A 57,671-nucleotide genomic window follows, 5' to 3' on the forward strand; every position below is an offset into this window, starting at 1 on the left:
AAATCATCTAGCTGTGCTTGGGATAATACTGAATCTGAATTTTCCTCAAAACTGACGGTTTCTGATAGTTCATCCACAGTATTCTCTGTGGTTTCTATCTGAATATAGGTCAATTCATTTGTAGCGACATCTTCAAACAGCAGGTGCGGGTTCTCATCGAAAGAGCCGAATAAATCACCTGCCTGTGCTTCTGGTGGTGCTGAATTTGAACTTTCCCCAAAACTGATAGTTTCTGATAGTTCATCCACAGTATTCTCTGTGGTTTCTATCTGAATATAGGTCAATTCATTTGTAGCGACATCTTCAAACAGCAGGTGCGGGTTCTCATCGAAAGAGCCGAATAAATCACCTGCCTGTGCTTCTGGTGGTGCTGAATTTGAACTTTCCCCAAAACTGATAGTTTCTGATAGTTCATCCACAGTATTCTCTGTAGTTTCCATTTGAATATAGATAGAATCATTTGTCGCAACATCTTCAAACAGAAATTGCGGATTCTCATCAAAAGTGCCTAATGAATTAACTTCCAGATCAACAGCAGATATATCTTGGGTCTGAGTAGTAAATTCTGGAACAAAATCTAAAGATTCTGGTTGTTGTGGTCTAAGAATTTCTTCCCCCGGATGCTGCGCTAACAAAGGCATTTCAGGCGTGGAGGTATCGTTGATTATAGGAGAAATAGCTGAGCTACTTGATGTTAATTCATCAAATAAATTATCTCCAGAATCTGATGATAATATTAAATCTAGCTGTTCTTGATGCTGGAAATTGATATCAAAATCTTCTTCTATATCAAAACTGGCTATAGAAGAAGGTATGGACTGCTGATTATCAGCAAAAATATTATCAGCCGCCGCAGTAAACAAACTTTCATCTAACGCCCTTTCCACATTCTGCTCAATTAAGGAATCGAATTCGTCCTTTTCTTCTGTGGTTTCCTGGTTCCAGAAGTTGCTCAAATCATTTTCTGATTGAGAAAACTCAGGTTCCGTTACCGGAGGTGTATCAAATAAATTATTGATTTCTGGTTCACTTGTCGATAGTTGTAGCTGTTCTTCCATTTCAGCAAACAAGTTGTCCAAAGACAAGTCTGTTGGCTCAGGTAATTCTATATAGTCACTAGGGGTAATTTGTTCTACCCAATTTGCATTTTTAGTTTCTAAGAATAAGTTATCAAAATTGTTTTGTTGGTTGATAGATAGTTCCACACTAGTGAACGGCTCAGTTTCTGATTGAGTGACTTTGCTTGTTGGCAATAGTTCATCATCATCTAACTCCTCTGTCAAGAAATCTTTGACTACACTATTTTGGACAATCTCGCTAATAGTCTGGTTTGTATCACTAGGAATATCAATAAATTCTTGTAAAATTTCGCAAGAAGATGAGTCTAAATTTATCTCAACTTCGTTAATATCGCTAAACTCTAGAGGCGTAGCAGATGTTTGTTGATTTTGAGGTTCTGAATTATCTTTTTCTAGGAAATGGTCGCCAAATAACAAGGATAAATCTTCTGTTGTGGCTGTGCTTGTTGGGTGCAGCGCGTTGCTTATATCTTCATTAAAGGAGAGTAAGTCAGATAAATCGTTATGAGCGTCTTCAGCCTCAGTGCTGCTCAAATCAATTCCCAAGTCATCGATAGCAACAATATCTAAGGTTTCTTCTTGATGCCAACTTTCATCTAGTTCGGGAGTTTCACCGTCAAATAAATCAGCAAGGGTATTTAACTCAGCTATTCCTACCTCTGGGCCATTGGGGTCAAGATTGTTACTGATTGGATGTGCTTCGTCATGTGTGGTGAAAGTAAGACTAGTGTTTCTACTTTCGTTTAGTGGTGTTCCTTGTAACTGAAAAGCGGAGCGTTCGTCGGAGACGTTAGAGTAGCTATCGCTACTATCATTGTCTAGATTCAGTTCTTCAGTTGTCTGGGCTAGGTTATTTATGACAAAAGGCTCGATGTTACCAGATAGAATTGGCTCTGATTCTGTGAAAGCCGCAGATTGTTCATCAAACAAATCAGGGGTAATTTCTAATAACTCAATTTCTGCAAAGCTCAAAAGTGCTTCTAGTTGCTGACTAATTGCAATTTCGGCTTCTCTACCTTGCAATACTAATTCTTGAGCTTGTTTGATTTCGGTAATGACAATTTTAGCTAAAGTCAGATAAGTATTTTCAGGATTGCCGATCGCACTGGCTGCTGCTTGACATAAACCACACCATTTGGACAAATTCCAAGTTTCACCAAGTTTGACTAACTGGTGACAGCATTGCTGGAGGTTTTGCCGAGTTGAAGGTGTTGTCGTTTGCTTAAATAGTTGCAACATTTCCCGCAGTGTTTGCAGCACTTGGGCTTGAAACTCGCTCCAGTTATTATTTTCTTTAGCAGTGACTGGCGATCGCGTTTCTTGAGGTGCTACTGAGTCTGGAGATTCCTGATGGGTGTCTTCTGCCAGATCGGGAATATCTCGCCGCAGGAAAAGTTCTGTAAGTGTGGAGACATTCTCTACAGAGGTTGTAAGTTTTGTTGCGTCAGGACTGCTGGCTGCTCCACTCTTTCCTTGTTCTACAAGTAGTTCCAGATGCTGATACAGCCATTGAAAGACTGGCTCAGTTTCTGACATCAAAGTATTAGCTGCATCTTCAGAAAGACCATAAGGCCCACTCAAATGCTCTAACAGCGATTTTAGGGTATCAGATACACCAAGAAATAAAGACTCTAACTTTTGGTCAATCTGAACCGGATTATCTTTAAGAACTTTAAAACAATCTTCCAGACGGTGGGAGGTATGCTGGATGCTAGTCAATCCAAGCATCGCCGCTCCTCCTTTGATGGAGTGAGCCGCCCGGAAGACCTCACTGATCATTTCCGGGTCGTTCAGGGTACCCTCTAAATTCAGTAAGCCCTGCTCAATGGTATTCAGGTGATCCCTGGCTTCTTCAATAAAGTAACCCAAAATCCGCTGTTGTTGTTCCGGCAGCATAGTTTTTTAGTCAAGAGTCATTAGTCATTAGTTATTAGTCATTAGTCATTGGTCATTGGTCATTAGCAAATAACAAAGACAAAGGACAAATGACAATTTATCTGGTTTCCATAGTTTCCACTCGGAAACGTTCAACGGAGGCGATCAAGTCACGGGATACACCTACTAAGTGTTGTAAGGCGCCTGAAACTCGCTGCGCTTCTTGGGAAGTTTCTTGGGCGGTTAGCTCTACTGATTGCATTACATGAGCGACGGCGCGGGAAGTTTCCGTTTGTTCCACAGTGTCACTGGTAATGGAGCGCACAAGAATATCGATGCGATTCGCCACTTGAATAATGTTTTCGAGCGATCGCTTGGCTTCTTCTGCCAATTTTGTCCCTTTAATTACTTGTTGTGTGCCTTCTTCCATCGCAGTCATTACTGAGCCTGTTTCGCTTTGGATTTGCATCACAATTTGTTCAATTTCCTTGAGGGATTTAGCAGATTTATCTGCTAGCTGGCGCACTTCATCTGCAACGATCGCAAACCCACGTCCAGCTTCTCCGGCTCTTGCCGCCTCAATACTAGCATTGAGCGCTAACAAGTTTGTTCTGGAAGCAATTTGAGAAATCAACGCCACAATTTTAGAAATTTCTTGGGAAGATTCCGCCAATCGCTTTACTTTGCGAGTGGTTTCGGCAACGGTTTCTCGAATTTCTAAAATCCCTGCCACGGTATTTTCTACTGCTTCGCCACCTTTAAGAGCGATCGTACTAGCATCACGCGCAACGGTTTCGGCTTCCCGCGCCGCCTCTGCTACCCGCTGAATCGAGTCGGTCATCACCTGTACAGAATTCAGCGTCACCGCTAACTCTTCTGCTTGCCGCAAAGCATCACTAGATAAGGCTCTGGCAAAGGTTTCGGAGTTGGTTGCACCTTTTGTTACATCCTTCGCCGCCACTTTTACCTGTTGCACAATATCCCGCAGGTTTTGAATCGTCAGGTTAAAGGCGTCAGCTACGGCTCCCAGTACGTCGGCTGTCACTTCCGCTTGGACTGTTAAATCGCCTCTAGCAGCTCCTTCCACATCATCCAATAAACGAATCACTTGACGTTGCAGGTTTTCTTTGGCTTCCTCTTGTTCATCGGCTTTGCGTTGGGCTTCACTTGTGGTTGTGAAAATTACCCGCGCCATTTCATTAAAGCCAGTAGCTAAATGCCCCAATTCATCTTCGGAAAACACTGTGGCTTGAGCGTTCAGATTTCCTTGACGTACAGCCTCAAACTGAGCTTGCAGGTCATCAGTTGTGCGCCGAATTTGTTTAAGCGCCAGATTTCCCATGAAGCCTGCGGTCGCAAAACCTGCAATCCCTGCGGCTAGTGACATTGCCCAACCTGTGTTTCTTACTGATTCTCGCTGTTGGGGTGGCGAAAATGTGGTGGCGACAAAGCTAACTGTGGCTACAACCAGCGCTGAGACAATGCCTACACTTCCAGCAATTAGCCATTGTTTCCGTTCGATGGAGGCATTTTCTAGTGGTGCTAACCATCCTTGCTCAATGCTGACATTGGGTTCTAGTTTCGAGATATCTGCTTGGCTAAAGACTGGAACGGCTTCATGGGAACCAGTCATTGAGAACAGTTCCTCTTCGCGATCGCTAGCAGCTGTATTACTTAAAAAAGCCTCCGCGCTTTGAAGGCGTCCAGTATCACTAGTTTCTACTGGAGCAGAATGCATTGCGGCATTACCGAAGTTAGAATCTCCTTCGATCAGGTCAAACCCTGGAATATTGCCTAAATCGTCAAATTCCTCAAAGTCATCTAAAAACTCGATATTGCTCTTATAATTTTCTCCATTCAGTATATTGCTTGAGTCTTCATAAGAGTTTAAACTCTCTGAGCCAAAGGCAGACTCAAATGCTTCCATATCAAAATTTTCATCGTCATCAAACTTATTTTGACTGATGAATTCACTTGACTTAGACTGCTTTTCTTTTCGAGGTAAATTGCTATTAAAAGATAAATCCTTCTCCGGCAAATTCGACTGAAAAGCTGATTCTACTTCCAAATCTGTTGGTGCTAACCAACTATCTGCTTCGGTTTCAGATAAGTTATCTTTACTGCCGTATTCCAACTTATTTGTTGTTGTCGAATCATTTCTCAGTTCTTCTGCAACAATCAGTAAAGTTTCGTCTCCAAAAGGAGATTTTTTATATTCTAAATTTCCAATCCTCTCCTCTGGAAACTTTGGCTCACTCAACAATAAATCAGGAGAGTTATTCTCGCTATTACCAGTTTGTAAATTAGAAGATGAATAGTTATTATTGTCAATAGGTGAATTTTCGTGAGGATAATTTATCTCATGATCTGAGAATTGACTATTTGCTAATGATTCTTCCAGAATTTCTTCTGAGATCCCTTCCTGCCAAAAAGCAGGCAACTCTAATTCTGTATTATCCTCCCAGTTTTTATTTGACTCTTGTTCCTGTGATTCTTCATTGACGGCAAAAGGGTCATCACCAAAAGGTGTAGAATAATCTGATATTTTTTTTGTTCCAATACTATCTTCTGTGGGTATATCAAATGGGCCTTTTGAAGATATATCTTCAACGCCATTTACACTTTCTTGATGCTCTCCAAAAAAGTTCAAATCAAGGTTATCGCTGTCAAACTCTTGATTAGTACCCAAATTTTCTAATTCTGGTTCGCTATCTGCCAGTACATCCGATATCTCTGAAGAATTTATTTCCTCTTGATTTTCTAATGGATCGATCTGCCCACCGAATGACTGTAAATATTGATTGATATTGTCAATTCCATTCTTGGCAAAACCAATAATTTCTTGATCGTTAGTCAAGCCTAATACCTGTTGATATTCTTCTTTTGCTACATCGTACTGCTGTAAAACATAGTAGATGTGACCCCGTAACAAATGGGTATTGGGGTCATCTGGTAAATTTTGCACCACTTGGTCAACTAAAGTGGCCGCAACCTCATAATTTCTTTGAACATAGGCGGTCATTGCCTGTTGATATGTTGGCTCGTAATTATCAATACTTGCTGCCATTTCCTCCTCCAATTTCATCCTGCCCACCTAGCACTCCGTACAATTGCCATTTGATCGAGCAGTCGTAGACACTGGTTGCTTTTAGCACCTAATAGCCACTCTCCACGTAAAAAGGGAGCCATAGTATCTGGAACACTAGTTGGTGGCATAAGATTCTGGACATCCAACCAGTCCATGCCACCGATTTCCTCTACTGCTAAACCGACTATTGTGTCTTGCTCTTCAATAGCAATCACCGAAATTTCAGCTCTATCCGTGTTTAACACACTTGCTTCCCCCAGAAATTGACCCAAATCGGCCACCCAAATAACTCGACCTCGTAAATTTAGAGTACCCAAAAGTAAAGGAGAAGCATTAGGAATCGGGGTGATTCTATCAGGACTTAGTTCAATTACCTCCCGGATACCAGTTGCTTGTAGTGCAAACTCCTGATGCGAGGGAATGTAAAACCTCAAATGTAACTCACCTTCAGGACTTTCTACTTGTAATTCTGGTCGAAAGTGGTCTTGACCGCTGCCACTTAAAAAGTCCGGTTTGCTGACCATGTTGTTTTTATCCTTATCCTCGCAGCAGTTGTTTGACTGTTCCTACCAACTCGGTTGGTTGAAACGGTTTGGCTATGTAAGCGTCTGCCCCCTGCTTCATGCCCCAATAACGATCAAATTCTTCGCCTTTGGAAGAACACATAACCACTGGGACATTTTGGGTTTTTGGATCGGATTTTAACCGCCGACAAACTTCGTAGCCGTTCATTCGGGGCATGACAATATCTAATACCACTAAATCTGGAGGTGCTATTTGAATTGCCTCTAATGCTTCTAATCCATCACTAGCATGGGTAACTGTTAGGCCAGTTGCTTTCAGGAGGTCTGTAATCATCTCCCTTTGCGCGATACTGTCTTCCACAATCAGAACTGTACTCATAAGTGTCTATTTACCTCCTGATTTAGACGTTCCTAATTGGAACATTCCCTGATTCCTCCGCAAGTATTAACTGTATAAATTAATTTTAGGTTCTCACTATTTTCCTGGATGTTGACGTTTCACTAAGTTAGCTGACTCTGTGATAACATCTTTTTACTCATCTTTTAGTAGATCAACAAATCTTCGATCTCTTTTTATGCTCCATAGATAAGAGAAATAATCAATGCCCCATGCCCTTCAGGAGTGCTGATACCATTTGTTTATGAAGATGCACAGAATATTAAACGAACCGCCAAGTACGCCAAGAGCGCCAAGAATAGAGAGTTACTCATTTAGTGCAGCTTCACATTAAATTGGTATGAGTGCTGAGTGCTGAGTGCTGACTGGGGAATCTCACTTCTTTACTCGCTTGCCGAGGAACTCGAAACGGGCTAAACGCCCCGCTTGACGCTAACGGAACTGTTTTGCCCCATGCCCCATGCCCTATTTTCATTGATTGTTGATATATTTCTCTACGAGCATGAGTAACTCAGTGTCTGTAAACGGTTTTGTTAAATAATCTGTTGCCCCGACCATCTTAGCTTTGACTCGATCCATAAACCCATCTTTCCCAGTAAGCATGATAATCGGTGTGAGCCGAAATGCTGTTGAATGTCGCAGCATGGCGCAAACCTCGTATCCTTCCAATTCCGACATGGCAATGTCGCATAAAATTAAATCAGGTTTGAGTTGAAAAACTAGACTTAGTGCCTCTAAGGGATTGGTGAGAGCGATCGCTTCATAACCTTGTGGTTGTAAGATGGAATTTATAGTCTTACCGATGGCGATCGCATCGTCAATACATACTATCCGCCCCGTCGGTTTTCCCTGCAATTCCCAGCTATCCGTGTGTGTATCTGGTTGATTAGTTTCTGAATATACTAGTTGTAGCCAACTTTGTTGTACATAAGGATATATTGCCTTAGCGACTGTCAAAATGTCTCGGTTGAGATGGCGAGCCAGTTGTCGCAAGGATGTTTTACCATCAGCCCAATGTTGTAGCTTATTCACGGTTGCTTCTGGTAAAGAAGATTGTAGCTAAACTTTGTCAGATAGCGCTGGCAATTGTTCTGGAGACTGAATGTGTGGATAGAGTTGCTTCCACTCTTGCAGCTGCTTGGTAATTTTTGTCACAAATGGAGCAATCTCAAAAGTGTTTAATTGCGGGGCAAGTGCCGCACCCTGATGGAAAATGAAGTTACCTTGGCGTAAACTCAGCAGATCAAAGAGAGTTTCATGCACTAAACCGTAAATGATACTACCAGCTATTTTTGGGTTGATGATATTCCGCTCCAAGAGTGCCCAAAGATAGGCATACTCTGGCGCGTCGGTTGGTGGCAAAGAAACAATTTGTTTGTCGGTGAGTCGCATCTCAACTCGATAATGACGTAAATAATCGCTAATTCTCGATAAACTACTCTCGCCTTCTTGGCAATAAATAATTTGACCATTAAGGAAAAAGACGAACCAAGACTGTTGTTTAGGGCGATAAATGCTCGCTCCATCTCCACCCAGTTTGTTGTTCTGGTGAGAGCTATAAGCTTCCACCCATAGTTGCCCAGTTCGCTGTCCCAATTCAATCAATTGCAGAATACTGCAAATATCAATTTCATTTAAATTTCCCTGCATTTAGCTAAAAAGTACTCCTTAGTATTGCTGAATTCTGAATCGTGAATTATGACTTCTTCTTTAAGTACTGATTATGGAGTATTGAAAAGATTTTTACTCTGTTCTGATTTTCATTAAGGAATACATTAAACTATAAACCTTCATCTTTCGTAATACACTTTGACAAAGCTAGTGTTAACACGGAAGTCATCATCACTGTCATCAGTACAAAATATAAAGGCGCGACCAGATCGCTTCTATAAGTATCAAGACGTAACATCTTGCGTCTATAGTTTTGTCAGTCTTGTTCTCCTAAACCCTGGTTAAGTAAGACAAGTTAACAGAATTATTTAAGGTATATCTCAAAACACGAACTTTAAGTGCATCAATAAAGGACTAACGGTGTGCTGTATTTAGCAGAAGTACAAAAACAGAAAGGTGGTTTACTCAGTGGCGGTGGCAAAACCGAACTGAAACTGCTAGCTTGTCAGCGAACTGACCAGAATTGGAGTACTGTGTCGGAAGAAGTGATTGCCGCTGAGGACGCAAGCAAATTAAATGATGGTGCTTTGGTACTGGTTGAACTGAATCCGAATCGTCAAGTGCAACGGATTCAAGAAGCAGGGCGTCCACTCGTCAACATTTTGCAGAATTTTTCCCGCCAGTTGGAGAAATTTAAACTCAAGGAAGATGAGATCGATCAGTGGAAACAGTCACTAACATTTCAGGCGCAAGAGTTGAATCGCCGTGAAATGGACATGGAGGTACGAGCAGAACAGTTGCAAGAATTGGAGGATGAGGTACAACATCTTGAGGAGCAAAAACAGGAAGTTGACACCTCCCGCCAGGAAATTGAACGATTACAAGGAGAAATTGAGCGCAACCGCCAAGAGTTGGAAGGCGCTTGGGAGCATTTACGGGGTGAGCAGCGTCGCCTAGAAGAACGCCAAGCGGATTTTCAACAAGGGACGGTTTTGGATGAGGAGCAAAGTCGAGTAATGAGTGAGTTACTCGATCGGTTGTCTAGTCGTGTTACTCCTACGGAAACAGTTAGAGAACATTTACATCTAGCCTTTGAATTAGTCGAAAAGCAGCAAGCGACTTTGACTCCGCATTGGCAAAAATTGGAGGAGCATAAAAGTGCGATCGCACAACAGCAAGAAGAAGTTGAGCGCTTATCACAAACTTTTAGCGATCGCCAAAATGCATTGCAACAAGCACAAAATTCTCTAGTTCAGCAAACAGCCCAATTGCAAATAAATACAGCAGACCTTACCAGCAAGCAAGAGTATGCTCGGCTCGTCAAAGAGCAGTTACGAAACGCCGAAGAGTTATATCAACAGATGCACTCTTTAGCTGCAACATCTGGTGATGTAGTTCTCGGTAAGCAAGCTGATGTGGAAGCTTTGAATAAAATGCCTTTAGAAGAACTACAAAAGATAGTGCAAGACTTGCAGCATAAGTTAGAAATCGACGCTAGCTTTGTTCACGATCAAGAACAAGAACTGAAATATAAACAAGAAGCTATAGAAGAACTTCAAACTAAATTAAATCACGCATCTGACCATGACCACATCAATTTAGAACTAGAACTAACGGATGAAAAAGACCTTTATCAGATGCTAAATTCCAGTTTGGTGGGACAACGCCGCAATATGCTACAGCACCAGAAGTTTCTCAAGCAACATCAAGCTGTACTGCTACGGCGGCAAGGACGTGCTGTTACTGAAGAAGAAGAAAGCAACAACAAAATTAATTTAGAACCGATTCTCTTACAAATTGAAACCCAGCGACAACAATATTCACAGGAAATTCAAAAGCTGGAACGTGAAATTGAGCAGATTCGTTCTAGTGTTGAGCTAAATCAGGGAATGATTGACAATCAAACTCACGATCTAGATGAAAAGCGCCAAGAACTGAAAGCGATGGAGGAAAATTTGCTATCCCTACGAAGAACAACTGCTGAATACTATGGTCGAGTGAATCTTTATCAAGAAGCACTACAACCAATTCAGGATTCTCTAGATGGATTAAGGCAAAAGCTGCAAGCAATTGGAGAATCTTTGGATCAATTCCAGGAAACTGCTGATTATCAAATTCAAGCGATCGCTCAGTTGCGTCACACTCTCCAAAGTTTAATGCCTCAGCCAGAATTACTAGCATCTTAACAAGTACTTGGGCTTTAGCCTAGCTAAAGTCCAATTACGAACTATGAGCTTAGTTATTACTCTATAAATAAACTAGAGTCTACATGAGACCTCTTGCATAAGTCGAATAGACCCCCCTTAATCCCCCCTTATAAAGGGGGGAAACTTGAAATCTTGCCCCCTCCCCTTCACAAGGGGAGGTTGGGGAGGGGTAATTCAAGGATTTTTGCAAGAGGTCTATGAAAAAACTCTCCCAGCTTACGAGCTTGTTCTGTATTTATCTTCTCTTGTCCATTTAAAATATTATTAACCAAATTTTCTGTTTCTAAAACTGATAATAAATCATCTCTACTTCTCTCAGATTCTTATAAAATAAATAACCACATAGATGTAGGATTATTTTGCTGGCTTGCTTGATAATATTCTTGTTCAAACTTTTCAATTAAAGTAATTAATAACTGATAAAGTTCGTCTTCTTCTGGGCTGCGTTACCGGTGCATTAAATCTTCCACTATCCCCAAAGCTTGCTCATTTTCGGCTTGACTCTTTATAAGTTTGGGAAGATAAGCTGTTAATAATTCTTTATATTTATCTGGATTAAAAGTAAGGGTCATTTTTCCAGTTCTCCCTATCATATTCTGCATGGTTGAGGATATATTTAATATAAATTAACTGTCCTTCATAATCTATACTAACAATCAAGCGATATTTCTTTCCTTTAATATTGAAAACTGTAAAATTACCAACAGCTTCAGCTTTAGGAAAAACCTGCTGTACTTCAACTAAATTTGACCATTTCGCTTTAGTGGTAACTTTATACCAATTGCTTAATGCTTCTTGGCAATCTAAATGGATTTCTGCATATTATCTTAATATTCTGAAACTAATAATGTGCATCGTTCCCGATCGCAAAAAGTCTTTAAATAACTATTTAAAACAGATCCAATCACCTTCTACTTGAGCGATCGCACCACCAGGAAATGGATCGGTTTGCGATCGGTTGGGCGCTATAATTAAAGCCGTTAATTTTTCGATGTGTTCAAAACTGGGCGCATCAGTCAGTATTTGCTGCAATACCTGACGCATCACCCGACGTTGCAACGCCAATGGTGCTTTCTGCAATACCCGACGATTTAACCTCAAGGGAAGAAAAGAAGTAAGAGAATCTTCTTCATGCCCCATGCTCCATGCCTCATCCCGCAATTCCTGGGCAGCTTTTTCTAAATATTCCACTTCTGCTTGTAAAAGTTCTGCCGTTTGGGCTAAGGCTGATTCTACTTGGTGGTTGAAATTATCTCGCAAATATGGTAGTAATTCTTGGCGAATGCGGTTGCGGGCATATTGCAAATCTTGATTGGTGGAATCTTCCCAAATTGGTAATTTAAATTCTTGACAAAATTGCTCTGTTTGTATTCGAGTAATTTCTAAAAGTGGACGCACTAGCATAATGCCTGTAGTTAGAGGGCGTTGCCAAGTTAGGGCTTGCAAGCCATCAGCACCAGTACCGCGAATTAAATTGTAAAGGAGAGTTTCGGCGCGATCGCTGGCGGTGTGTCCTGTAACTATATATTGATAATTATTTGCCTGAGCGATCGCACTTAAAGCTTGATAGCGCCAATCGCGTGCAGCAGCTTCACTATTTATCGGCTTGTTCGCTGTTTCTAAATAAAAAGATATACCCCAAGTTTTAGCTAAGTTTTCGACGTGATGAGCATTAGCCTCAGAGTCAGAACGCCAGCGATGATCGCAGTGAGCGATACCTAAATCCCATCCCCATTTGGATTGTAAATCTAAAAGTAATTTTATTAAACATAGAGAATCTTGTCCGCCGGAGACAGCAACTAATAGCTGTTGCTTGCGCTCAAATAAGTGGCGCGATCGGATTGTGCGATGTATTTTTGCATGTAGGGAAGTCCATACCATTTTGTTTTTTTCAGCGCACACAGACACATATAATTTTATATTATATCTGTGTATATCAAATTGGGTATTAGTTTTTACCTTCCTTTAGTTGCTGCCGAAGGTCGTCAAGAGGAGAGTTTTCCTGTTTAATATCTAATCGATTATCTTCGATTTCAGTTTCATCAGGGCAAAATTCTAGACATACTCTAATTTTACCTGTTCGCCATTGTTGACCAGGTATTAAAACACAACATTCAAATCCTTCTCCAAATACTCTTGATCCTGACGAGGTACAGTGTTCTGCCCAAATTTTACTAATTTCCTTTAATAACTGAAAAACTATTTGAGTGCGGGGTAAATTTTCAAATGCTTCTTGATAAAAATGCACAACATCATCATTAGGATTTAGAGGCTCCCATTCATTATTCATAATCAATTTCCTGTAACTAAATTTATAGTTCCCAAGAGACTGGAATTAATTGTTTGGATTTAACTTACAGCCATAACTTATTTAACTATCACTGCTAGTTGAGGGAAAGTAATGAAGAGTCCTGAGTACCATTAGCGGTAGCGGTGCGTTGAGCCAGTACTGAGTAGCGATCATCAGCCTGAAGATGGGGCGAAAGAGATAATTTACTTAAAATATATAGTGCTAATTAAAACTTAGTATTTATATTCTACTCAAGGGTAGGGTACATTATACATCATAAATTTCTGTTGTAATTAGTGCAGGGTAGAGGTAGCGTAAAGTGGACAATTTGACAATCTTTAATACTAAAACTACTTGGCGTATAGTCATAATCTGTCCGCACACAAGACACTTGATATATGGTTCAGAATCTCGAAAGAATACGCCAGAGTGCAAGGTTTCCAGAAACTGCACCGGCTGCTAATCCCGTATTTTTTAGAACCTATAGCCGCCGGACAAAGGCGGGACTAAGGGAAACATGGGATGAGGTATGCGATCGCACTCTACTCGGCTTAGTTGAGTTGGGAAAGCTAACTCAAGAAGAAGTTGCCATACTGGATAAGATGCAGCGCAAGTTGAAAGCTATGCCCAGTGGACGCTGGCTATGGGTTGGTGGTACAGACTGGATAACCAAGCCAAAGAATTTTTCCGGGGCTTATAATTGCACCTCTACTAATCTCGAAGACTGGAGTGCCTTCGGATTAATGATGGATCTGGCAATGATGGGCTGTGGCACTGGAGCTATTCTAGAACCACAATTTATTAACCAGTTGCCGCCCATTCGTAATCAACTGAATGTCACTGTACAAGGCGAAATTGGCAGCACTCCTGTCCAACAGCGACGTGAATATACTGAAACTCATATAGAAGGCAATAACGTCATTATTCACGTTGGAGATAGCCGTGAAGGTTGGGTTGAATCATATCAAGCCCTATTAGAACTCTCTACTGATGAACAATTTTCAGCAGAAGTTGAAGTATTAGTTGATATCAGCGATGTCCGTAGATCAGGAGAAACTCTTAACGGCTTTGGAGGAGTTGCTAATCCTGTAAAATTGCCCGGACTTTATCAGCGTTGTGCATCTATTTTGAATAAAGCTGTAGGACGACAATTAAATTCAGTTGAATGCTGTCTATTAATCGATCAAGCTGCTGTCACAATTGTTGCCGGTAATATTAGGCGATCAGCTGGCATGAGGCAAGGTTCGAGTGAAGATAATTTGTTCGCCGATGCCAAAGATAACTTATGGCAGCAAGATGAAAATGGCAACTGGCGAATTGATCCAGAGCGTGATGCACTTAGGATGGCAAATCATACCAGAGTTTTTCACTGCAAGCCAACTTTAGAAGAATGTATTGGTGCTGTCCGCAAACAATATTATAGTGGCGAGGGAGCGATTCAATGGGCTGGTGAAGCCGTAGCGCGATCAAACATTGATTTGCTGCCAACACAGGCTGTGAAAGTAAGTTTTTTGCAAGCTTATGAACAAGGAACAGCAAAACAATGGTTAAAAGAACGTTATCCAAATCTGGATGCTAATGAGTTAGAACATCGTTTAGCTCGTTATGGTTTAAATCCGTGTGGTAATTGATTTTGCCTCACGTTAAAAACCTCGCAAAAACGGGGAAAGCTGAGATGCTAATCCCGTGGTAATCAAAGGAAGTAAAAAGCCTTTGACACCGTACAGCGTAGAGAGTGAAACTAGATTACATCGAAAATTGGTGTCTAGAATATAATCTCTCCAAGAGTGCGGGGGCAGATGTAACAAGTCAAAAGTCAAAAGTCAAAAGTCAAAAGCCAATTTGAACTTTGACCTTTGACTTACCCAAAGGGGGTGTCACATCTGCAAAATGTACGCGGAGCTACTGCAAATAATCAAGCAGTAGAACTAGGGGATAAAAAGCCTCTAGGGTAACAAAAAAAGGAAATCATCGGTAGTAACTTCCACTGCAATTTGTCTGAGGTTCATCTCAATCAAATCGACCCACATAACTACAAAGAACAAAAGGAGGCTTTCACTGCTGGGGCGCTATCTGTAGCAGCACTTTTAAATCACAAATTCCTGGAACCACGCTATCAATACAGCCGGGAATTAGACCCGATTGTGGGAGTTTCTTTTACAGGTTTATTTGATTTCTTTGTCCATGCTTTTGGTGTTGATTGGCTACGCTGGTGGGAACAAGGAAGACCTGCAACTTCACAAGGATTAGCTTTCAAGTGTCAGGAAGAGAAATACCTCAGTTCTTGGAGAGATATTGTACATCGGGTGGTTTGGGATTACTGCGATCGCCACAATCTCAAGCGCCCAAATCGTTGCACCACAGTCCAACCTAGTGGCACTAAAGCTTTATTAACTAATGCTAGTTCAGGGTGGCATCCTCCCAAAGCCCAAAGATTCATTCGTCGAATCACCTTCGGCAAAAATGACCCAGTAGCCTTAGCTTGTATTGACTATGGTTACAACGTCATTCCCTCTCAATCAGACAAAGATGAACACGGCAATTTGCTTAACGATCCCTTTGATCCACGGGTGAGTGAATGGCTAGTGGAAATCCCTGTTTCTGTGACTTGGGCTGATTTACCAGGTGCTGATGAAATTGATGTTTCTAAGTTTTCAGTCTTAGCCCAATTTGATTTTGTCCTCCAGGTTCAACGTTGGTACGTTACTCACAACACATCAGCCACTTTGGAACTTCGCTCTGATGAAATCGAGACTTTGGGAGAACGCATCTATGAAACCATCCAGAATGATGAGGGATATATTTCAGCAGCTCTGTTAGCACGTTTTGACGATTTGCAATCATTCCCACGTTTGCCATTTGAACCAATCAATAAATCAACCTACGATCGCTTAACTCAAGAGGTGAAAGCGCGGCGCAAAACAGATGATTTCTGTGCAGTACTAAGCCGTTACGATTTAGGCGAAATGACAGAGGCTGGCCCTAGTGGTTGTGATTCTGATAAGTGTATGTTTCCCGATCAGCAACCAAGCTCATAAGGCAAAATGACGGGAGATTGGGGATGAAAGAGCAGGGGACAAGGGAGAATTATTGAACAAATCTCTCCCTTGTCTCCCCCCTCTTCTTTATTTACCTTGTCTCTTCCCCATGCCCAATGCCCAATCCTTTAACACGTTACGATCAATTAAGAAGTAATAATTTTTTACGGCAGTGCCAGGAGTCTTTTTATGTTCATTGATGAATTGTCACCTATATTCAGAGAACTTACTCGGCATCCAGTCTCATTTGTGGGTGGTTTTTTCTCTGGTGTGCTTCGACTCAATCTTGCAGACGATCCAGTTAAAAGCTGGCTAGATAAACAGACTCGCTCAAATAGTTACATCAGCAGCACTATAACGGATGCACATAACGGCAAAGCCACTGGCCCTCAGCAGATTTCGATTGACTAAAAACTCCAACCATAGATAGTTGAATTTACTACAAAATAGGGGGTCAGTGCTACCGACAGCAGCACTGACCCCCTATTTTCTACAATAATTATTTTTACTTTGATTTTTATACCAATTCAATTAATGATTGCAACACATCTTTCGGTAAAGACGCGATTCATCGCGTCTCTACAAATGGTCTATTTGTCGCATTCTTTTTTCAAATTGGTATTACTTCGGGGATTGAGATGGTAACGAGCAAACAATATCATTAATTTGGAATGGTGAGGCAGTCGCTCAGAGGGGGTTTCCCCATGAGGAACTGCCGTTAGCGCAGCGTTAGCGAGCCTGCGTTCGCGGAGCGTCTCGTAGAGAGCGTCACCCGTTAGCGAGTCCTCAAGCGTCAGGGGTGGTTTATTTCCGCCGTACACTAGTTGGTTGTTCCTCTATTAAGGGATACTAAAGCCAGGTACATAGGCAAGGAAATATGGAATCCTTAACCTCTCGTATGCAGGCGGTACAGTCGCCAATTATTCCTGTGGTTGGGGAACTGATTAAAAACTCTCCTGGAACAATCTCTCTAGGACAAGGCGTTGTTTCTTACAACCCACCACCGGAAGCCATAGAATTTTTAGCCAAATTCTTAGCCGAACCTGCCAATAATTTATACAAATCAGTTGAAGGAATTCCTCCTTTACTGACAGCACTTGCAGGAAAATTACAAGCCTTCAACGAGATTGAAATCAACGAGGAAAACTGCATCGTCGTGACAGCAGGGAGCAATATGGGATTTATGAATGCTATTCTTGCTATCACTAACCCAGGCGACGAAATTATTCTGAATACGCCCTACTATTTCAATCATGAAATGGCGATCGCAATGGCTGGTTGTCGTGCAGTGTTAGTGGCGACAGGTGAAAATTACCAACTGCGCCCAGAAGCGATCGCTCAAGCAATTACTCCCAAAACACGGGCTGTGGTGACAATTTCCCCAAATAATCCGACTGGAGTTGTCTATTCTGAAGCCGCATTGCGCCAAGTAAATCAAATTTGTGCTACTCGTAGTATTTACCACATCAGCGATGAAGCTTATGAATACTTTACCTATAACGGGGTAAAACACGTTTCACCTGGCTCATTTGGTAATAGTAGCGAGTACACCATTTCTCTCTATAGCCTTTCCAAAGCATACGGTTTTGCCAGTTGGCGCATTGGCTACATGGTGATTCCCAAACACTTACTTGTCGCTGTTAAAAAAGTCCAGGATACAATTTTGATTTGTCCGCCAGTCATTTCTCAATATGCAGCTTTAGGGGCATTGCAGGCAAAAGATGAGTATTTGAAGAGTAATATAGGAGCTATTGCTCAAGTACGCCAACTAGTATTAGACTCCCTTAACCGTCTACAAAGCTTATGTAGCATTATTCCTGCCAATGGCGCTTTCTATTTTTTCCTCAAAGTTTATACCCAGATGGATGCTTTTAAGTTAGTCAAAAGACTGATCAAAGAACATAAAGTAGCAGTTATTCCAGGTACAACCTTTGGCATAGATGACGGATGCTACCTACGCGTTGCTTATGGGGCGCTGCAAAAAGAGACGGTAAAAGAAGGTATAGAGAGATTAGTGCAAGGTTTGGAAACTATAATTAAGAGTTAGCAGTCATTCGTTTTTGGATTTTAGATTCTTTTTTAAATTGATGAGGGCGTTAACCTGTATTCGCGTACCTCGTCCACAATCCTAAATATAAAATTCAAAAAATGCCAATTATTAATAAGCTGATTGAAATTGAAACTGCTCCAAAAATAAATATTCATAATCTTACCCCACAAATTCAAGATTTTATTGCCTCAACATCAATTAAAAATGGACAAGCTTTAGTATTTTCTCGACACACTACAACAGCATTAGCTATCAACGAAAATGAAGTCAGATTATTAGAAGATATAAAAGTGTTCTTGCAAAATTTAGCACCTGAGTCAGATAGCTATTTGCATAATGATTTGCATTTAAGAGATGTTCCAGAAGATGAGCCAATTAATGCTCACTCTCATTTGATGGCAATGATGCTGACCACAAGTGAGATAATTCCCATTGTGGATGGTAAATTAGCTCTGGGAACCTGGCAATCTGTGTTGTTTTTTGAGTTAGATGGCCCACGAAAAAGAACGGTATCTGTACAAATTTCTGGCGAATAATGCAACTTAACACCCGCAGTTCTCCCAGAACAACCTAAATCTGAGAAAATTACGAACGCGATCGATAAATGTATCAGTTGAATTTATCTACAGTAATTTAAAACCTGAAAGAATGTTTTCTAACATAACCTTCCTTTCCACAAACCAGGACTTTCGTTGTGTCAAAGGTAGACACTATTAAGTTATGAAAAATAACGATAACTTTGTATTACGTAATACTTGGTACTATGCTTTGCCCAGCAATCAAATCAAGCCAGGTATGATGATCAGCCGCATTTTTTTAGGAGAACCAGTGCTGCTAGTTCGTAGCCAGGATGGCAAAGTGTCTGCAATGACGGACATTTGTCCCCATCGTGGTGTGCCCTTGAGTTGTGGGAGATTCAATGGGGAGGAAGTTGAATGCTGTTATCACGGTTGGCGCTTTAACTCTGTTGGGCGCTGTACTGCGATACCTTCTCTTGTAGAGGAGCAGCAAATGGATTTGAGTCGCTTTGATGTGCAGTCATATAGTGTTCGCGAAGCCCAAGGAAATATCTGGATATATATGCCCGATCCCGATAACCCTCAACCAGCTTCTGAGATGGAAATTCCGGTAATTCCAGGGTTTGATGAGCGATCGCACCAGTTTGTAGAAGTGGTAAAATTCCCTTGTTTTATAGATCATGCGGTAGTAGGTCTGATGGACCCTGCTCATTCACCTTATGTTCATCGCGCTTGGTGGTGGCGAAATGAGCAATTGCATGAGGAAGTAAAGCAATTCGATGCTTCGCCCTACGGCTTTACGATGCGACGACACCGATTACCAGCAAATGGGGGTCGATTATACTGGCTGATTGGCGGTGGTGTCCCGGAAACGGAGATTTCTTTTCGTTTACCTGGAGTCAGAATTGAAGAAACCACTATTGGTAATAATCGAGTCGTTAATTTAACGGCAGTTACACCGATTTCAGATATAGAAACAGAGGTAACTTTTGCTCTTTACTGGACACTTCCTTGGGTGGGATTTTTTAAGCCACTGTTACACTTGCTGGCGCGGACTTTTATTGGCCAAGACCGAACGGTTGTGGAAAAGCAGCAAATTGGTCTGAAATATAATCCTGTGCTGCGACTGATTAAAGATTCAGATATGCAGGCGCAGTGGTACTACCAGTTAAAGCGTGAGTATGCTCGGTCTGTAGCTGAAAAACGAGAATTTGTCAATCCTGTCAAAGGTCAAATACTCCGCTGGCGTGCTTAAAATTGAGATTTACAGCGTTGCTCGCTTTGCGGGATGATTTAGCAACTAAGGCTCATCTCTCCCCCTGTTTGCCCTGCTTGCCCAAATTAATCCCACTGTTCTGCAACGCCAGATTTATTTCTCTTGCCACGTCGTAGACATCGCCTAAAAACCAAAACTGAGAATTTAGCCTCAAATAGACATTTGAACCCAAGACAAAATATTTCGTTTTGTTAAGAAATACTGAGTGAACGATCGCTCTAGTAAATAGAGGTGGGACAAACAGCAATATTATGCTAAATCCACGGCTGAGAGGACGATCCAGCTATTTTGGGAAGCCTACTTTGTCTGATTTTTTCCTTATTTCCCCATACTCTTACCTGCACTCAACCTTAATTATGTACACAATACTAAATAGCTATGCATATCCCTAAGTTCTCAGAATTACCGGATTATTCAATCTAGAAGTAGGAATTATGGAACACAAAAAAAGGGCAGAAATAACATCTCAACCCGGTTTTTTGGGACAGGCACTGACTGGTACAGGAACAGCTATAGCGGCTCCCTCATTACTCAATCAGGCAACTATAGCAAAGGAGGCTAGCCAAAGTAACCCAGGTGAGATGAATGTGAAACTTACTGTTAACGGTGAGCAGCAAACCCTTGAGCTTGAGCCGCGTGTCACACTCTTAGATGCCCTGCGCGATCGCTTGGGGCTAGTGGGCAGCAAAAAGGGATGCGATCACGGACAGTGTGGGGCCTGTACTGTTCTGATCGATGGTGAGCGAGTTTATTCCTGCCTGACTCTGGCAGTGATGCAAGAAGACAAAGCGATCGTCACCATTGAAGGGCTGGCCAAGGGCGATACTCTCCATCCAGTGCAAGCAGCATTCATTGATAACGATGGCTTCCAGTGCGGCTATTGTACCCCAGGACAGATTTGTGCTTCTGTTGCCTTACTTGATGAAGTCAAACGCGGCTGTGCTAGCGTTGTCACCCCAGATTTGACTCGTCCCCCACAGTTGGCTGAACTCTCTGAAGCTGAAATTCAAGAGCGACTGAGTGGTAATCTCTGCCGATGTAGCGCTTACAACGGCATTGTCGCAGCAGTCCAGCAGGTAACGGGACAGAAACCGCCCTCTCCTGCCGCAACTGTGATGGTCAATGAACCTCAGGAGATGCTCAGATGAACAACTTCACTTACACCCGTGCTACCTCTGTGAAAGATGCGGTTGAACGGGCAACAAATGACCAAAATGCGATATTGATTGCAGGCGGTACGAATTTGGTTGACCGTCTCAAAGTCTTTCTGGATGAGCCATCGCAACTTATCGATATCTCTCGATTAGAGATGAAGCGCATTGAACGCACAAGTGAGGGTGGTCTGAGTCTTGGAGCGCTAGTAACTAACACAGCAGTGGCAGACCATCCTGATGTTCGCCGCGATTATCCAGTACTGTCTCGGGCGATTCTTTCTGGTGCGTCTCAGCAAATCCGCAATATGGCAACCGTAGGGGGCAACCTACTGCAACGCACTCGTTGTCCTTACTACTACGATACCGCCTTCCCTTGCAACAAACGGCAACCGGGAAGCGGCTGTCCGGGAGCAACGGGGATCAACCGGATGCACGCCATCCTTGGGGCCAGTGACCAATGCGTGGCAGTTCAACCCTCGGATATGTGTGTCCCTCTTGCGGCTCTGGATGCTGTTGTTGTTGTGGAAGGCCCCAAAGGTAAGCGGCAGATACCATTGACAGACTTTCACCGACTACCAGGGAACACACCCCAGCGAGATACAAACTTAGAGCCAGGTGAGTTGATTACCTCTGTGGTTCTGCCCCCAGTGCCGTTTGCCAAATCAGGGGTTTACCTAAAGTTACGCGATCGCACTTCCTATGCCTTTGCGTTAGTCTCTGTGGCAGCTGCGGTTGACTTAGCGGGTGAGCAGATTCAGAATGTGCGCTTGGCAATGGGTGGCGTAGCCCATAAACCTTGGCGCTCAAAGGAAGCAGAAAAGTTTTTGCTCGGCAAGAGTGCCAATACTGCAACGTTTCAACAGGCGGCAGAAATTGCACTTCAAGAAGCTAAACCATTAACTTATAACAGTTTCAAAGTTGACTTGGCAAAGCGGGCAATTCGTCGCGCACTCGCGGTGTCAGCCAAAGGAGGAGGCGTAGTATGAACAAAGTAATTGGGACTGCCGTCAACCGCAAGGATGGACGGGCAAAGGTTACGGGCACGGCAACCTACGCCGCAGAACATGAAATTCCAGGTCTGGTTCACGGTTATCTTGTCACCGCCAGCATTGCCAATGGGCAAATTAAAAGCATCGACACCAGTGTGGCAGAAAAGGCAATAGGTGTGATAGATGTTTTCACGCATAAAAACTCGCCGAAAGTGTTTATGCCAGCCAACGACTTTAAGACCTCGAAAATCTACGAGGCTCGTCTGCCGTTGTCGGATGACAAAATTCACTATGCAGGACAAATTATCGGTTTAGTAGTAGCAGACACCTTCGAGCGGGCGCGTGATGCGGCGCATTTGGTCAAGGTGGAATACACAAGCCAAAAGCCAGTCGTGGAAGCTGCACTCGCCACCTTCAAGGAGGCACCACCGCAGTTGGGTCAAGAGCTAAAGTTTGAAAAGGGGAATTTTGCGGCAGGGGTGGCAAGTGCAACAACGAAACTTATAGCCACCTACAAGACAGCCATCGAACTGCACGCGGCGATGGAACCTCATGCGATCATTGCTCACTGGCAAGATGCAAATTCTCTTACTGTTTACGAACCGTCTCAGTGGGTGTTGGGAACTCAGCGCACCTATGCAGAACTCTTTGGACTCCCAACTGAACAGGTTCATGTCGTCACACCTTTTTTGGGTGGAGCTTTCGGCTCTAAAGCCTTTCCCTGGCCCCACGGTATTCTCTGTGCTGCGGCTGCCCGTGAACTTCAGCGTCCTCTCAGAGTCGTCCTCAGCCGACGGCAAATGACAGCGAACGCCGGACACCGCTCCGAAACCGAGCAAACTATGCGCTTGGGAGCAACTGCTGATGGTAGTTTAACTGCGATCGCCCATGAGGTAAAATCCTGTACCTCACCAGTGGATGTCTTTACAGAACCCTGTACCTCGGTCACGCCAGTTATGTACACAGCACCGAATTTGCAACTGAAGCAGGAACTAGCAGTGCTGAACATCGGTACACCAACATTCATGCGCGCGCCAGGAGAGAATCCTGGGATGTGGGCGATGGAGTCAGCGATGGACGAGTTGGCCTGGATGCTAAAGATTGACCCGGTAGAACTGCGCCTGAAAAATGAAACTAAAGAACACCAGCGCAATGGTCAGCCATTCTCAGCCAAACATTTTGCTGACTGTTTGCTCTTGGGTGCGGAACAATTTGGCTGGAAAGACAGACCAAAACAGCCTCGTTCTTTGACACGCGATGGTAAACTCGTTGGTTGGGGGATGGCGGCAGCAACCTACCCTGGCAGGCGGGGGAAAGCATCAGCCAAGGTAAGGCTGCTACCAGATGGTACTGCCCATGTTCTCACCGCCGGAAATGACATGGGCACTGGCGCATATACCGTTGTTGCGGCCACAGCAGCAGATGCATTGGGGCTACCCGTCGAACAGATACATGTAGAGTTAGGCGACTCCTTACTACCAGATGGAGGCATGGCGGGTGGTTCCATGATGACAGCATCTCTCCTCCCGGCGGTCATGTCAGCTTGTGAGCAAGTTCTGAAAACTGCTAATGCTAAGACCGCACAGGAGGCGTTTGCAAATCTGAGTCAGTCCGGCCAAGCAGCAATTGAGGCCACAGCATCCTCTGCTCCTGGTGATGAAACTAAGAAATGGGCGTTCCAATCTTGGGGCGCACATTTTTGTGAAGTCAGCGTGGATGAAGAAATCGGGCGTTTGCGGGTGACGCGCTGGGTGTCAGTGATGGATATCGGGCGAATCATCAACTCTAAAACAGTAGCCAGTCAAGTCCGTGGTGGCGTGATCATGGGTATTGGGCAAGCCTTAATGGAGGAGTGCCAAGTCGATCCAAACATCGGCTATCCCGTGGTTTATGACCTTGCTACCTATCACTTCCCAGCCCATGCAGATATTCCTCGTATTCAGGTGAGCTTCGTCGGTGAACCTGATTTCAACTTTAACCCAGCAGGTGTACGAGGTGTAGGTGAAATTGGGATTACAGGTGTTTCAGCTGCGATCGCCAATGCAGTTTACCATGCCACAGGTAAGCGCATCCGTGATTTACCTATTACACCTGACAAGTTGATCTAAAAGGCATTGGGCATTGAAAAAAAGCTCTAGGGGCACTAACCCAAACTAAATTCTGTAAATTCTCTTTGCCCAAACAGCATGTTTCGGTCTACGGCTGACAAAATTTTATTATTGGCGCGATCGCTATTTAAACAGCGACCAACTAACTGCGCGACATCTACACGATTGATGCTACCAATAATTTGCGGATCTTCGGTTAAAACGCCATTACCCGTTGCTGGTTCTGACTTGAGTCCACCAGGACGGATGATTGTATAGGTGAGTCCACTGGCAATTAAGTGTTGTTCAGCTTTGTCTTTCTCAGCTAAAACTTTTCCCAGTACCTCTAAAACTTGGGGTGAAGCAGCAACAACACTATTACCAGCACCTATGGAAGACACAAGAATAAACTTTTGTACCCCAGCTTTAATTGCTGCATCGATCAGATTTCTATTACCAGGGTAATCCGGCCTTTCTACATCTGATGGTAAACCGCCAATTGTACTGATAACGGCGTGAATAGGTGCATCTGTTACCATTGCGCGTTCTATATCGCCAACATTCAAGGCATCTCCCTGAACTACTTCAATACCCATTGTTTCTAGTTCACTAGCAACTGCTGCCGTTCTCAGGAGTGCTTTAACTTTTAGCTGTTGCGCTGTGAGATATTGAGCAATTTCTCGACCAACACCCCGACTTGCTCCAGCCAGAAAAATATAAGATGCACTTGTCATAATAAATTTAACTACTTACGCTCAAAGGATTTTATCAGAGGATTGGCAGTATTCAATAATTGATCAAGCAACTGAGATGCTTCTGGTTGGTGGCGAACATAAGTGTCAATAAAGAGACTAATAATTTCACTCATCAGCAAACGCAAGTTTTCTTGGGATTGAGTAGCTTCTAAGTCGAGAGAGGATCTAACTATAGTGGAGTCTGGCTCATCAACTATCGAAAAGTGATTTGCTCCTTCTAAAATTACCAGATAGGTGTCATTTCGTCCCCCAGTAATTGCTTCTTGAAATGTACGGATGACTGGGGTGTTAGCATCCTCAGTTCCTCCCATCAGTAGAAGTGGTAGAGAATCTGGTAAAGGTAAGATGGTTCCTGGTTGATACCCGATGATTGGAAATCCTCTGCTACTTGCGCCATAAGCAAAAGATGCAGCAACTTCAGGGATAAAACCGAGGGTCAGCATTTTCGATAGATACCATACCACCCGCAGAGTGTCCACCGAGAATGATCCGTTGTAAATCCAGCATTCCTGCTAAAATTCCCTGATTTTGTAACTGTTCGAGTTTAGTTAGGAGTGCTGGCAAAGCCGAAGCTGTAGGAGCAGTACGATAAATTGTGGGCTTCATCTTTTCAAGATCAATCCCAGGTGTGAGGCTAATTACGCCTGGTTGACTTTCGGTAATCCAATTAAACAGAACCACTACCAATCCACGTTCAGCCAATTTAACCGCTAACCATTGGTATTGTTGAGCATCACAGTTAAAGCCGTTGAATAAAATCACTACTGGAAAAGGTGCTTTTTCTGGATTAGCTGGCTCACTTTCGGTACTTTTTTCTAGCTGATTTGGTATCTATGCTGGATAGAGAATTTTCAGGTGAATGGTGTCGTAAGGTGACTGGACACCCTCAACTTTGGTAGCTTCAAAAAAGCACGAACTGTCATCTGTACCTTCTCTTACTATGACTTCAAGAAAATCTTCCTCTCAGTGTACAACTGCTTCTCACAAGCAAAATCTAATGATCTAAAATAACAAAGTAACTAAGTAGAAGGCAGAAGGCAGCAGTAGAGATGCGATTAATCGCGTCTGTATAGGAGTCAGGAAAATCATTTCACTGATTGGCATTTTACGTTGAATTATGTTTACCTACTGGTAATTAAAAAACATTAGCACAAAATTATACTTAAGCTAATAACAGTAAGTATTGGAATAAATAATTGTGCCAATCCAGCAAATAAATTTTCAAGGATAAACTTCAAGGATAAATTTATGGCTAAAAAATCTCAACCCAATCTAGAACAATACCAAGATGTCAGATTATCTGCCACCACAAGAATTTGGGTAATTACAGTCGCCATTCTTGGAGTTTGCGTCCCACTGTCAGCCGTTACTAGAAGCGGTGCTATTCTTCCTTTGGTTGCTATTGGTGGCGCAGCTGTCGGTACGGTTGCTGTTTGGCGTTCTGATGAGCGAAAATCAAAAACTAACTATTTGCAACAGCAGCAAATAGAACTGCTAGAGCAAAGATTAGCGAATTTAGAAACAATTGTTAGCAGTGATGACTTGAACTTGCAAATGAAAATTAAACAGATCGAAGCAAGGGATACTTTTGGTGACTCCTCTAATGTAAGTACTACACCCAGACAACCAAAACGCAAAGGTTAAAATTAGCCCATCTTCACCATTTATGTCGATTTCAGATGATATTTCCGAGAATTATCGTTAATAGGTTATTTTATGTAGCTGTTTGCTGACTTAACGTTACTATAATCTTTTAAATCCGTCTCAAATTCAACTTTCCTTTGCAACAAGAACTGTTTCTAGGGAAACAGTATCTCGTTCTCCATCTCCGTTAGAATTGACTGATATCATCTAATTCTATATACTGCAACTGCATCAGTTCATGAAATGTCTAAGTTATATCCATCTGTCTCTTTCCCGGAAACATTTGTCAATGGCTGTGTTTTATTAGACTGTTGATATTACTGAATTTTTAATTAACTAAGGTTATAAACTTGAGTAATTGCATTTGTATAGCTTACCGTAGGTATGCAATAGTTTGCCGTAGGAATGCAGATGGATTGGATTAGCTTACTCAAAGCTCAACAAACTGACTTCCTTCAACGTGTGAAAAAACCTAAAACTTATGACTTATCTTTGCTAGAAAGTCAAGTTAAAGGTTGTCACACTGAAGTTATCGCCTTTTGGGGCAAGCCATTGGCTAGACTCCAAGAACTTTCTCGCCAACAAGCAGAAGTTCTCGCCAAAAACCCGCCGCCGACACCGCCGGAATATCCTGAGCCTCCTGACTGGACGATACCTTTTCCCAAATACTTCCAACAACAAGCTCAAGATTATCTCTTGCGGGAAAAAATCGTTGACTTGATGATAGCTGAACGTTTGGGTAAGTTGGTAAAAAAAGTGTCTTGTGATACTTTGCAAAACATGATTTTAGATGATGAGGGAAATTTGTGTGGCGAAAGCAAATTTTCTTATGTACTAAAAGATAATCCTCAGCTAAGTGTTCAAGTTTACGTTGCTGATGGAGAAAGTTTTAATGGTATTAAGAAAGACAAAATTAAGTGGTCGGTTACTCAAGAAGATTTAAAAAATCACCAAGTATTAATTTTTCTGTGTTTGTTTTATCCATCTACAGGTAATTTAGGTTACGAGAAGCAAAGCATAATAACAGGATTTTTACCTACAAATCAAGTTGAATTTAGCGAACCAAAACTGTATGTGACTCCGAGTAATTTGTTATATGCAGGGGGATTGAGTTGGTATTTAGAATCACTTATGGGCAAAAAAGACACGTCGCCAGTAATAAATGAGAAAGCGATCGCACATACAATACAGACTCTACCATCAGAGCATTGTCTCAAGGATATAGTCGGTGACTGGGAATGCTGGCAGACTTTGCAAGGACACACCAGAGGCATTAATTGCCTAGCTTTCAGTTCTGGGTGTAACAATGGCAAAGCCTTACCCATATTGGCAAGTGGTAGTCGTGGAGAGACGAAACTCTGGGATTTAAGCAAGGGTGAATTAATAGAGACATTATCAGAGTATCCTTGGGTAATATCTGGGCTAGTGGATGAAGTGAATTCCCTAGCTTTTAGTTCAGATGGACAGACTTTAGTGAGTTGCGGTGCAGATTCGACAATTAAGCTTTGGCACGTAGGCGCTTTAGACTTAATAGATATTTTGCACAAACATAATGGGGTAGTGCGGTGTGCTGCTTTCACCCCAGATGGGAGAATGTTAGCGACAGGCGGAGATGACAGAAAAATTCTCTTTTGGGATTTGATGCATCGTCAGGTTGCGATCGCCCTTTCTTTAGATGATACAGCTGCTCATTCCCTAGTTTTGAGTCGAGACGGCGAAACTCTAGTTACAGGTAGCTACCGCAAAATCAAAGTTTGGCGCACCTCACCCCAAACGGGAATTAAAAGTTTAAAAGATGCACAACCACTGCATACCCTCATGGGTCATTCTCACATCGTTTGTTCTTTAGCAATCAGTGCAGATGGTAAACTGCTTGTGAGTGGTAGCTGGGATCAAACGATTAAAGTTTGGCAATTGGAGACTGGAAAATTACTTCATACCCTTAAAGGGCATAGAGATAGAGTATATGCGATCGCTTTGAGTCCCGATGCACAAATTATCGCTAGCGGTAGTGCTGATAAAACCATAAAGTTGTGGCATTTACAAACCGGGGAATTGCTGGGTACGTTTACAGGTCATACTCATATAGTCACAGCATTAGCTTTCACAGCTTCCGGCGAGATGTTGGTTAGCGGGAGTTTGGATAAGACTATTAAAATTTGGCAACGGAGTTAAGACTAATTCGTAATTCGTAATTGTGGAGTCTTTGATACTCGTTAATGAAGCTCAGAACTTCTTTAATGAGTGTTTGAGCTTCATTAATGAGTCTTGGAACTCCTTTAATGAGTGTTTGAGCTTCATTAATGAGTCTTGGAACTCCTTTAATGAGTGTTTGAGCTTCATTAATGAGTCTTGGAACTCCTTTAATGAGTATTGGAACTCCTTTAATGAGTGTTTGAGCTTCATTAATGAGTCTTGGAACTGGATGAATCCACCTTTGATACTCGTTAACGAGTTTTTGAATTCGGTTTATTCACCTCAGAACTCCGTTGACGAGTCTTTGATACTTCTAGACAACAAACTTTAAAAACTTTCTGCGCCAACAGAGGTTAATAACAGGGCGTTCGCCATTCGGCTTTAGTCCCTTTTTGCAATCGTATGATCTATGGCAGTGTCTTCATGGGTGCGATCGTAGCCTTTACCTTTGGTTACAGTTTGACCAGCTTTTTATCTTGAGTGCTAACTGGTGAATTAGCGTTACAAATTAGAATCAAGGGTGAATGTTTCGCGATCGCAATCTTGTTAATGTTACTATCCGAGCTTCAGGAAAGAGGTATCTGGCTGATTTTCAACGTGTAGGCTGGTGATTTTTTCCCTACACACATATCCGGTAACGTGACAAATAAATTCTGTCCGTATTGTTGCCACTCAAGTTTACCTTTTGCCCCTAGCATTGTAATTTTTGCATTTTTCGGCAGAATTAGCCCTGGGATTGTCAGCGTCTGATTCATAGGAGTATCAAGCAAGACAGCATACAAATTACCTTTATTTGTGGTGTAGCGCACTCGGATGCCTTGAGTGGATACATCTTCTGAGCGTATCCAATAGCGCGAACCAAAGATGGCTTCACCATTTACATCTAGCCATTTGCCTAAGCCGAGTAACCGTTCAATTTGCAGTTTGGAGATTGAACCATCGGCATTTGGGCCAATGTTGAGCAGTAAGTTGCCGTTTTTACTAACAATGTCAACGAATGAGTCAACCAGTTCATCTACTGAAATCATGTTCAAGTCGGTATCATTTTGGTTGTAACCAAACGAGTAACCTAAACCCCTTGTGCTTTCCCATTTCTTTGGTTCGATTTGTTTGAGTTGACTGTATTCAGGTGTGGAGAAGTCGAAGTGTAAACCGAATTGCCCATTTAAATCAAAGCGGTCATTAACGACACCGTTAGGTACATGATTGTAAAAGTAAGCCATAATCTCGTTCGCCTGACCAACAGGGTAGCCAAGGTCATTCCATAAGATAGACGGCTGATAGCGGTCAATGAGTTCGCGCCAGTGAGCGTTAGCATATTCAGCGTAAGCTTTATCTTGGATAATGGCTGCGATCAAGGTGTTAAAGTCTGTTACCGTTGTATCTTGTTGTGACCAATCAATACCGCCAGAGTAGTACAGACCCATACGTATACCTTGTTTACGAACAGCTTGTGTCAGTTCGCCTACAAGATCCCGCGCCGCCACTCGTCCTGACTGATTTGTGGTTTTGCTAGGCCATAACAGGAAGCCATCATGATGTTTGGTCGTCAGCACAACGTACCGCGCACCTACTTGAGAAAACAGTTTTGCCCATTCGGATGGATTCCACTTTGTGATGGCTGCGTTGAAGGTGGGGATGAAGTCGTCATAGGTGAAATTTTCACCGTAAGTCGCACGGTGATACTTATAGGTGTCACTGCCCTCAAGTTTCATGGAGTTGTAGTACCATTCAGCATAAGGGTTATGTTGGAACCAATATTCCCAACCGCGTTCTGCAACTACCTTGTTCAGTTCACCAGTCAGTGGTGCCCAACCAGGTACGGAGTACACGCCCCAGTGAATGAAAATGCCGAGTTTAGCATCTTTGAACCACTCTGGAACTTCATGCTTTGATAGCGACTCAGTTGTTGGTTCATATCTCTGTTGTGCAAAAGCAGTAGAGGCTGTCAGATTCAAAAAGCTACTTAGAATTACTGTACTAATTAGTATGGGTAGTAGACGCCTAAACATCACAATGCTCTTGACTGGAGGATATATAATTTTACAACTGTATCTCGTCAGTGGAGAATGGAGAATAAAGAAGTAATTAGAGTAGCAGTAGGGTGTGTTATGCCGTTCGCTTTTAGCGTTCCCAGAGGGTAGCGTAACGCACCCTGAGTTTTTGATGGTGCGTTACGCTAAAACGATAACACCTTCTACTGACGTAGCAAGACAAAAATGTTTGTTAGTTAGCGATCGCACTCTCTGCAAAAATCTTTGTAACTTAGCAATCAACTAAAATCAAACTAAAGCTATTGTCGAAACGGTAGAAAAAAGGCGGCTATGACGGTAACTACCTATAAATGGACAATTGAGCGCTATCACCGAGCAATAGAAGCAGGGATTTTTGATGACCAACCCATTGAACTATTGCGCGGCGACCTCATAGTTATGCCCCCAGAGCGAGAACCCCATGCCTATTACAATACCGAAGCAGCCGATTATCTCCTCACACTGCTAGGTGAACGCGCAAAAATCCGCGATGCCAAACCCATCACCCTACCCAACGACTCAGAACCCGTCCCCGATGTTGCTATTGTCAAACCTTTAGGCGAGGTCTACCTAGAATACCACCCTTACCCTGAAGATATTTTCTGGATTATCGAATTTTCTCAGTCCACCTTGAGCAAAGATTTAGGTGAGAAAAAAGACATCTATGCACAAGCAGGCATTGCTGAATATTGGGTTGTCAATCTTAAAAATTCTCAGTTGCAAGTATTTCGAGACTTAAAAAATGGGCAATACACAACTGAACTGACATTAACCACAGGTACTATTGTCCCCCTAGCCTTTGGTGATGTATCCGTCCAAGTTAATCGCCTCGTAGGTTTCCCAAAAATATAATTTCTAGCACCTGTCAGAAACGAAGGATACGAGGCGTAGCAAGCTTTAAGAGTAGGCGATCGCTAACGCACATAATAAAACCATCCCCCTCTATTTGACTCACTATGACTATTGCCAGTCAACCCCAACTAACTTTAGACGATTTCCTCAAACTGCCGGAAACTGAACCAGCATCAGATTTTATCAACGGGGAAATCATTCAAAAACCAATGCCTCAAGGTGAACATAGCTTACTCCAAACTACTCTTTGCGAAACAATTAACGGCATAGCTAAAAGCCAAAAAGTTGCTTACGCTTTCCCAGAACTACGCTGCACTTTTGGCGGCGCTGCGATCGTCACTGATGTGTCTGTGTTTCGCTGGGATAGAATTCCTAAAACTCCATCTGGCAGAATTGTTAATCGCTTTGAAATTCATCCCGACTGGGCAATTGAAATTCTTTCCCCAGAGCAAAGGTTAAAAAAAGTATTGAGTAAATTATTGCATTGTTCACGCAATGGTACTGAACTAGGCTGGTTAATTAACCCAGAAGACGAAAGTGTGCTGGGGATTTTTCCTGGACAGCGATTGGAATTATACGAAACTGCTGATAAATTACCCATTTTTGAGGGTATCGAATTGGAACTGACTGTTGAACAAGTTTTTGGCTGGTTGAGTTTGATGTAAAAAAGCGTTCCGTAAAGTTGCTGGATTCTGACTTTTCAGGTCATCTGGAAAGACCCATGAAAAACCTAACCCCCTTCCCGTTGCAGTCAGGGAAAAATTCAGAGTCTCTGACGATGGATGAAGCTTGGCAAGCAGCCCAGATGGCAGGTTTCGCGGATGATGTTGCCGCAATGCCAATGCAAATCCCTACAGTGGTAAGTCAAGGAGATAGTAATCTCTCTGGCGGACAACGACAACGGCTGTTGATTGCGAGGGCGTTGGCGTTCAAACCCAGGATTTTGCTATTTGATGAAGCGACTAGTGCCTTAGATAATAGAACCCAGGCAATTGTCAGTCAAAGCTTAGAGCAGTTAAAGGTAACGAGAATTGCGATCGCTCATCGTCTTAGTACCATCCAAAATGCTGACCGAATTTATGTACTCCAAGCTGGCAAGGTAGTGCAGCAAGGTAGTTTCACTGATTTGGCAAATCAGCCAGGGTTGTTTGCCCAACTCATGTTAAGACAGATGCTTTAGCGACTTCTAGTCGTCGGGTGCTTGCAGCTGTGGAAGTTTCAAAATTTATATGTAAATTTTAATCACAAAAATAAAATTTAGACTAGATTTTACGGGCACTTTAATATATGATTTAGGCGTCTACTATTATTAAATATTTATCATTTGGCGTGTAAATTAAAATCCAGCTAGATAACTCAAGCTAAAATACTGTTAATTAATAAAAACAATGGTTATTTCACAACGTGGTATTATCACTTATGCCTACGGAGCATCTTAACTATCTCGAAATGGCAAAATCCTTGGCGCGTTCTCTGCGCCTTCATTCACCAAATGTTTCGCGTGCTATTGTTACTGACAATCAAAACGATCAAGAGTTACTCGAACTTTATGATTACGTCATAGACCTTAAACAGGAATACGGTTCTAACGTCAAACAAAAGCTTCATGTCTATGAATATTCTCCATTTGAATATACACTTTGTATTGATAGTGATTGCATAGCAGTAAGAAATATTGACTTTATTTTTGATGATTTTAAAGGTAGAAGTTTTAGTGTGGCAGGTAATGTATATCTTCAAGCAGGCGATAAAGATAAGTTCATTGATGTAGATGACACACTCAAACAATTTAATCTCACAAAACTACCTAGATTTAATGGAGGCCTCTATTATTTTGAAAAAAACGATACTGCTAAGGCATTTTTTGAAAAGGCACTAGAATTTTCAAGAGATTGGAGAAAGCTAGGTATTAGTGAATTTCGTGGTGATGGCCCTAATGATGAACGTATTTTTGGTCTAGCTATGATGCTACACAATCAAAATATGTTTGAAGATAATGGTCAGATGATGCGAACACCGATCGGTCTTCGTGGTTCTTTTGATATAGATGCGATTACAGGTAAATCTACTTTTCAAAAATACAATCAGGTGGTATCTCCTGCTCTTGTACACTTTGCCTGCGTTTGGGGAGAGCATCCCGTATATCATCGTGAAGTATCAAAATTAAAAAACCTAGATAAAGGTTCAGCTAACCAAGTCAAGTCTAATATATTTTCCGCAATTCAATATAAGTTTGGCTATCAGATTGCTTTCTTAAGGTATATAGCTAAACGTGTACCTAAAAATCCTAAATATATTCAAGCTAGAGTGAAAAAATTTTTGATAGAATTGCCTGAGTTGATCAAAGCTAAATATAGAATTGACTTAGTTCGGAGCAAATAAAGTTTGCTAAAACTCTGCATTTATTTGTGCTTAGTTTAAATTACTCAAAGGCTGCTTTGATTACTTTCTGTATAGCTTTAATAGTGTAGAATGTGCTGTCTGTGGTTCAGGCAGCACTCGCAAAGTTCATTAGCGATCGCGCCTCACTCCTTCGTTTCAGGTACTCAAAATTATATTTTTGTGAACGTACAAGGATTGTATCTGTGGGTTTATTGTAGAAACTAGACGGTACAGCGCAAATTTGTGCGTACCACAAAAATTTGTATTGCCGTACTTTTATGGAAAATCAACTAGGATTAATTCTGAAACTGCTTTTACTCTCGGCTTTGTTATCAATATTGATTAAGTATGCAGGGCCAAGTCTACCTATTCCGGCGACAGCAAGCAACGCGCTGATTATAGTATTATTGCCGATTGCGATCGTAGCGATCGCTCTACTGTGGCGATTTCAAGCACAAAAACAAAATTAACTCAAACCATTTACGCACAAGTTCCTAAAATCAGCTAACCTAGCTTAATTACAATAAAATTGCATCTCGCCAACCGTTGGGAGTTAGCCTGTGAACCTGGGTCAATGGATCGGCTTAATCGCCATAGTTCTTTCTTTATACATCTTGTGGCAAATTCGAGAAGTGCTTTTGCTCATGTTTGCCGCAGTTGTGTTAGCCACCACCTTAAATCGGCTAGCGAAACGCTTCCAAAAGTTTGGGATGAGGCGCGGATTTGCCGTCCTCCTAGCAGTAGCTATCTTTTTCGCAGGTGTCGTGGGCTTTTTCTGGCTAATTGTGCCGCCATTTGCCCAGCAGTTTCAAGAACTAACCTATCAAGTTCCTAAAGGGTTTGGACGCTTTAATAGTTGGCTTGATGCCCTGAGAACTCGTATTCCTGACCAGTTAATTCCTTACATCCCAGATATCAATAGCCTCATTCAACAAATACAGCCCTTCGTCAATCGGCTACTGGGAAACTCCTTTGCTTTTGTATCTGGTTCTTTAGAAGTCGTCCTCAAGATTTTGCTAGTGTTGGTTTTAACAGGAATGATGTTAGCCGACCCCGTGGCTTACCGCAAAGTATTTGTGCGGCTTTTCCCTTCATTTTATCGGCGGCGGGTAGATGGAATTTTAGATAAATGTGAAGTCTCTTTAGAGGGATGGATTACAGGCGCTTTCATTGCCATCTTTGTAGTGGGTCTAATGAGTCTGATCGGCTTATCAATTTTGCATGTCAAGGCAGCACTAGCTTTAGCGGTTTTAGCGGGATTTTTTAACTTGATTCCCAATCTGGGGCCAACGATGAGTGTAATCCCAGCAATGGCGATCGCCTTCTTGGATGAACCTTGGAAAGCGATCGCTGTCTTGATTCTCTACTTTATCATTCAACAGGTTGAGAGTAATTTCATCACGCCCGTTGTCATGGCGCATCAAGTATCATTGCTGCCAGCCATAACCTTAATTGCCCAGCTATTTTTTGTGACTTTCTTTGGCTTTTTAGGATTATTTCTAGCGCTACCTCTAACTGTTGTCGCTAAAATTTGGTTGCAAGAAGTGTTAATTAAAGATGTTTTGGATGAATGGGGGAATAACAATAGAAAAGAGACTGAGTTTGTGATAGTTTCTAAATCTCTTGAAACAGATAATAATTGGACGGCAGAAAATCCAGATATAAATGAGAATCCGTCGATTGATAATGATATCTTGAAAAAATAATCGCATCTCTCCCCATTCCCTACTCACCTGGAAGCGCAAACACTGATAAGATGCGAACAATTGCAGAAATTAACGAGAAAATTAAGCGCCAACGTGCAGTGGTGTTGACAGCTGAAGAATTAAAAGCACGAGTTGTAGAAATCGGTGTTACTAAAGCTGCTAAAGAAGTTGATGTAATTACCACTGGTACTTTTGAGCCGATGGAATCAAGTGGTGCAATTATCAATCTGGGACATACTGACCCCCCGATAAAAATTCGCCGTTGTTGGTTAGATGGCGTGCCAGCATACTCTGGTTTTGGAGCAGTAGATTTATATTTGGGTGCGAGTTGTGCTGTGGAGACGACAGATGGGGAAGAAGTGCGAGAACGTGGTGGCGGTCATGTAATCGAAGATTTAATCGCTGGTAAATCTATACACGTGAAAGCACAAGGACAAGTAACAGATTGTTACCCCAGAGCAAATTTTGAAACTACAATTACCAGTGACACAATTAATCAGTTTTATTTATTCAATCCGCGCAATCTTTATCAAAATTTTATTGTTGGTGTAAATGGTGGCGATCGCCCCCTCTTCACCTATCTCGGCCCTTTACAACCGCGTCTAGGGAATGCTGTTTATTCTAATCCCGGTGCTATTTCCCCCTTACTCAACGACCCTGATTTGCAACTCGTTGGTATAGGTACTCGAATTTTTTTAGGCGGTGGTGTTGGCTATGTTGCCTGGGAAGGCACTCAGCACTTCCCCTTACAAAAGCGTTTAGCTAATCGTACACCGATTGGGCCTTCCGCCACTTTAGCTTTAATTGGTGATGCCAAGCAAATGGATGCCCATTGGGTGCGGGGATGTTACTTCAAAAGTTACGGCCCCTCATTAATGTTAGGGGTTGGTGTACCACTACCTGTATTAAATGAACAAGTAATTGAACACTGTGCCGTGCAAGATCGAGACTTAGTAGCCCCAATAGTAGATTTTTCCATTCCCCGGCGCGTCCGTCCCACTTTTGGTTTAGTGAGTTACGCCCAACTCAAATCTGGGTGGATCGCCATAGAGGGCAAAGCAGTACGCTCTGCCCCTTTAGCGAGTTTGCTTTTTTCTAGGCAAGTCGCCCTAGAGTTGAAAAAGTGGATCGAAGCAGGTACGTTTACCCTTACAGAACCAGTTTCTCCAATTCCGATGGAGCGATCTTTTCTACCCCAAGATCGTCGGACGGATTTTTGATTGGGGGGAGTAGGGGAGTGCGGGAGCAGAGGAGAAGACAAGTAGCAGTGAATCTTTCCCCCCTGCCCATCCGCACTTCTGCCTTTTGTGCCCAATGCCCTATTCCCTACTCTTGAGTCGGTTTCGGTCGCTTGATGGGTTTAGGAGCGGGTGTTCTTGGTATAGGTTTTGACACCACTGAGGGATCGCCGCTTGTACTTGTTTTCTTGATGGGGCGAGGAGTTTCGCCAGTGCGTCTGGGGGGGAATGGTTTTCTACCACCAGCACCACCACCGCTGCCAGCACGAGGTCCACCTTTAAATGGTGGTTTGCGTTTTTTGGGCAAATCAGCGATCGCCTCGGCTTTTTCTACTACTAAAACGTCTGCTTCCCGCTTGGCTTGGAAGTCCCAGAATTTGCCCACTGCTTTGGTAGTTAGCACACCCCTCAATTTCAACTTAAAATACTTCGGTTTGTCAGTTGATTTGCGTGGAGCCTGCCTAATTTTGACTACCAAGCTTTTAGCATCAAAAGATTGGTATACTACTTCACCGCGAACAGAAAAACCACCATCTGCAACTTCTGATGAAGGTTTTAGGGCAGTTGTACTTAGTTCAGAGTTCTCGGATAAGCCATCATCGAGTGTCTGTAATTGCAACTCAAAATCCGATTCGTCCTCATCTGTTGAGTTTTTAGCCAAGTTTTCTGGCTCCCAAACTCCGACGATTTGGATGTGCAAGGTATCATTTTCTTGTCTAGTACGTGGATATACTACCCATAGGTGTTCTTTTTCTAAGTCTAAATGATTCTTGACTAAGCTCATAATCCGGCCTAGGAGGACGGCATTGAGTTCTACACCGTCTGGAGTCAGCAACGTACCTTGAGTAAATTGTTCGCTGCTAGCATGATAGCGACCCCGAACTAACCCGATCGCTCGATACTGCATCGGTTCACTGGGAGGCGGAATCGGTTGCTGGCGATTAATCAAGTTCCCATTTGAGTCAGTCTCGCTGGGGTTGACAGGCAAATTGTCAACTTTTTTAGAGGACTGGGCTGCTATGTGAACATTAGCGGCTGCCTCTACGTTAGTTGGGCCCTGCTTAGAGGCAGAAGAATTGGAAGATTCAGGCAACGGCATCAGGTCGGAATTCATAAAAACTCCTTGCGGCGGAGACACATCCCATTGTGGGATTTTACAAAGGCAGCTGGAAAGAGCATTTGTGCGACTGATGAAAGTATATTGGCTTTTCACAAAATCACACTAGGGTACTCTATACAATCCTAAAAGCGCTAAATTTAATGTATAAACACTAAATGTCTAATTTAGCGGCTTTACACTAGTTTCGGAAGCATATCATAGCTACAATTCTGACGGCTCCTCCTAAAGTCATCACTTACTTTAGCAGTGTGGATAGTTAATTGTTATAAAATTCACAGGCAATTGGCGGTATTCCGCAAAGTTTTGGAAATTTTTAACTTTACGATTTGTGTAAATGATAATGTCATTAAAGTTCAGGAGAAAGACAAAACTGTGTCTCAACCGCGCAATCGTTGGATAGTTCAAGTCGTCTTAGCGGTGGCAATTCTTGCTTTTGTGGGTGTTTCGGTGATTCCCATAATTGGAGCATTTAATAATACGCCACCCTCAAGTCAGAATACCGCTAGTACCAGAGGTAGTTTGCCCTCTGCTGACCAAAAATCAAAACTGGAAGACGAAGTACGAGGTTATGAACAGGTTTTGCAAAGGGAACCAGAAAATCAGACTGCGCTTAAGGGTCTGTTACAAGCACGGCTGCAATTACTGAGTCAAAAAGATAAAAGCGAGGTTAAACCGGCTGATATCCAAGTTGTCATTGAACCCCTAGAAAAGCTAGCAAAGCTAAATCCCGAACAGTCAGAATATTCAGTGTTACTAGCTCAAGCCAAACAGCAAATTGGCGATCGCGAAGGAGCCGCTCAAGCTTATCGCTCGATTTTGTCCACGAAACCAGGGGATTTGAAGGCTTTGCAAGGAATGGTGGCTCTATTGATCAGTCAGCAACGCCCCGAAGCAGCCATTGGTTTGTTGCAAGAAACCCTCACTAACGCAGCCCAAGCAAATACAATTCAGCCTGGAAGTGTAGATATAGTAGCCGTGCAGGTGCTGTTAGGTTCTGTTCATGCTTCCCAGAAACGCTACGCTCAAGCTAGCTCTGTTTATGACCAGGCAATTAAGAAAGATCCCAAGGATTTTCGTCCCGTCGTGGCAAAAGCGATGCTCCTAAAACAACAGGGCAAAGACGCAGATGCAAAATCTTTGTTTGATAGTGCCGTAGCTTTAGCACCTGCTCAGTACAAAGACGGAATTAAAAAGGCAGCAACGGCTTCCCCCACACCTAATCCTATTGCATCTCCCGCGCCTTCACCGGAAAGTACGCCCAAGTAAGGGTATTGGGCATTGGGCATGGGGCAAAACAGTTCCGTTAGTGGAAAGCTAGGGTTTAGCCCGTTTCGAGTTCCTCGGCTTAGAGTAAACAAGTGAGATTCCCCACTCAGCACTCCTGAAGGGCATGGGGCATTGGGCATTGGGAAGAGAAAAGATAGACAAGAAAGAGGGGGGAGACAAGGAAGAGATTTGTTTAATAATTCCCCCTTGTCCCCTCCTCCCCTCATGCTCCTTCAATGGCAGCAACGACACCAAAGACTAAAAACAAACATCCGCCAATAAAGGTTAGTTGACGCTCAGAAATGCGTCCGGCAATCATTTTGCCGCCGATAACTGCGATCGCAGCACATAAAGAATGTCCTAAAATTGCACCTATTGTGACTCCAATGGGGTTATTACCTGCTGCTAGGGCAATGGTAGCAATTTGGGTGCGATCGCCCCACTCTGCCATAAATGTCAACACAAAAGCTTCTATGACAATTGCTAAGGAAGTTTTTTGCTTTGGTAACTGCAAATCTGCCTTTTTCACCGCAGCTTGGGCTTCTTCTACAACTTCTGTATCACAAGCAGCAGCTGACATCTTACTAGCGTCATACAACAGCTTGATACCAAAGGCTATAAATAAAGCTATTTCAGCGTAATGAATATAAACTTTTGGTAACAAAGATACTGCTTGTCCAAATAGCACCGAAAGGATTGTCATCGCAGCTAAAGCAGTTGTCACACCTACAAACACCAGCCGTCGTGGGTGGTGCATTGCCAAAATCACAGCAATAAAAAATGTTTTATCGCCTAATTCTGAAACTGTAATTAGTAATAAACCTGCGGTAAAAGCTGTTAACACTCTCTCAAGCTCCTGAAGATATCGTTTACCGATGTGAAGCTTGATGAGAGCCAAAAGACCTCACCAAGTTTACACTTTTCGGTGTGAACTTAGTGAAGGTCTCGCTTTCAAATATTGATTACTTGCCACCTGAACCAGGCTCATCGCCAGTATGTTGATTCAGATGTACTGGCTTTTATATTTTTTGCCAGCAGCTACTCCCCTTCTATGCGATCCGAATTATACATATTTCCCATGTATAAGTCAAGGTGGTAGGGAATGGAGAGGTATAACTTTAGAGTAAACTACCCACACTGTACCTAGCGGTCAGTGTAGGTAGTTCAGATCGTGTTAAGTTAATTAAAACAAGTCCAAATCTGTCACAGCACCAACACTGCTAGAAGATACTAATTTGGCATATTTCGCCAACACGCCTTTAGTGTAACGTGGAGCCGGAGGTTGCCAGTTGGCACGACGACGGGCCAATTCTTCTTCGGATACGTTTAGCTGCAATAAACGGGCGGGTGCATCAATAGTAATACTATCGCCTTCTTCTACAAGCGCGATCGCACCACCAACTGCGGCTTCTGGAGCAACATGACCAACCACCATGCCGTAAGTACCGCCAGAAAAGCGTCCGTCGGTAATTAATCCTACAGCATCACCCAAACCAGCACCGATAATTGCTGAGGTGGGAGCCAACATTTCTCGCATTCCAGGGCCGCCTTTAGGCCCTTCGTAGCGAATGATCAGAATATCGCCAGCTTGAATTTTACCGGCTAAAATTGCATCTAAAGAAGCTTCTTCCGATTCAAATACCCTTGCGGGCCCGGTAATTACTGGTTTTTTCACTCCGGTAATTTTGGCGACAGCCCCTTCTGTTGCCAGATTACCTCTGAGGATGGCTAAATGTCCTTGAGCATACATCGGGTTATTCCAAGTCCGAATCACATCTTGATTGGCAGATGGTTCTTCTGGTATGTCTGCTAATATCTCTGCAATGGTTTGACCGCTGATGGTGAGGCTATCACCATGTAATAAATCATGCACAAGTAACATCTTCATTACTTGCGGAATACCACCAGCTTTGTGCAAATCTGTAGCGACATATTTACCACTTGGTTTCAAATCACACAAAACGGGAACGCGAGCGCGGATAGTTTCAAAGTCGTCTATAGTTAACTCTACATCAGCAGCGCGGGCGATCGCTAAAAAGTGCAGTACTGCATTGGTCGACCCACCGACTGCCATAATCACAGAGATGGCATTCTCTATAGATTTGCGGGTGATAATTTGGCGGGGTAAGATTTGTTTGCGAATCGCTTCGACTAACACAAATGCTGATTTTTCCGTGCTGTCGGCTTTTTCGGCATCTTCTGCCGCCATTGTCGAGGAATAAGGTAAACTCATCCCCAGCGCTTCAAATGCTGAAGACATGGTGTTAGCTGTGAACATTCCTCCGCAGGAACCCGCACCAGGACAAGCTCTCTCTTCAACTTCTAATAATTCCTTTTCGTCAATTTTTCCAGCACTGTATTGACCAACAGCTTCAAAAGAACTGACAACAGTTAAATCGCGTCCGTTGTAGTGACCGGGTTTGATTGTGCCACCGTAAACGAATATTGCAGGGATATTCATCCGAGCGATCGCCAGCATTGCCCCTGGCATATTTTTATCACAACCGCCAATGGCCAGCACACCATCCATACTTTGTCCAGTACAAGCGGTTTCAATGGAATCGGCAATCACTTCCCGCGACACTAGGGAATATTTCATCCCTTCAGTTCCCATCGAAATCCCATCGCTAATGGTAATTGTGCCGAACACTTGCGGCATCGCCCCGGCGGTTTTAATCCCAGCCTCTGCTATGAGCGCCAGTTGATTTATCCCCATATTACAGGGAGTAATCGTACTGTAGCCATTGGCAATGCCCACAATGGCTTTATTGAAATCTTCATCTTTAAAACCAACTGCACGCAGCATAGCTCGATTAGGCGATCGCTGCACCCCTTGCGTTACAATTTGGCTTCTCAAATTCTCCGACATTTTTTTTCCTTCCGTGCCATCATCACAACAGTTGCGATTGTATTACCTGATTTTCTCATGCCTGGGCGATGCGATCGAATATGAGTAATTCTCTATGTTTCACGGTGTCTTTTGGTCAGTCCTAATGAGAATAAATCTTCATCTAAGCGTTTGTATAAAATCGGGATGATTTTTGTATGTTATACCAATTCTGTATAAAGATGCGCCAAATTATACAGCAGTTTTCTTTTGCATGAAGTACAAAGTTACGGGTTTTGAGGCAGGAGGTAGAAACTATTTTTATCTGATGTTGAGTCTTGCATTTTTTACCTGATTTATTTACAAACTATTGTATAAGGAAGAACCGCAAAGGGCGCATTCGCGCAGTGTCTCGTCAGAGAAGGATACAAAGGAATAAAGAAAATTTGGCGCCGCCTTACAAAGAAATGGTATTAGGCATCTAGAGTGCCGGAAATATTAGGATAGCAATACGAATTTAAATATGAAAAAAAGTCATTGCCGCAAGTTGAAGCTCTGACTTTCTACGTTTATAGCTCAGTATATTGATATTGATTCCGGTGCAAAGTGGAGACACTCTAGCTTTGCAGTAGAGTTCTTCTTCCAAATTATATCTGCCTTGAAAATAGTGACTAGGGACTAAGGGCTAAAAAGAGATATTTTCATTCTCTAGTACCTTCTGCCTTCTGCCTCCTGCCTTATTTTCAAGGCAGGAATATTAAATTAAAGGATGAGGTCACTTGACCCTAATGGTGGTGCTCCTATAAGCCGAATTTCAAAATTAGCTGACAGATTCCCATCAGTGTTACCTTGCAGAATACCTCCGGAATAACGGATTTGACCGGGTGCGGAGAATTGACCACTTCCAATGAAAGTGAAAGCTTGGTTGCCCCCAATAGTGGAGTTGGCATCGATAGTAAATAGATCGATTCGATCGCCTGGCAAGGTACCGTTTCCACGAAAGTCAACGATTAAGTCACGTGACGAAAGTAGACTATCAGAAGTTGAGTTGTACTCGAAAATATCATTACCCGATCCTCCAGTGAGAACGTCTTTGCCAGTACCGCCAGTCAGGGTATCGTTGCCGGCACCACCGATAAGAGTATCGTTGCCACCATTACCAAAGATGTTATCGTTGCCACTACCACCGTTAAGGAGACTGTTGCCACTACCACCTATAAGGGTACTGTTATTACCACTAACGCTACCGCTATCGTTCTGACCATTATTGCTACTACTGCTATGACTACTAGAGCTGGCACTAACACTGCCGCTACCAGATGAGATTGATATTGAAGTTGCCATTGATGAGTTTCTCCTAAACTTAGAGGAAAAAAAATTACGTCTTTACTTCCCCATTATAAAACGGCATTGCTGAATGAAGAGTATAAATTTGGTTTCCTTTAAAGGCATAAAATAAACAATTTTAAACATAGAATTTGAGAATTTCACACTTTCATTTAGCAATGCTGACAAAACAAGGTCAAAAGCTTGCGAGTAGCAATATATTATTGAACCAAACCTGATTGCAACAGGTCTTGACTATTAAGTTTGAATATTTGAGAATATTTGAGAATATTTAAGAAGTACTGGACGTATTTAATGATGTTTACATCAAAATTGCACTAAAACTCCTTTGATGTGCTAATAACTTATGTTTTTAGTCGTTACATCTGGAAAATACTAATGAATAAGTAGATTCTATTCTACGTAATTATATAGATTTAAATAAAATATTATTGTATTCATAATAACAACACTATAGTATTACCTTCCAGCATAATTTTTCCTTGATAAAAAATAATAGTTAACTTTTTTATCCTCTCACCAGAATAAAATCGGAAACCTTTGTTCAGATAGGGTTAATTTTGCATATTGATATTTGTTTAGTGGTTTTTGTAGTTAGATATAACAAATAATTGCCAATAAGTTAAAAGCTTTGTTAGACGTATGATCCTAAGAAAAGCCCAAAGATTTGTGTAACTTGAATTCGTTCCCAGTCTTAAGACTGGAAATGTATTTCAAGAGGGCTGCTGCCTATGGTAAAGTCACTGGAGGTGAAGCCTCCTAAGATCGGGACTGTATTTTAACTTAGTGCCATTCCCTTATTAGACCAGTGCGATCGCTGTACCCCTGGCGTTACAATTTGGCTATTTATTATGTATGGCATCATTACAACTGTTGCGATTGTAAACCGCGCCTACCTTGAAAACTATAGTTTTTTGGAATTAGAGTGAAGCTCAGAACTCAAGCCACAACCGAATAATACACTCTCCTTAAAAACTCCAGGTTTCAAAATGAACCGGGTTTATTAACTGATTTTCTCATGCATACGCAGCACGATCGAACCCTGGCAAGCATTGGTAATTTATGGCTTTTGTGTTCACATTGCTGCCAAAATTGCTTCTCATACACTACATTTATTGCTTCGTTGTTTTGGTATTAATATTTATATTCTCACTTTCCAGTCTTAACTTATTTACAGCTATTTTTAGTTAAATAGACCACGCAGTAGGGGCGTAAGGCCTTGCGCTCCTATGACAGGTGTGGTTCAAATACATGAAAACTGCTGTAATTCACATTAGGTGTAAATCATAAATAAGAACCCTACTTCTAAGCGCTTGCTCTTAGAAGTAGGGTGTGAAGCGCTTTTGCAAGAGGTCTATTTTAGATTAAAGGATGATGTCGCTTGCCACTAGTGGTGGTGCTCCTGTTAGTCCAATCTCAAACTCAGCCGACAGATCCCCATCAATGTTAGCTTGAAGAATACCTCCTGAATAACGAACCTGACGGGCTGCTGAGAATGCGCTAGCCCCGATGAAAGTGAAGGCTTGGTTGCCCGCTACACTAGAGTTAGCATCAATGCTAGATAGATTGATCTGATCGCCTATAAAAATACCGTTTCCAACGAAGTCAGTGATAACATCCCGCAACAAACCAGTAGGACTATCTGAAACTGAGTTGAAATCGAAAATATCGTTGCCAGCACCGCCAATAAGAGAATCAGTCCCAGCACCGCCAGTAAGGATATCGCTGCTAGCACCCCCATTTAGGGTATCATTGCCAGCATTGCCGTTAAGGATATCGTTGCCAGCACCGCCAGTAAGGATATCGTTGCCAGCATTGCCGTTAAGAGTATCGCTGCCGACGTTGCCGTTAAGGATATCCTTGCCAGCACCACCATTTAAGATATCGTCGTCGGCATTGCCGTTGAGAATATCACTGCCAGCATCCCCATTTAGGGTATCGTTGCCAGCATTGCCGTTAAGGATATCGCTGCCAGCACCACCATTTAAGATATCGTCGCCGGCATCGGCGTTAAGGATATCGCTGCCAGCACCACCATTTAGGGCAGGACGAAAGATAAGTGGGGAACCGTTGATGGTATTGTTGTCATTAAAAATGGTACCGTTGACAATTGCCATTAGTAAATTTCTCCTGAACTTAGAGCATAAAAATAACCTCGTCACTTTCCCATCAGAAAACGGTGTTGCTGATTAAGAGTATGAATTTGGTTTCCTTCAAAGGTGTAAAGGAAACAGTTTCAAAGATTGAATTTTTCAATTTCACACTATCATTCAGCAACGCCGAGAAAATAAGGCAAAGAAATAACGAGTGGGAAGAGATAACTGACGCACATTTAATTGCAACAGGTCTTTGCTGTTAAGTTTGAAGATTTGACAAGCACAGTATGTATTGATGACGTTAGCATCAAAATTATGCCAAGAGTGATGTGATGTCCTTATGTCTTTACTGGTTGCAGTAGTAGGCTACCATAACACAAGCAAACTTCCTCTTACAGAAGCGCGTAGATTTTAGAACGTTTTGATTCTATTCATAATCACAAGACTATAGTATTACTTTCAAGCCTAATTTTTTCTATCTATAAGAAAAAGTAATTAACCTGATTTTATTCCTCTCGCTAAAACAAAATCTGAAACCTTTGTTCAGATAGGGTTGATTTTGTTTCTTGAGATTTATTTGGTGATTGATCTATAGCAATCCGAATTGAAACGCGAGAAAATACGGAAACAAAAAGTACGTATATATAAGCATTACAGCTATTTTCTATCTCACGAATGATTTAGGATTGCTATAGTTATATATAAGGAAATAATTACCAATAACTTAAAAGCCTTATTAACCAGTGCGATCGCTACATCCCTTGCGTCACAACTTGCCTTCTCAAATTCTCTGATATCTTTTTCATTAAGTGGCATCATCGCAACAGTTGCGATTGTATTACCTGATTTTCTGATGTAAATGCGGCGCAATTTAATAACTATAAACTATAGGAGAGGCAAGCTAAACTTATCTTTCTTTGCAACTATTCAATTATCAAAATTCTGCATTCTGCCTTATTTTCAAAGCAGATAATATTAAATCAAAGGATAATGTCGCTTTCCACTAGTTGTGGCGCTCTTGCAAGCCTAATTTCAAACTCAGCCGACAGATCCCCATCATTGCTGCCTTGGAGAATACCTCCTGAATAACCGATTTGACCGATTCCAGAGAATGCGCGACTGCTGATAAAAGTGAAGGCTTGGTTGCCCTCTTTAATGGAGTTGGCATCGATGGTAGATAAATCGATTCGATCCCCTGCGAGGATACCGTTTCCAACAAAATCAGCGATCGCATCCCGTAATAAACCAGGTTGACTCTCTGAAACGAAGTTGAAATCGAAAACATCGTTACTCGATCCTCCAGTGAGAACATCAGTTCCACCAACACCAGTGAGGATACCACCGTTACCAAAGTCACCGTTAATCGTATCATTGCCAGATCCACCAACTAGGCTGTCGTTGCCAAATCCCCCTACAAGGCTATCGTCTCCAGATCCGCCGTCAATCGTATCGTTGCCAAATCTGCCATCAATCCGATTGTTTCCCGCTCCGGCGTTAATCGTATCGCTACCCTTTCCACCAGTAATTGTATCGTCGCCAGATCCGGCGTTAATGATATCGTTGCCAGATACACTGTCAATCCGATTGTTCACTTGTTTTTATAAATAAAAAAAGTGGCATTCATTTATAAATACTGAATACCACTTTATATTTCTCTAAATTCCTGATGATGAAGATATTTTACCCAGGTAAAGTTATCCCACTCACAGCGATCGCACCTGCGATCGCACTGGCGCAAAGGGAAGTAATCGCTGTCCCAAATATCCACCACGCAGCATTTGCAACGGTTTTCTTGGTTTCTTCGGCTTGCTTTTTAGTTTGCTCTTGAATCGCTTTCAAGCGTTTTTGGGTTTCTTTCTGGATGCGTTCGGCTCGTTGCAAGACGCCATCTCGCGCCGCTTCTATTTGATTAATTATCCGGTTAGCATCCGCCTCGGAAATATCTTCACGAGAACTCAATACAGCAACTAAGGTGTCACGATCGAATTCACTGAGGCGATCACGCAACGCTTCAAATCCGGCTTGCGGATCGTCGAACACTTTGGCAAAGTCTTGCTTAATCCCTTCATAGTTGAGTTCTGAACGATCCAGGGAGTTGAGATAGTTGCGAACTTTGGCAAAAACTCCATCTAGCACTGATTGCACTCTTTGCTGAATCTGCTGGAATTGTTCGACAATCGAGCTGCGAACAGAATCGATTTGATCCACAATTCGGTTAGCTTCCTCTTCTGAGATATCCTCACGTTGGGATAATAGCGCCACAATTGTCGAACGGTCAAATTTTGAGGCGCGATCGCTTAAACTCCCGATTCCAGCGCGGGGAGAAGACAGCAGCAATTGTAAATCGCGTTTGATTCCTTCGGGATTCAGTTCTTCTTTGTTGGTATTACGCAGATATTCTTCGAGATTGGCTTCAAAATCTAAAGCTTGTTGAGTGGTACGCTTCGCTAAACGTCGTGGCGCTTTCAGGATATCACCAATGGCATCTTGAGCGCGATCAATGATCTGATTAACCTGCTCTTGGCTCAAGTCTCCGCGTTGACTGACGAGTTTAACCAAGGTTTCTCGATCGACATTAGACAAGCGATCGCGCAGTGCTAAGGCTCCAGCTTGAGGATCGTCGAGTAATTTTTCCAAATCTGCTTTAATACCTTCTGGATTAAGTTCTTCCAAGTTGGTATTGCGGAGATATTCAGCGATCGCTTTTGTAGTTTTTTCGTACTGTTCTTTCGCTTGTTGCGGTACTTGCAAAATATTATCTCGGACTGCTTCGAGCTGATCGAGAGTTTGGTTCACTTGTTCTTCGCTCAAATCTTGACGCTGACTGAGCAATTGTACTAGTGTATCGCGGTCAAATTGCGATAGGCGCGATTGTAAAAGGCTAATTCCGGCTTGGGGATCGTCTAGTAAAACTTTAAACTCACGTTTGATAGCTTCGGGATTGAGTTCGTCTTTATTAGTATTCCGCAAATAGTCTTCAACTCTTTGGCGCAGTTCATCGGCTTTTGCTTTTGCTTGTTCTTGCAATTCTCTTGCACGATTCAAGAAATTATCGCGGTTGCGTTCGAGTTGACTAACAATATTATTAGCTTCCTCTTCGCTGATATCTTGACGCTGTTGGAGCAATTGTACAAAAGTATCGTGGTCAAATTGCTCAAAGCGGCTACTTAAATCTTCAAACCCAGCTTGTGGATCGTCCAGCAACTTGCCAAAGTCTCGTTCAATACCTTCAGGATTGAGTTCGTCTTTACCTGTCGAACGCAGATAATCTTCGATGCGGCTGCGGAAATCTTGCTCTTTTTCTCGCGTTTGAGCCTGTTTGACAGTTTCTAAGACTTCCAGGCGATCGCTTTCCATTTGTTCAGAAATTTCTTTCACCCTAGCTTCGCTAATATCACCACGTTGCTTTAGTAAGTGGGTGAAATATTCTTGATTAATTTCTTCCAACTCCCGTCTCACAGTTGTTGGATCTGCATTTACGTCATAGATGACTTCTTTAAATTCATCTACTAAAGTAATTCGGTTAAAGTGCCAAGGGAACGAATGCAATATGTACTCTTCTACATCTCCCTTAATCGTGTTTTCTAGTGATATTGGTAATTTTGCAGATACTTGCTCAGTTGCTTGCTTTATAAACTTTTGAAGTTGTTCTGTGATTTGCTCAACATCGACATCTTTAACTTTCTCTTTCAGCTTTTGCAACTGAGTTGTAATTTTATTTACATCGATATTAGAAAGGTTTACTCCTTCCAGAATTGCTGGTGCAGCTGCACTTAAGCCATACCTAATAGCTTGCTTGATTACACCATTGCCATTACCGCCTCCGATTGTAACCAGTTCTTGAAGCCGTTCGCCCAATTGCTCAGAATTAAGTTCTTCAGGAGTAGCAGACTTGAGTAAATTAATTACTTGTTCTGTGGGATTCTTGCGATTTAAAGTTTGTTGCCATGCACCTTCAAACTGGTCAGCAATGCTATTGATATCTTCTTTAGACAAATCGCCACGGCTGCTGATTAAATCAACAAATGTTTGGCGATCAATGTTTTGTAAAAGGTCGCTGTTAGCAACAGATTGCAAATCTGTATCCTTAAGAAGCTGGTCAAATTGACTCCGAATTTCTTTAATATCTAGCTTTGGTAATTGCAGAGAGCTTAAAGAACTTTGGAGCGTATTTTTAATACCTTCAGAATCAAAACCTGAAGTTAATTCCTGGCGGACTGCGGCTGTAATATCTTCAACAGTAGAAACTAACTGTTTTTTCGCAATATTAGCACCGATGCCAGCAGTTGCCGTACCCATCAGAGTTTGAAAACCAGAAGTGACAGTATTAGATATAGAACCAATTAAAGAGCCTACCGCCGACGAACCCAACCAAATTACTAGTGAAAAATAGGTAGACCAAATGACTACACCAATAATTGCTCCTAAAAATGCGCTTTCGATTAGGCTCAGTTTTACTGCTAAAAAACAAGCAATAAATAATGCAATGCTAACGGTTATTAACGCCCAAGTACCAACTTTAGCTTGACCTTTACGAATTGTCTTACCTAAACTTTCGGACTCATCATCAGAATCTGAATCAATTTCCCAAGATGAAATTCCGACAGCAACTGAAAAGTTTGTCAATAACAATTGAAAAGCAAATGCCATCAAAACCCCAGCTAGCAGCGCCACCAACAATTTAGGCCCAGAAAAAACAACTGACGCTTCTTCTGGAGTTAGTAATTCCTGAGCTAAAGTTATTGGCGCTAATCCTAAAGGTAGCCAATTCCATCCCCAAATAATTAAAACACCTTGAAACATAAGATTTTCTCACTTTTACTCAATTAGAGGACGTTTGAAAAGGGTCGGCTTGAGCCTCAAGTGTAACTCCGGGGTGCGATCTTAAATGCTAAAACTCCGACTCTCTGGTAGCAGCTTCTCTGTAGCTAGTACAGCTTGGCGTAAATAAACATACCATTTCAAATGGCGCAAGAGCTTAAAATACAATTCTTTTGACTTCTGCCTTGCGGTACTAGGGTAGTGAAACACATGCTGAAGAACTTTTCAAACAACCTCTTACAATACCCATTTATAAAATGGCTTATTTATCAGCTTAATTATAATTTATGTAAGCTGGCACTTTCTTAGGTAATAGGTTAGTTTTCCAAAAGTCGTATTTATAAAGATAAATATTTTTCTTGTATATTTTCCAATAAAACTTAATAATTTATTTAATATTTTATTAAATAAATTATTAGGCAAAAGTAAATTTAATCAAACTGTATCTATCTATATAGCAGGTTTTGAGTAGGTGAGTTATAGTAGCCAACGCTAGAAAATAATGCTTTTTGGTATCAATTTTATTGAGTAAACTGAAAACATCGAATAATTGTTATATAAACTTCATAAAAGGAAACATGTTTTCTAGCTGAGATTTAGTTACTAACTTTAGATAAAATCACCTATATCTAATGATAGAGAGAAAAATTCTTCCAAGCGATTGATGAAAAATAAATAGAAACATGCATTAATTAGGGTTATTAGGAGCTATAAATTAGTAAATAATTGATTTTGGCTGAGGAGCAAGAATAATGGTTGTAGGTGTACATAAACGTGCTGTAGGTGTCTTTTCTCATCGTCGAGATGTTGAACATGCCCTACATGAATTAAAAAAAGTTGGCTTTGACATGAACAGAGTTTCTGTCATTACACAAGATGGAGACAGAGACGATATTGCTGGTGCGGATGTGAGCGATCGCGTCGGCGATCAATCTGATGAAGGTGCTAAAGTCGGAGCCGCTACAGGCGGTGCTTTAGGCGGATTAGCTGGCTTATTAGTCGGTCTTGGCACTTTAGCAATTCCTGGAATTGGGCCAATTATGTTGGCTGGAGCCGCAGCAACTACCCTAGCTACAACTCTTGCTGGCGCTGGTATTGGTGCAGTAGCTGGTAGTTTGCTTGGTGCGTTAATTGGTCTAGGAATTCCTGAAGAACGAGCTAGAGTTTATGACGAACGTGTTAAACGAGGACACTATTTAGTCATTGTCGATGGTACAGATGCAGAAATCCTAAGAGCAGAAGCAATTTTAAATAATCAGGGTGTAGAAGAGTTTGGCGTTTACCCCCACCCAGATGCGACAAATGCAACCACAGGTTATGTGACTCCAACTCCGGCTGCGGGTTATAGTGGTGTTGCTAAACGTGCGATCGGGGTATTTTCTCATCGTCGAGATGCTGAAGCAGCAATTACAGAATTACGAGATGCAGGTTTTTCTTTGAATCAAGTCTCCATCATTGCTAAAGATGCAAACGGTCAAGGGATCGGTGGTGTACATGTAGACAGAAATGTTGGTACTGGTAATAAAGCAGATGATGGTGCAAAAGCTGGAGCCGCTACAGGTGGTGTTCTAGGCGGCTTGACTGGCTTATTAGTTGGACTTGGAACTTTAGCAATTCCTGGGATTGGGCCTGTAATTGCAGGTGGCGCAGTTGCAACAGCTTTAGCCACAACATTAACTGGTGGTGCGATCGGTGCAGCCGCCGGGAGTATTGTAGGCGCACTCGCTGGCTTGGGAATTCCTGAAGATAGGGCGCGAGTATATGGCGATCGCTTCCAAAGAGGCGACTACTTAGTAATTCTTGATGGTACGGAAGCCGAAATCCACCAAGCTGAAGCGATTCTCAAACATCGAGGGATTGAAGAATTTGCAATTTATGATGCCACAGAGATTAGTGAATATCGCCCAGGTTCCAACCGAGTAAGCGATCGTGATGCAGCAGTAGTCGATCCCATTCGTCCCAATTACTCAACAGAGACTAATAGAAACGATCCTTCTGTAGTTATTGTCGATCGTCGTGATGAAGTACTTTAATCGAAAGTAGTTTTCACTTACACTAATTAGACAAAATTGCAGGAGCAATAATTTAAAAACTTTGCTCCTGACTAAAAAAAACTTGCTCCTCCCTTTTGCCGTAAATATTAACAGATTTCACTTTCTGATCCAGAATTAAATCAATGAAAAAGCTAACCCCCTTCGTAATTAGTTGCCTTTTAGTGTTTGGTGTTGCTGCTTGTGATAACGCTTCTAAAACAAGTGAATCTGCACCCAATAATCCTAACGAAGCTCCCCAAACACCGACTGCAAAAATAACGCAAGCTTCTCAACAAGACGCACAAAGTGAAGTTCGCAGAAAGCAAGCTAATTCTGATATCCGCGCCCGCGAACAGCGCAATAATACTACGGGTGGCGATACACAACGAGCCAAAGGTGACTTAGCAAGTGAAGTTCGCTCTAAGCTGGAGGTTAACATACCTAAGAGCCAACTAACAGTTAATGCCGCAGATGGTGGCATTGTGACTGTCTCAGGAACTGTCACCAATCAGCAGGAATTGGCTAAAATTGAAAAATTAGCTAAAGAAATTAAAGGTGTCAAGAGTGTAGTTGTCAAAGCAACAGTTGCTGCACCAAAACAATAGGGCAGCTAACAACAAAGCGAGCAGGTAGGCATAAACAGATTTAAATATTCCTGCTAAGTTTGAGTGGTCAGTTAAACTTATTACTGACCACTAATAATTAACAACTGACAACCTTAATAATTATATTTATTGATGCTCAGTTCAGTTATACAAAGTCTTGTAGTTACCGAACATAAAAACTATGGAAACCGAACAACAGCAACGTGAATCGATTGATGCTTCCTTATCACAAGGTACGCTAGCACTTGAAGGTACTGATACTGCAAACTTGCCAAAGTTACCGCCAGCACCTGAACCTGAATCTCAATGGCAGCAAATTAGCAGACAAATTTCTCAATTTTTAGAGCAACTGCCCCAATACTTAAGTGACTTTTTTCAAGACTACAAGCAGCCTTTAATAACCGTTGCTTTAATTTTGGCAGCAATTATTACAGCCAGGCTAGTACTAGCATTACTAGCTGCAATTCATGATATTCCATTAGTATCACCACTTTTTGAGTTAGTTGGAATTAGTTACAGCAGTTGGTTTATTTTCCATTATCTACTCAAGGCTTCAACTCGCCAAGAATTAGCCGATGAAATTCAATTACTGAAAAGCCAATTCGTGGGCAAGTAAATTTACTAACTATTAAACTAGGATTTACACGGGCAAATAGAATTTGCAGCTAGATAAACTTTCGTCTGTCTGTGTGGGCTTGGGTAAAGCTTTGTATAGTTGCAGTTTCTAATTGCCCTTTTAATGTTAAGTTGACTTCAACTAAAACCTTCTTAATACCAATACATGTAAATTCACAGTATTTAACCGGACTCAATTTTATTCTTTTGGATACATCAAAAGACAGAGAATATAACATTATTTTAAATTTAAGTCACTTCTCAAGATAGTAGCTCGGAAATAAAAAACAGCCTAATCTGGTTTTTGAAGTTATTTAATAGATTCTTTAACGAGGACATAAATTATGGCTAATGAAGCAGTTAAGAGAGATACAGATTCATCCGATAGAGCAGAAGTCGATACTTATGATCGCGGCATCATCCCAGCTGAAACTGCTGCTCGAATGGAAAGAGAAGGAGATAAGTACAAAACACTCCCCACAGAAGAACGGGAGGCAGATGCACCTACAGATGACCAAACCGATTCAGAAAGTATACGCACCACTGACGGCTATACCATAGACAGAGAAGGTTTGTCTAATAACTATGCAATTGAACCGGAAATGTATTACGAAGAACCGGGTGATGCACGCCAACAAGCGGCAGAAGATAGGGAAGAACGTATTGAAGAACTTGGAGAAGTTAATCAGGACGAGGAAGGCAAGTTGACAGATAGGGGTGACAGCCGAGGTAGAGGCCCAGGAATAATTTAATTAACAACTTCCTTTTGCTGGGTGCAATTACACGTAAGAAGGCTAAATAAGTGGTTTCTAGAGACGCAATAATCGCGTCTCTAATTTTATGGGCGAATAGCGGTGCGATTAAACGGACTTCTTCGCGAATGCTGGATACGGTGCGAGTGGCAATATCTGGTAGTCAGCGTAATCAACCTTGATCGGCGGAAAGCTGTCGATTATCTTTTGCAGATGCTCCGGTGACTCCGCTTCAAAGAGAAGGGTTGTGTTGCCTCAACTCTTTAATTTCCATCTGTTTGTCCGGGACTGTCCTGGATACTCAACGAACACGCTGCTGACCCCAAAAAGAGAGCGTGTCCGAAGGAAGAGTCCTTAGCTATTTGCGATAGTAACGGCTTGATGGAGGTATTCGTTATTGTCAAGCTGGGCAAGCATAAAGTCAGCCAGGTCGGCACGTGTAATTTTATGGGCTTTCTCGGTCGTTTCGGCATCGAAGACTCGAACGTCTCCCTTGGCAGGGTCGTCGTTAAGGATGGCTGGGCGAAGAATTACCCAGTCCAGACCGCTCGATTCAACAGCGGACTCCATTGCTGCTTTATCCTTGTCCGCGCCGCGCAACAAGGTCGAAACAAGTAAGCGCTCATACAGGGTGGCATTTGCCTCACTCTCCCCTTCGCCAATCATGGAAGTTACTACGAGACGGCGCACGCCGTTTCGCTGCATGGCAGCGATGATTGTGTTCGCAGCACTCGATTCGAGCGTAGTTTCCTTGTAAGGCGTTTTGCCGCCAATTGTATCAACAACAGCATCTTGACCGACTACTGCTGCGTCCATCGTGGCACCGTCGGTAGCGTCACCTTCAATAACACGAACGTTTGAGACCTCGTATTCGTCAGCTTTGTGAACGAATGCCGTGACCTGATGTCCAGCGGCCACAGCCTGTTCAACTACAGCTCTACCGGTCTTGCCAGCGGCTCCTATGACTAATACTTTCATGTTTTAACGCTCCTATGTAACACTTAGTGGGTTTTCCGATCGGAGAAATGCGGTCTTGATCAGGACTTCTCTGCAAAAATTTATAGCTGAAATCTTTGGAGTAGCTAAACTGAGCAATTTCTCTTGTAGGGAGTTTTCTGTTCTCAATAACTTTTTGCAACACAACCCGGAATCATGTCTGGATTAGGCTCCACTTGCTTGGGAACGTTGGGCAAATAGGTTTGTAAGACTTGTCCAGTTCACATCGGGATAGCGATCGTTGTCAAACGATTCATGGTGCACACTGAACATGCTGTGTTCATACTGCGTCTGCTGCCACTGCGGATACAGCTCGTTTTCTCCCTCTGGATGGGCCGCCCGTTCACTTTTGTTACGTCTACTTAGCTCCTCGATACTTCCCAAGCGAACCAGCTGAAACGGAGTCTTCAGCACTTCGTCGGTGAACTTTGCAAGCTCACGTGGAGTAACACTAAAGCTTGCAATCCCAAGGGCGACCGGAGTCGTTGGGTCGAGAGCAGCGGCGGCAGTATACGCTGCGGTGTCATCCATTGTGGTGAAGTCGAGCCGCCAGTCGGGATCCTCCCAGTACCCGACCATTTTCTTTTCAAAATTCAGATAAGGTACGTTTTGCGTCAAGACCTCGCCGAAGACGCCATTGAAGATCGATGTCGACGCGATCGGCTCGACGTCGAGCCGCTGGTGGAACTCGCGCCTTAGATCGTAATTCCGATTTTCACCTGGTGCTAACGATCGAAAGTCAGTAGAAAAGTCGGATGGAATGAACCGTGCAACGCCTGCCTTAAGTGCCGCCTCCAACAGTACGGTTTGAGTATCGACAATCACGTCGCGCAGGCCTTGCAGGGCAGATACGATGCAAGCTGCTCCTTCGCATGCACTGGCTAGCTCAGAAACACTCGCCATATCGACTGTCCTGACCTTCACGCCAAGGCTTTCCAATGCTTTCCGTTTCGTCTCGTCCGAAGTTCCACTCCGAGTAAGTGCGACGACGTTGGCTTTGCGATTCGACAAAGCACGCGCAATGCGCCCGCCCAGATTGCCGGTCGCCCCTGCTAACACAACATTATCCGCCATTTATCACCTTCCTGATAGCTTCCGTATTTTTCCTTCAAGACTTGATTTCATAATGCGTTGCTGGTTCGACTTCCAAGTCTCTTTATGTTTGACATCACTAGTATGATTTATCAATTCATGCAGATAAAGATAGTTTTTATGGATTGATTGTTTATAATGCTGGACAATAAGTTTTGATAATCTCAACGCAGCGAGTGCAAGGTATGGATGACGTGAACGCTGTTTTAATATTTCTCAAAGTCGCACAACTGGGAGGATTTATTGCAGCAGCACGATCGCTGGACTTGCCTAAATCTACCGTCAGTCTGAAGGTGAATGAGCTAGAGCAACGGCTAGGAGTCCGATTATTTCATCGCACTACGCGGCGGGTTTCTTTAACTGAAGAAGGACAGCTGTATTACGAAAACTGTTTACCCATTGTCGATGCGTTACATGACGGTGATGATGCGATCGCTAGCTTACAGGGGCATTTGCAAGGCACTGTGCGAGTGACAGCCACCGTGTTGTTTGTGCAGTCTATTCTCGCACCCAATTTGCCGGAGTTTCTGCTGACCTACCCCGATATTCAAGTGATTCTCCATGCAACGACTGAATACAAAGATATTGTCAAAGAAGGGTACGATCTAGCGATTCGGATTGGGGAATTGCACGATTCATCCCTGATCGTGCGGCGGATTAGCACAGATCGCATGAAACTCTTTGCCAGCCCGACCTATCTCAAAACCGCTGGCGAACCAAGAGCAATTGCTGATTTGACCAGTCATACGCTGCTTTGTATGGCTCATCGTCAGAACAATGTGACCTGGACATTGCACAATCAACAGCAGGAAACAGTAATGCTCTCCTTTCGTCCACGACTACTCAGCAATGACGTTGCCCCCATTTATCAAGCAATCGTTGCTGGAGTAGGAATTGGACTGATGCCGGAATTTCTATTTCAGCAGGAGTTACAGAGTGGGAATATAGTAAACGTCTTGTCTCAATGGTCACTGGCTCCAGTCCCAATTAACGCACTTTATCCTAGCCGAAAATATATTCCCATGAAAGTCAAGGTCTTCGTAGAGTTCCTTGAGCAAAAGATGCGATCGCGTGACTTCCAGAAAATAAACTGATACTGTTGGTGAAATTAA

General features: G+C 42.5%; 42 protein-coding genes and 4 pseudogenes. 25 read left to right on the forward strand and 21 right to left on the reverse strand.

Annotated elements, in window-relative coordinates:
- The 5 genes and pseudogenes from ACFE93_RS04225 to ACFE93_RS04245 all read right to left on the reverse strand — a co-directional run.
- The coding region (locus tag ACFE93_RS04225) for an Hpt domain-containing protein (protein ID WP_375472154.1) at positions 1–2,975 on the reverse strand (2,975 nt) is incomplete at its 3' end.
- 97 nt (positions 2,976–3,072) lie between these two features.
- Positions 3,073–6,021 carry a methyl-accepting chemotaxis protein gene (locus ACFE93_RS04230; RefSeq protein ID WP_375472155.1) on the reverse strand — a complete coding sequence of 983 codons (2,949 nt, stop codon included), beginning with the start codon at positions 6,019–6,021 and terminating at the stop codon, positions 3,073–3,075.
- 14 nt (positions 6,022–6,035) lie between these two features.
- Positions 6,036–6,566 carry a chemotaxis protein CheW gene (locus tag ACFE93_RS04235; RefSeq protein ID WP_375472156.1) on the reverse strand — a complete coding sequence of 177 codons (531 nt, stop codon included), beginning with the start codon at positions 6,564–6,566 and terminating at the stop codon, positions 6,036–6,038.
- 13 nt (positions 6,567–6,579) lie between these two features.
- On the reverse strand, positions 6,580–6,945 hold the full coding sequence (locus ACFE93_RS04240; protein ID WP_069073698.1) for a response regulator transcription factor: 366 nt from the start codon (positions 6,943–6,945) through the stop codon (positions 6,580–6,582).
- A 489-nt stretch (positions 6,946–7,434) separates the two neighbouring features.
- Positions 7,435–8,613: pseudogene (locus ACFE93_RS04245) on the reverse strand (response regulator).
- Between the two features lie 383 nt (positions 8,614–8,996).
- Here ACFE93_RS04245 and hmpF point away from each other — a divergent pair.
- The gene (gene hmpF, locus ACFE93_RS04250; protein WP_375472157.1) at positions 8,997–10,760 is read left to right on the forward strand and encodes a pilus motility taxis protein HmpF; all 1,764 of its coding nucleotides are present in this window, start codon (positions 8,997–8,999) and stop codon (positions 10,758–10,760) included.
- 467 nt (positions 10,761–11,227) lie between these two features.
- On the opposite strand, the gene ACFE93_RS04255 is transcribed toward hmpF, so the two are convergent.
- From ACFE93_RS04255 to ACFE93_RS04270, 4 genes are all read right to left on the reverse strand, one after another.
- Positions 11,228–11,353, reverse strand: coding sequence for a hypothetical protein (locus ACFE93_RS04255; RefSeq protein ID WP_375472158.1), 126 nt, complete (start codon positions 11,351–11,353; stop codon positions 11,228–11,230).
- Positions 11,337–11,594, reverse strand: coding sequence for a type II toxin-antitoxin system HigB family toxin (locus tag ACFE93_RS04260; RefSeq protein WP_375472218.1), 258 nt, complete (start codon positions 11,592–11,594; stop codon positions 11,337–11,339). Before ACFE93_RS04260 ends, ACFE93_RS04255 begins: the two co-directional genes overlap by 17 nt.
- 72 nt (positions 11,595–11,666) lie before the next feature.
- Positions 11,667–12,662, reverse strand: a complete 996-nt coding sequence (gene tilS, locus ACFE93_RS04265; RefSeq protein ID WP_375472159.1) for a tRNA lysidine(34) synthetase TilS — start codon at positions 12,660–12,662, stop codon at positions 11,667–11,669.
- 67 nt (positions 12,663–12,729) lie between these two features.
- A complete protein-coding gene (locus ACFE93_RS04270) occupies positions 12,730–13,071 on the reverse strand; it encodes a KGK domain-containing protein (RefSeq protein ID WP_375472160.1) in 342 nt (113 codons plus the stop codon).
- Positions 13,072–13,469: 398 nt separating this feature from the next.
- Here ACFE93_RS04270 and nrdJ point away from each other — a divergent pair.
- The 8 genes and pseudogenes from nrdJ to ACFE93_RS04310 all read left to right on the forward strand — a co-directional run bounded on the left by nrdJ (position 13,470) and on the right by ACFE93_RS04310 (position 24,204).
- Positions 13,470–16,109 (forward strand): annotated as a pseudogene (gene nrdJ, locus ACFE93_RS04275) (ribonucleoside-triphosphate reductase, adenosylcobalamin-dependent).
- Between the two features lie 189 nt (positions 16,110–16,298).
- Positions 16,299–16,520, forward strand: a complete 222-nt coding sequence (locus ACFE93_RS04280; RefSeq protein ID WP_375472161.1) for a hypothetical protein — start codon at positions 16,299–16,301, stop codon at positions 16,518–16,520.
- A gap of 466 nt (positions 16,521–16,986) precedes the next feature.
- Positions 16,987–18,156: a pyridoxal phosphate-dependent aminotransferase gene (locus tag ACFE93_RS04285; protein ID WP_375472162.1), complete on the forward strand. Its 1,170-nt coding sequence runs from the start codon at positions 16,987–16,989 to the stop codon at positions 18,154–18,156.
- A gap of 101 nt (positions 18,157–18,257) precedes the next feature.
- Positions 18,258–18,695, forward strand: a complete 438-nt coding sequence (locus ACFE93_RS04290) for a secondary thiamine-phosphate synthase enzyme YjbQ (protein WP_375472163.1) — start codon at positions 18,258–18,260, stop codon at positions 18,693–18,695.
- 184 nt (positions 18,696–18,879) lie between these two features.
- The gene (locus ACFE93_RS04295; RefSeq protein ID WP_375472164.1) at positions 18,880–19,932 is read left to right on the forward strand and encodes a Rieske 2Fe-2S domain-containing protein; all 1,053 of its coding nucleotides are present in this window, start codon (positions 18,880–18,882) and stop codon (positions 19,930–19,932) included.
- 455 nt (positions 19,933–20,387) lie between these two features.
- Positions 20,388–21,101 (forward strand): 2Fe-2S iron-sulfur cluster-binding protein, encoded by a 714-nt coding sequence (locus ACFE93_RS04300; RefSeq protein ID WP_375472165.1) that lies wholly within the window; start codon positions 20,388–20,390, stop codon positions 21,099–21,101.
- The gene (locus tag ACFE93_RS04305; RefSeq protein WP_375472166.1) at positions 21,098–22,093 is read left to right on the forward strand and encodes an FAD binding domain-containing protein; all 996 of its coding nucleotides are present in this window, start codon (positions 21,098–21,100) and stop codon (positions 22,091–22,093) included. Before ACFE93_RS04300 ends, ACFE93_RS04305 begins: the two co-directional genes overlap by 4 nt.
- On the forward strand, positions 22,090–24,204 hold the full coding sequence (locus ACFE93_RS04310; RefSeq protein WP_375472167.1) for a xanthine dehydrogenase family protein molybdopterin-binding subunit: 2,115 nt from the start codon (positions 22,090–22,092) through the stop codon (positions 24,202–24,204). Before ACFE93_RS04305 ends, ACFE93_RS04310 begins: the two co-directional genes overlap by 4 nt.
- Positions 24,205–24,239: 35 nt before the next feature.
- Here ACFE93_RS04310 and ACFE93_RS04315 read toward each other — a convergent pair whose 3' ends face one another.
- Positions 24,240–24,917, reverse strand: coding sequence for an SDR family oxidoreductase (locus ACFE93_RS04315; RefSeq protein WP_375472168.1), 678 nt, complete (start codon positions 24,915–24,917; stop codon positions 24,240–24,242).
- A gap of 11 nt (positions 24,918–24,928) precedes the next feature.
- Positions 24,929–25,861 (reverse strand): annotated as a pseudogene (locus ACFE93_RS04320) (alpha/beta hydrolase family protein).
- Positions 25,862–26,186: 325 nt separating this feature from the next.
- On the opposite strand from ACFE93_RS04320, the gene ACFE93_RS04325 reads away from it, so the two are divergent.
- A complete protein-coding gene (locus ACFE93_RS04325) occupies positions 26,187–26,582 on the forward strand; it encodes a hypothetical protein (RefSeq protein WP_375472169.1) in 396 nt (131 codons plus the stop codon).
- A gap of 405 nt (positions 26,583–26,987) precedes the next feature.
- Positions 26,988–28,757, forward strand: coding sequence for a WD40 repeat domain-containing protein (locus ACFE93_RS04330; protein ID WP_375472170.1), 1,770 nt, complete (start codon positions 26,988–26,990; stop codon positions 28,755–28,757).
- A gap of 587 nt (positions 28,758–29,344) precedes the next feature.
- On the opposite strand, the gene ACFE93_RS04335 is transcribed toward ACFE93_RS04330, so the two are convergent.
- A complete protein-coding gene (locus tag ACFE93_RS04335) occupies positions 29,345–30,790 on the reverse strand; it encodes an alpha-L-fucosidase (protein WP_375472171.1) in 1,446 nt (481 codons plus the stop codon).
- A gap of 312 nt (positions 30,791–31,102) precedes the next feature.
- Here ACFE93_RS04335 and ACFE93_RS04340 point away from each other — a divergent pair, with 312 nt between their 5' ends.
- From ACFE93_RS04340 to ACFE93_RS04370, 7 genes and pseudogenes are all read left to right on the forward strand, one after another.
- Positions 31,103–31,663, forward strand: coding sequence for a Uma2 family endonuclease (locus ACFE93_RS04340; protein WP_375472172.1), 561 nt, complete (start codon positions 31,103–31,105; stop codon positions 31,661–31,663).
- Between the two features lie 104 nt (positions 31,664–31,767).
- Entirely contained in the window at positions 31,768–32,328 is a 561-nt protein-coding gene (locus ACFE93_RS04345; protein ID WP_375472173.1) for a Uma2 family endonuclease, read from the forward strand.
- Positions 32,329–32,435: 107 nt separating this feature from the next.
- Positions 32,436–32,843, forward strand: a pseudogene (locus ACFE93_RS04350) (ATP-binding cassette domain-containing protein); the annotation flags it as partial.
- A gap of 239 nt (positions 32,844–33,082) precedes the next feature.
- Complete coding sequence (locus ACFE93_RS04355) at positions 33,083–34,045, forward strand: hypothetical protein (protein WP_375472174.1); 963 nt, start codon at positions 33,083–33,085, stop codon at positions 34,043–34,045.
- A 278-nt stretch (positions 34,046–34,323) separates the two neighbouring features.
- A complete protein-coding gene (locus ACFE93_RS04360; protein ID WP_375472175.1) occupies positions 34,324–34,515 on the forward strand; it encodes a hypothetical protein in 192 nt (63 codons plus the stop codon).
- 90 nt (positions 34,516–34,605) lie between these two features.
- Complete coding sequence (locus tag ACFE93_RS04365; RefSeq protein ID WP_375472176.1) at positions 34,606–35,751, forward strand: AI-2E family transporter; 1,146 nt, start codon at positions 34,606–34,608, stop codon at positions 35,749–35,751.
- Between the two features lie 50 nt (positions 35,752–35,801).
- Positions 35,802–36,971: a homocysteine biosynthesis protein gene (locus ACFE93_RS04370; RefSeq protein WP_375472177.1), complete on the forward strand. Its 1,170-nt coding sequence runs from the start codon at positions 35,802–35,804 to the stop codon at positions 36,969–36,971.
- 106 nt (positions 36,972–37,077) lie between these two features.
- Here the strand turns inward: ACFE93_RS04370 and ACFE93_RS04375 are convergent, their stop codons facing one another.
- The gene (locus tag ACFE93_RS04375; RefSeq protein ID WP_375472178.1) at positions 37,078–38,103 is read right to left on the reverse strand and encodes a hypothetical protein; all 1,026 of its coding nucleotides are present in this window, start codon (positions 38,101–38,103) and stop codon (positions 37,078–37,080) included.
- A 378-nt stretch (positions 38,104–38,481) separates the two neighbouring features.
- On the opposite strand from ACFE93_RS04375, the gene ACFE93_RS04380 reads away from it, so the two are divergent.
- Positions 38,482–39,375, forward strand: coding sequence for a tetratricopeptide repeat protein (locus tag ACFE93_RS04380; RefSeq protein WP_375472179.1), 894 nt, complete (start codon positions 38,482–38,484; stop codon positions 39,373–39,375).
- Positions 39,376–39,598: 223 nt separating this feature from the next.
- On the opposite strand, the gene ACFE93_RS04385 is transcribed toward ACFE93_RS04380, so the two are convergent.
- From ACFE93_RS04385 to ACFE93_RS04410, 6 genes are all read right to left on the reverse strand, one after another.
- Positions 39,599–40,219, reverse strand: a complete 621-nt coding sequence (locus ACFE93_RS04385) for a TMEM165/GDT1 family protein (RefSeq protein ID WP_375472219.1) — start codon at positions 40,217–40,219, stop codon at positions 39,599–39,601.
- A gap of 339 nt (positions 40,220–40,558) precedes the next feature.
- On the reverse strand, positions 40,559–42,244 hold the full coding sequence (gene ilvD / locus ACFE93_RS04390) for a dihydroxy-acid dehydratase (RefSeq protein ID WP_375472180.1): 1,686 nt from the start codon (positions 42,242–42,244) through the stop codon (positions 40,559–40,561).
- Positions 42,245–42,964: 720 nt separating this feature from the next.
- Positions 42,965–43,546: a M10 family metallopeptidase C-terminal domain-containing protein gene (locus tag ACFE93_RS04395; RefSeq protein ID WP_375472181.1), complete on the reverse strand. Its 582-nt coding sequence runs from the start codon at positions 43,544–43,546 to the stop codon at positions 42,965–42,967.
- Between the two features lie 1,367 nt (positions 43,547–44,913).
- Entirely contained in the window at positions 44,914–45,666 is a 753-nt protein-coding gene (locus tag ACFE93_RS04400) for a calcium-binding protein (RefSeq protein WP_375472182.1), read from the reverse strand.
- Between the two features lie 959 nt (positions 45,667–46,625).
- Positions 46,626–47,237, reverse strand: a complete 612-nt coding sequence (locus ACFE93_RS04405; protein ID WP_375472183.1) for a calcium-binding protein — start codon at positions 47,235–47,237, stop codon at positions 46,626–46,628.
- 88 nt (positions 47,238–47,325) lie between these two features.
- A complete protein-coding gene (locus ACFE93_RS04410) occupies positions 47,326–50,448 on the reverse strand; it encodes an MFS transporter (RefSeq protein WP_375472184.1) in 3,123 nt (1,040 codons plus the stop codon).
- 770 nt (positions 50,449–51,218) lie between these two features.
- On the opposite strand from ACFE93_RS04410, the gene ACFE93_RS04415 reads away from it, so the two are divergent.
- The 5 genes from ACFE93_RS04415 to ACFE93_RS04435 all read left to right on the forward strand — a co-directional run bounded on the left by ACFE93_RS04415 (position 51,219) and on the right by ACFE93_RS04435 (position 54,653).
- Positions 51,219–52,499 carry a general stress protein gene (locus tag ACFE93_RS04415; RefSeq protein ID WP_375472185.1) on the forward strand — a complete coding sequence of 427 codons (1,281 nt, stop codon included), beginning with the start codon at positions 51,219–51,221 and terminating at the stop codon, positions 52,497–52,499.
- Positions 52,500–52,642: 143 nt separating this feature from the next.
- Positions 52,643–53,104: a BON domain-containing protein gene (locus ACFE93_RS04420; RefSeq protein WP_375472186.1), complete on the forward strand. Its 462-nt coding sequence runs from the start codon at positions 52,643–52,645 to the stop codon at positions 53,102–53,104.
- 181 nt (positions 53,105–53,285) lie between these two features.
- Positions 53,286–53,720: a CAAD domain-containing protein gene (locus ACFE93_RS04425; protein WP_375472187.1), complete on the forward strand. Its 435-nt coding sequence runs from the start codon at positions 53,286–53,288 to the stop codon at positions 53,718–53,720.
- Between the two features lie 343 nt (positions 53,721–54,063).
- On the forward strand, positions 54,064–54,471 hold the full coding sequence (locus ACFE93_RS04430; protein WP_104907589.1) for a hypothetical protein: 408 nt from the start codon (positions 54,064–54,066) through the stop codon (positions 54,469–54,471).
- A 50-nt stretch (positions 54,472–54,521) separates the two neighbouring features.
- On the forward strand, positions 54,522–54,653 hold the full coding sequence (locus ACFE93_RS04435) for a hypothetical protein (RefSeq protein WP_375472188.1): 132 nt from the start codon (positions 54,522–54,524) through the stop codon (positions 54,651–54,653).
- A gap of 172 nt (positions 54,654–54,825) precedes the next feature.
- Here ACFE93_RS04435 and ACFE93_RS04440 read toward each other — a convergent pair whose 3' ends face one another.
- Both ACFE93_RS04440 and ACFE93_RS04445 read right to left on the reverse strand, forming a co-directional pair.
- Positions 54,826–55,449, reverse strand: a complete 624-nt coding sequence (locus ACFE93_RS04440) for an NAD(P)-dependent oxidoreductase (RefSeq protein ID WP_375472189.1) — start codon at positions 55,447–55,449, stop codon at positions 54,826–54,828.
- Positions 55,450–55,632: 183 nt separating this feature from the next.
- Positions 55,633–56,541, reverse strand: coding sequence for an NmrA family NAD(P)-binding protein (locus ACFE93_RS04445; RefSeq protein WP_375472190.1), 909 nt, complete (start codon positions 56,539–56,541; stop codon positions 55,633–55,635).
- 173 nt (positions 56,542–56,714) lie between these two features.
- Between ACFE93_RS04445 and ACFE93_RS04450 the strand changes: the two genes are divergently transcribed.
- Complete coding sequence (locus ACFE93_RS04450; RefSeq protein ID WP_375472191.1) at positions 56,715–57,653, forward strand: LysR family transcriptional regulator; 939 nt, start codon at positions 56,715–56,717, stop codon at positions 57,651–57,653.
- Positions 57,654–57,671: the final 18 nt, after the last annotated feature.

This window comes from uncultured Nostoc sp., assembly GCF_964247315.1.
Classification (GTDB): domain Bacteria; phylum Cyanobacteriota; class Cyanobacteriia; order Cyanobacteriales; family Nostocaceae; genus Nostoc.

What these genes read in the sequence shown, in the direction of transcription:
- ACFE93_RS04230 (WP_375472155.1), bottom strand. Translation starts at nt 6,021, where the DNA reads ATGGCAGCAAGTATTGATAATTACGAGCCAACATATCAACAGGCAATG.
- ACFE93_RS04235 (WP_375472156.1), bottom strand. Translation starts at nt 6,566, where the DNA reads ATGGTCAGCAAACCGGACTTTTTAAGTGGCAGCGGTCAAGACCACTTT.
- ACFE93_RS04240 (WP_069073698.1), bottom strand. Translation starts at nt 6,945, where the DNA reads ATGAGTACAGTTCTGATTGTGGAAGACAGTATCGCGCAAAGGGAGATG.
- ACFE93_RS04255 (WP_375472158.1), bottom strand. Translation starts at nt 11,353, where the DNA reads ATGACCCTTACTTTTAATCCAGATAAATATAAAGAATTATTAACAGCT.
- tilS (WP_375472159.1), bottom strand. Translation starts at nt 12,662, where the DNA reads ATGGTATGGACTTCCCTACATGCAAAAATACATCGCACAATCCGATCG.
- ACFE93_RS04270 (WP_375472160.1), bottom strand. Translation starts at nt 13,071, where the DNA reads ATGAATAATGAATGGGAGCCTCTAAATCCTAATGATGATGTTGTGCAT.
- ACFE93_RS04280 (WP_375472161.1), top strand. Translation starts at nt 16,299, where the DNA reads ATGTTCATTGATGAATTGTCACCTATATTCAGAGAACTTACTCGGCAT.
- ACFE93_RS04285 (WP_375472162.1), top strand. Translation starts at nt 16,987, where the DNA reads ATGGAATCCTTAACCTCTCGTATGCAGGCGGTACAGTCGCCAATTATT.
- ACFE93_RS04290 (WP_375472163.1), top strand. Translation starts at nt 18,258, where the DNA reads ATGCCAATTATTAATAAGCTGATTGAAATTGAAACTGCTCCAAAAATA.
- ACFE93_RS04295 (WP_375472164.1), top strand. Translation starts at nt 18,880, where the DNA reads ATGAAAAATAACGATAACTTTGTATTACGTAATACTTGGTACTATGCT.
- ACFE93_RS04300 (WP_375472165.1), top strand. Translation starts at nt 20,388, where the DNA reads ATGGAACACAAAAAAAGGGCAGAAATAACATCTCAACCCGGTTTTTTG.
- ACFE93_RS04305 (WP_375472166.1), top strand. Translation starts at nt 21,098, where the DNA reads ATGAACAACTTCACTTACACCCGTGCTACCTCTGTGAAAGATGCGGTT.
- ACFE93_RS04310 (WP_375472167.1), top strand. Translation starts at nt 22,090, where the DNA reads ATGAACAAAGTAATTGGGACTGCCGTCAACCGCAAGGATGGACGGGCA.
- ACFE93_RS04315 (WP_375472168.1), bottom strand. Translation starts at nt 24,917, where the DNA reads ATGACAAGTGCATCTTATATTTTTCTGGCTGGAGCAAGTCGGGGTGTT.
- ACFE93_RS04325 (WP_375472169.1), top strand. Translation starts at nt 26,187, where the DNA reads ATGGCTAAAAAATCTCAACCCAATCTAGAACAATACCAAGATGTCAGA.
- ACFE93_RS04330 (WP_375472170.1), top strand. Translation starts at nt 26,988, where the DNA reads ATGCAGATGGATTGGATTAGCTTACTCAAAGCTCAACAAACTGACTTC.
- ACFE93_RS04335 (WP_375472171.1), bottom strand. Translation starts at nt 30,790, where the DNA reads ATGTTTAGGCGTCTACTACCCATACTAATTAGTACAGTAATTCTAAGT.
- ACFE93_RS04340 (WP_375472172.1), top strand. Translation starts at nt 31,103, where the DNA reads ATGACGGTAACTACCTATAAATGGACAATTGAGCGCTATCACCGAGCA.
- ACFE93_RS04345 (WP_375472173.1), top strand. Translation starts at nt 31,768, where the DNA reads ATGACTATTGCCAGTCAACCCCAACTAACTTTAGACGATTTCCTCAAA.
- ACFE93_RS04355 (WP_375472174.1), top strand. Translation starts at nt 33,083, where the DNA reads ATGCCTACGGAGCATCTTAACTATCTCGAAATGGCAAAATCCTTGGCG.
- ACFE93_RS04360 (WP_375472175.1), top strand. Translation starts at nt 34,324, where the DNA reads ATGGAAAATCAACTAGGATTAATTCTGAAACTGCTTTTACTCTCGGCT.
- ACFE93_RS04370 (WP_375472177.1), top strand. Translation starts at nt 35,802, where the DNA reads ATGCGAACAATTGCAGAAATTAACGAGAAAATTAAGCGCCAACGTGCA.
- ACFE93_RS04375 (WP_375472178.1), bottom strand. Translation starts at nt 38,103, where the DNA reads ATGAATTCCGACCTGATGCCGTTGCCTGAATCTTCCAATTCTTCTGCC.
- ilvD (WP_375472180.1), bottom strand. Translation starts at nt 42,244, where the DNA reads ATGTCGGAGAATTTGAGAAGCCAAATTGTAACGCAAGGGGTGCAGCGA.
- ACFE93_RS04395 (WP_375472181.1), bottom strand. Translation starts at nt 43,546, where the DNA reads ATGGCAACTTCAATATCAATCTCATCTGGTAGCGGCAGTGTTAGTGCC.
- ACFE93_RS04400 (WP_375472182.1), bottom strand. Translation starts at nt 45,666, where the DNA reads ATGGCAATTGTCAACGGTACCATTTTTAATGACAACAATACCATCAAC.
- ACFE93_RS04410 (WP_375472184.1), bottom strand. Translation starts at nt 50,448, where the DNA reads ATGTTTCAAGGTGTTTTAATTATTTGGGGATGGAATTGGCTACCTTTA.
- ACFE93_RS04415 (WP_375472185.1), top strand. Translation starts at nt 51,219, where the DNA reads ATGGTTGTAGGTGTACATAAACGTGCTGTAGGTGTCTTTTCTCATCGT.
- ACFE93_RS04420 (WP_375472186.1), top strand. Translation starts at nt 52,643, where the DNA reads ATGAAAAAGCTAACCCCCTTCGTAATTAGTTGCCTTTTAGTGTTTGGT.
- ACFE93_RS04425 (WP_375472187.1), top strand. Translation starts at nt 53,286, where the DNA reads ATGGAAACCGAACAACAGCAACGTGAATCGATTGATGCTTCCTTATCA.
- ACFE93_RS04430 (WP_104907589.1), top strand. Translation starts at nt 54,064, where the DNA reads ATGGCTAATGAAGCAGTTAAGAGAGATACAGATTCATCCGATAGAGCA.
- ACFE93_RS04440 (WP_375472189.1), bottom strand. Translation starts at nt 55,449, where the DNA reads ATGAAAGTATTAGTCATAGGAGCCGCTGGCAAGACCGGTAGAGCTGTA.
- ACFE93_RS04445 (WP_375472190.1), bottom strand. Translation starts at nt 56,541, where the DNA reads ATGGCGGATAATGTTGTGTTAGCAGGGGCGACCGGCAATCTGGGCGGG.